The 57,671-nt window shown below is 41.4% G+C and carries 40 protein-coding genes and 2 pseudogenes (1 of these 42 running past the window's edge); 22 read left to right on the top strand and 20 right to left on the bottom strand.

From position 1 onward, the window contains the following. Nucleotides 1–108, bottom strand: the start of a protein-coding gene (locus VB693_RS21380; RefSeq protein WP_323268024.1) for a glycosyltransferase. 861 nt of this gene lie to the left of the window's left edge; the window shows 108 of its 969 coding nt (coding positions 1–108); it begins with the start codon at nucleotides 106–108; the stop codon falls past the left edge of the window. Between the two features lie 199 nt (nucleotides 109–307). Then, on the bottom strand, nucleotides 308–1,645 hold the full coding sequence (ctpB, locus tag VB693_RS21375) for a carboxyl-terminal processing protease CtpB (RefSeq protein WP_323268020.1): 1,338 nt from the start codon (nucleotides 1,643–1,645) through the stop codon (nucleotides 308–310). 323 nt (nucleotides 1,646–1,968) lie between these two features. Here ctpB and VB693_RS21370 point away from each other — a divergent pair, with 323 nt between their 5' ends. Beyond that, the gene (locus VB693_RS21370; protein ID WP_323268019.1) at nucleotides 1,969–2,670 is read left to right on the top strand and encodes a YdcF family protein; all 702 of its coding nucleotides are present in this window, start codon (nucleotides 1,969–1,971) and stop codon (nucleotides 2,668–2,670) included. 72 nt (nucleotides 2,671–2,742) lie between these two features. Here VB693_RS21370 and VB693_RS21365 read toward each other — a convergent pair whose 3' ends face one another. Both VB693_RS21365 and VB693_RS21360 read right to left on the bottom strand, forming a co-directional pair. Continuing rightward, a complete protein-coding gene (locus VB693_RS21365) occupies nucleotides 2,743–3,462 on the bottom strand; it encodes a biotin/lipoate A/B protein ligase family protein (protein WP_323268018.1) in 720 nt (239 codons plus the stop codon). A 17-nt stretch (nucleotides 3,463–3,479) separates the two neighbouring features. Then, nucleotides 3,480–3,956: a YbjN domain-containing protein gene (locus VB693_RS21360; protein WP_323268017.1), complete on the bottom strand. Its 477-nt coding sequence runs from the start codon at nucleotides 3,954–3,956 to the stop codon at nucleotides 3,480–3,482. A gap of 220 nt (nucleotides 3,957–4,176) precedes the next feature. Between VB693_RS21360 and VB693_RS21355 the strand changes: the two genes are divergently transcribed. Both VB693_RS21355 and moaA read left to right on the top strand, forming a co-directional pair. Then, on the top strand, nucleotides 4,177–5,223 hold the full coding sequence (locus VB693_RS21355; RefSeq protein ID WP_323268016.1) for an aromatic ring-hydroxylating dioxygenase subunit alpha: 1,047 nt from the start codon (nucleotides 4,177–4,179) through the stop codon (nucleotides 5,221–5,223). 42 nt (nucleotides 5,224–5,265) lie between these two features. Beyond that, a complete protein-coding gene (gene moaA, locus VB693_RS21350) occupies nucleotides 5,266–6,252 on the top strand; it encodes a GTP 3',8-cyclase MoaA (RefSeq protein WP_323268015.1) in 987 nt (328 codons plus the stop codon). Between the two features lie 90 nt (nucleotides 6,253–6,342). Here the strand turns inward: moaA and rpsD are convergent, their stop codons facing one another. After that, the gene (gene rpsD, locus VB693_RS21345) at nucleotides 6,343–6,951 is read right to left on the bottom strand and encodes a 30S ribosomal protein S4 (RefSeq protein WP_190700755.1); all 609 of its coding nucleotides are present in this window, start codon (nucleotides 6,949–6,951) and stop codon (nucleotides 6,343–6,345) included. Nucleotides 6,952–7,323: 372 nt separating this feature from the next. Between rpsD and VB693_RS21340 the strand changes: the two genes are divergently transcribed. Then, the gene (locus tag VB693_RS21340; protein ID WP_323268014.1) at nucleotides 7,324–7,890 is read left to right on the top strand and encodes a hypothetical protein; all 567 of its coding nucleotides are present in this window, start codon (nucleotides 7,324–7,326) and stop codon (nucleotides 7,888–7,890) included. Between the two features lie 506 nt (nucleotides 7,891–8,396). On the opposite strand, the gene hetR is transcribed toward VB693_RS21340, so the two are convergent. The 4 genes from hetR to VB693_RS21320 all read right to left on the bottom strand — a co-directional run bounded on the left by hetR (nucleotide 8,397) and on the right by VB693_RS21320 (nucleotide 15,731). Further along, nucleotides 8,397–9,296 (bottom strand): heterocyst differentiation master regulator HetR, encoded by a 900-nt coding sequence (gene hetR / locus VB693_RS21335; RefSeq protein ID WP_190700749.1) that lies wholly within the window; start codon nucleotides 9,294–9,296, stop codon nucleotides 8,397–8,399. A gap of 1,194 nt (nucleotides 9,297–10,490) precedes the next feature. Beyond that, complete coding sequence (locus VB693_RS21330; protein WP_323268013.1) at nucleotides 10,491–12,713, bottom strand: EamA family transporter; 2,223 nt, start codon at nucleotides 12,711–12,713, stop codon at nucleotides 10,491–10,493. 549 nt (nucleotides 12,714–13,262) lie between these two features. Beyond that, nucleotides 13,263–14,555 (bottom strand): inorganic phosphate transporter, encoded by a 1,293-nt coding sequence (locus VB693_RS21325; RefSeq protein ID WP_416233409.1) that lies wholly within the window; start codon nucleotides 14,553–14,555, stop codon nucleotides 13,263–13,265. A 129-nt stretch (nucleotides 14,556–14,684) separates the two neighbouring features. Further along, on the bottom strand, nucleotides 14,685–15,731 hold the full coding sequence (locus VB693_RS21320; RefSeq protein WP_323268012.1) for a zinc-dependent dehydrogenase: 1,047 nt from the start codon (nucleotides 15,729–15,731) through the stop codon (nucleotides 14,685–14,687). Between the two features lie 266 nt (nucleotides 15,732–15,997). On the opposite strand from VB693_RS21320, the gene VB693_RS21315 reads away from it, so the two are divergent. The 3 genes from VB693_RS21315 (at nucleotide 15,998) to VB693_RS21305 (ending at nucleotide 23,001) form a co-directional block, all read left to right on the top strand. Continuing rightward, entirely contained in the window at nucleotides 15,998–17,461 is a 1,464-nt protein-coding gene (locus VB693_RS21315; RefSeq protein ID WP_323268011.1) for an AAA family ATPase, read from the top strand. An 857-nt stretch (nucleotides 17,462–18,318) separates the two neighbouring features. After that, nucleotides 18,319–21,717 carry a serine/threonine-protein kinase PknK gene (locus tag VB693_RS21310; protein ID WP_323268010.1) on the top strand — a complete coding sequence of 1,133 codons (3,399 nt, stop codon included), beginning with the start codon at nucleotides 18,319–18,321 and terminating at the stop codon, nucleotides 21,715–21,717. A gap of 111 nt (nucleotides 21,718–21,828) precedes the next feature. Further along, a complete protein-coding gene (locus tag VB693_RS21305; RefSeq protein WP_323268009.1) occupies nucleotides 21,829–23,001 on the top strand; it encodes a GAF domain-containing protein in 1,173 nt (390 codons plus the stop codon). A gap of 45 nt (nucleotides 23,002–23,046) precedes the next feature. Here the strand turns inward: VB693_RS21305 and ilvA are convergent, their stop codons facing one another. Together ilvA and VB693_RS21295 are read right to left on the bottom strand one after the other, a co-directional pair. Beyond that, nucleotides 23,047–24,558 carry a threonine ammonia-lyase, biosynthetic gene (ilvA, locus tag VB693_RS21300; protein ID WP_323268008.1) on the bottom strand — a complete coding sequence of 504 codons (1,512 nt, stop codon included), beginning with the start codon at nucleotides 24,556–24,558 and terminating at the stop codon, nucleotides 23,047–23,049. Nucleotides 24,559–24,654: 96 nt separating this feature from the next. Next, on the bottom strand, nucleotides 24,655–25,635 hold the full coding sequence (locus VB693_RS21295) for an aldo/keto reductase (protein ID WP_323268007.1): 981 nt from the start codon (nucleotides 25,633–25,635) through the stop codon (nucleotides 24,655–24,657). Between the two features lie 159 nt (nucleotides 25,636–25,794). Here VB693_RS21295 and VB693_RS21290 point away from each other — a divergent pair, with 159 nt between their 5' ends. After that, on the top strand, nucleotides 25,795–27,279 hold the full coding sequence (locus VB693_RS21290) for a Rieske 2Fe-2S domain-containing protein (protein WP_323268006.1): 1,485 nt from the start codon (nucleotides 25,795–25,797) through the stop codon (nucleotides 27,277–27,279). A 185-nt stretch (nucleotides 27,280–27,464) separates the two neighbouring features. Here the strand turns inward: VB693_RS21290 and VB693_RS21285 are convergent, their stop codons facing one another. From VB693_RS21285 to VB693_RS21270, 4 genes are all read right to left on the bottom strand, one after another. Continuing rightward, entirely contained in the window at nucleotides 27,465–28,901 is a 1,437-nt protein-coding gene (locus tag VB693_RS21285; protein WP_323268005.1) for an NAD(P)/FAD-dependent oxidoreductase, read from the bottom strand. A gap of 87 nt (nucleotides 28,902–28,988) precedes the next feature. Continuing rightward, the gene (locus VB693_RS21280) at nucleotides 28,989–30,380 is read right to left on the bottom strand and encodes a malic enzyme-like NAD(P)-binding protein (protein ID WP_323268004.1); all 1,392 of its coding nucleotides are present in this window, start codon (nucleotides 30,378–30,380) and stop codon (nucleotides 28,989–28,991) included. 224 nt (nucleotides 30,381–30,604) lie between these two features. Further along, on the bottom strand, nucleotides 30,605–31,687 hold the full coding sequence (psbA, locus tag VB693_RS21275; protein WP_323268003.1) for a photosystem II q(b) protein: 1,083 nt from the start codon (nucleotides 31,685–31,687) through the stop codon (nucleotides 30,605–30,607). 349 nt (nucleotides 31,688–32,036) lie between these two features. Next, entirely contained in the window at nucleotides 32,037–35,039 is a 3,003-nt protein-coding gene (locus VB693_RS21270; protein ID WP_323268002.1) for a UPF0182 family protein, read from the bottom strand. Nucleotides 35,040–35,505: 466 nt separating this feature from the next. On the opposite strand from VB693_RS21270, the gene VB693_RS21265 reads away from it, so the two are divergent. The 3 genes from VB693_RS21265 to VB693_RS21255 all read left to right on the top strand — a co-directional run bounded on the left by VB693_RS21265 (nucleotide 35,506) and on the right by VB693_RS21255 (nucleotide 42,765). Further along, nucleotides 35,506–35,736, top strand: coding sequence for a hypothetical protein (locus VB693_RS21265; RefSeq protein ID WP_323268001.1), 231 nt, complete (start codon nucleotides 35,506–35,508; stop codon nucleotides 35,734–35,736). A gap of 631 nt (nucleotides 35,737–36,367) precedes the next feature. After that, a complete protein-coding gene (locus VB693_RS21260; RefSeq protein ID WP_190700715.1) occupies nucleotides 36,368–37,705 on the top strand; it encodes a P-loop NTPase fold protein in 1,338 nt (445 codons plus the stop codon). Beyond that, the gene (locus VB693_RS21255; RefSeq protein WP_323268000.1) at nucleotides 37,675–42,765 is read left to right on the top strand and encodes an eIF2A-related protein; all 5,091 of its coding nucleotides are present in this window, start codon (nucleotides 37,675–37,677) and stop codon (nucleotides 42,763–42,765) included. Before VB693_RS21260 ends, VB693_RS21255 begins: the two co-directional genes overlap by 31 nt. An 18-nt stretch (nucleotides 42,766–42,783) precedes the next feature. Here the strand turns inward: VB693_RS21255 and VB693_RS21250 are convergent, their stop codons facing one another. After that, nucleotides 42,784–42,963 carry a replication restart DNA helicase PriA gene (locus tag VB693_RS21250; RefSeq protein ID WP_237990313.1) on the bottom strand — a complete coding sequence of 60 codons (180 nt, stop codon included), beginning with the start codon at nucleotides 42,961–42,963 and terminating at the stop codon, nucleotides 42,784–42,786. A gap of 1,111 nt (nucleotides 42,964–44,074) precedes the next feature. Between VB693_RS21250 and rplU the strand changes: the two genes are divergently transcribed. Then, a complete protein-coding gene (rplU, locus tag VB693_RS21245; protein ID WP_190700809.1) occupies nucleotides 44,075–44,470 on the top strand; it encodes a 50S ribosomal protein L21 in 396 nt (131 codons plus the stop codon). A 32-nt stretch (nucleotides 44,471–44,502) separates the two neighbouring features. Then, the gene (gene rpmA / locus VB693_RS21240; protein ID WP_323267999.1) at nucleotides 44,503–44,781 is read left to right on the top strand and encodes a 50S ribosomal protein L27; all 279 of its coding nucleotides are present in this window, start codon (nucleotides 44,503–44,505) and stop codon (nucleotides 44,779–44,781) included. A 64-nt stretch (nucleotides 44,782–44,845) separates the two neighbouring features. Here the strand turns inward: rpmA and VB693_RS21235 are convergent, their stop codons facing one another. After that, nucleotides 44,846–45,289, bottom strand: coding sequence for a hypothetical protein (locus VB693_RS21235; RefSeq protein WP_190700704.1), 444 nt, complete (start codon nucleotides 45,287–45,289; stop codon nucleotides 44,846–44,848). A gap of 405 nt (nucleotides 45,290–45,694) precedes the next feature. Here VB693_RS21235 and cruF point away from each other — a divergent pair, with 405 nt between their 5' ends. Together cruF and cruG are read left to right on the top strand one after the other, a co-directional pair. Then, nucleotides 45,695–46,603 carry a gamma-carotene 1'-hydroxylase CruF gene (gene cruF, locus VB693_RS21230; protein ID WP_190700702.1) on the top strand — a complete coding sequence of 303 codons (909 nt, stop codon included), beginning with the start codon at nucleotides 45,695–45,697 and terminating at the stop codon, nucleotides 46,601–46,603. A 398-nt stretch (nucleotides 46,604–47,001) separates the two neighbouring features. Beyond that, nucleotides 47,002–48,198: a 2'-O-glycosyltransferase CruG gene (gene cruG / locus VB693_RS21225; protein ID WP_323268022.1), complete on the top strand. Its 1,197-nt coding sequence runs from the start codon at nucleotides 47,002–47,004 to the stop codon at nucleotides 48,196–48,198. 192 nt (nucleotides 48,199–48,390) lie between these two features. Here the strand turns inward: cruG and rnhA are convergent, their stop codons facing one another. Both rnhA and VB693_RS21215 read right to left on the bottom strand, forming a co-directional pair. Next, on the bottom strand, nucleotides 48,391–49,296 hold the full coding sequence (gene rnhA, locus VB693_RS21220) for a ribonuclease HI (RefSeq protein ID WP_323267998.1): 906 nt from the start codon (nucleotides 49,294–49,296) through the stop codon (nucleotides 48,391–48,393). Nucleotides 49,297–49,763: 467 nt separating this feature from the next. Further along, nucleotides 49,764–50,501, bottom strand: a complete 738-nt coding sequence (locus VB693_RS21215; protein ID WP_323267997.1) for a PEP-CTERM sorting domain-containing protein — start codon at nucleotides 50,499–50,501, stop codon at nucleotides 49,764–49,766. 308 nt (nucleotides 50,502–50,809) lie between these two features. Between VB693_RS21215 and VB693_RS21210 the strand changes: the two genes are divergently transcribed. Together VB693_RS21210 and VB693_RS21205 are read left to right on the top strand one after the other, a co-directional pair. Beyond that, nucleotides 50,810–52,738 (top strand): bifunctional serine/threonine-protein kinase/formylglycine-generating enzyme family protein, encoded by a 1,929-nt coding sequence (locus VB693_RS21210; protein ID WP_323267996.1) that lies wholly within the window; start codon nucleotides 50,810–50,812, stop codon nucleotides 52,736–52,738. A 117-nt stretch (nucleotides 52,739–52,855) separates the two neighbouring features. Next, nucleotides 52,856–53,230 carry a Uma2 family endonuclease gene (locus VB693_RS21205; RefSeq protein ID WP_323267995.1) on the top strand — a complete coding sequence of 125 codons (375 nt, stop codon included), beginning with the start codon at nucleotides 52,856–52,858 and terminating at the stop codon, nucleotides 53,228–53,230. Between the two features lie 16 nt (nucleotides 53,231–53,246). On the opposite strand, the gene VB693_RS21200 is transcribed toward VB693_RS21205, so the two are convergent. Then, the gene (locus VB693_RS21200) at nucleotides 53,247–54,149 is read right to left on the bottom strand and encodes an ABC transporter permease (RefSeq protein WP_323267994.1); all 903 of its coding nucleotides are present in this window, start codon (nucleotides 54,147–54,149) and stop codon (nucleotides 53,247–53,249) included. A gap of 206 nt (nucleotides 54,150–54,355) precedes the next feature. Between VB693_RS21200 and def the strand changes: the two genes are divergently transcribed. The 5 genes and pseudogenes from def to VB693_RS21175 all read left to right on the top strand — a co-directional run. Next, a complete protein-coding gene (def, locus tag VB693_RS21195; RefSeq protein ID WP_323267993.1) occupies nucleotides 54,356–54,919 on the top strand; it encodes a peptide deformylase in 564 nt (187 codons plus the stop codon). 12 nt (nucleotides 54,920–54,931) lie between these two features. After that, nucleotides 54,932–55,135: a hypothetical protein gene (locus VB693_RS21190; RefSeq protein WP_015138463.1), complete on the top strand. Its 204-nt coding sequence runs from the start codon at nucleotides 54,932–54,934 to the stop codon at nucleotides 55,133–55,135. Nucleotides 55,136–55,247: 112 nt separating this feature from the next. Continuing rightward, nucleotides 55,248–56,051, top strand: a complete 804-nt coding sequence (locus VB693_RS21185; protein ID WP_323267992.1) for a PD-(D/E)XK nuclease family protein — start codon at nucleotides 55,248–55,250, stop codon at nucleotides 56,049–56,051. A 75-nt stretch (nucleotides 56,052–56,126) separates the two neighbouring features. After that, nucleotides 56,127–56,282 (top strand): annotated as a pseudogene (locus VB693_RS21180) (GNAT family N-acetyltransferase); the annotation flags it as partial. Nucleotides 56,283–56,994: 712 nt separating this feature from the next. Beyond that, nucleotides 56,995–57,671: pseudogene (locus tag VB693_RS21175) on the top strand (hypothetical protein); the annotation flags it as partial.

Raw genomic sequence — 57,671 nt, 5'->3', positions numbered from 1 at the left:
GTTAATTAAGTCTGGTAAATCTGCCTCACCGTTATAAATAGGAACAACCACCGAAACCATAGGCAAGAAGCTGTTGGCGGTGGTTGGATCAATTTCCTGATAATTCATAGAGCCTGTAATTGTGGATAAAAGGGTGTAGGTAATTCGTAATTCGTAATTCGTAATTAGGGGATGAAGAGGTATAGGGGAGAAATTTTTAGCCCAATACACCGTCCCCTGTCCCCTGTCACCTGTCCCCTATCACCTTGTTAAGGCTCAAAAAATGCTGATATATGAACACCTGGTAACGAAATCGCACATGGAATATTTAGAATTTCAAATCGCGGGCGCGAGTGCTTAAGGATGGAGATGTTTGATTGATGGGAGGTTGGGCAAAGGTATTAGTAGATAAAATTGCGATCGCTCGGCTATATTGAGGGTCGTTGGGAGTACCAATCAGACTGGGGTTGGACGCTAGCTGGCGTTCCTGTGCCTCTGTCAAGTCTAACTTGATATCTGGCGCAATCCCTTTTTGGTTGATATCTGTACCGTTGGGGGTGTAGTAGTGGGCAATGGTAACAGCCATCCCCGAACCATCTGATAATTCATGGACTGACTGCACTAAGGCTTTACCAAAGGTTTGACTACCAACAACTACTGCCCGCTTATTATCCTTGAGCGCACCTGTAAGAATTTCACTGGCACTGGCGGAATTACCATCTACTAATACTGCCAAGGGCAGTTTTGTTAAAGCGGTGCGATTGGCTTTAGTGTCTTCATTGACTCCCTTACGGTTAACTGTGCGAACAATGCCGCCATCATCTAACCACATCCGAGCAATTTCGATGCTGGACTGCAATAACCCGCCAGGATTACCGCGCAAGTCTAACACGAAAGCATCCACTTTTTTACCGTTCAGGTCTCGAATTGCTCGGTGCATTTGTTCGGCGGCGTGGCCGCTAAACTCGCGTAACCGAATGTAACCAATCCGGCGATTTCCTTCTTGCTTGACGCTGGAATAAACTGTTGGCACTTCGATAGTTGCCCGTGTTAACTTCACGTCAAAGGCATTGCGCCCACTGCGTCCTAAGCGGAGTGTAATGTTACTACCTGCTTTACCGCGAATTAATTTGGAGGCATCGTCTATTTTCATCGACTGAGTAGGCTTGCCATCAATAGCCAAAATCTCATCGCCAGCTTTAATTCCAGCTTTCAGGGCTGGGGAATTTTCTATTGCTTCTACAATAGTCAGTCGCTTGGTTTTTTCATTCATTTCCATGCGAATGCCAATACCAGAGACTTCCCCAGAAGTTTGACTGGTTAAGGCTTCAAACTGTTTGGGATCCATGAATCTTGTGTAAGGATCGTTGAGCAGTTGTAAAGCTTCACGAATTGCTACATAAGCTTCTTCTTTAGATGAGTAGTCTTTGCTTAATAGACTTTGCCTTGTTGCTAGCCAGTTTTTTTGATTAAAGTTGCCATCAACATATTCACTATTGACTATTTGCCATGCTTGATCAACTAATGCTTTGGGACTGTCTTGTAGAGCAGCGCGAACGCTCCGAGTCCAAGCGGGGCCAAATACGGATATAGTAGCAGTTGTGGCGATCGCTCCTCCAATCAAGGCTACTTGGAGCGGCGAGTAACGTTTCGCAGATTGGTTCATGTATATCAGCAGGAATTTACGGTGGTATTGACAGTTTAGCAATCAGGCTTTTAGGAGTTTCTTAAGTTTTTATACTCAATTTTTAGCTATGCTTCCCTCATAATTTTCCCCTCTGAATTATGTTAGGATCTTGCCTTAATTTGTGAAAAATTGTTACCCAAATTTTGAACTTTCTTTGTTACTCTAACTTAGCACTATGACAATCATGTGACAGTTGTGCAACCGTCTTATTTACACCCTATATTAATTCTCTAAGATAGCATTTCATTGCCGGAAATGTTGGTCTTTTGCAACTAAGTTAATCAGCTTTTTTGTCCTAACTCATGAGACACAACTTTACCAAAAATTCATCAATTCCTGGCAGGAGAAAATTTCGCAGATGGTTGCATTTGTTACAAAAGCTTAGTTGGGGTTTATGCTTCTTGTTTGGGAGTTGGCTAATTCTCGTCACTATCAACCTATTTCTAGCTTCTTCCCAGCCAGTAGATGCCTTTTTTGTCCTTGGTGGTAGTATCCGCCGCGAAATTTATATTGCCCAAACAGCTAAACAAAATCCACAAATTCCCATTTTAATTTCCCAGGGTTCTAAAGACCCCTGTATATGGCTAATTTTTCAACGAGAAATGGCAGATTTACAAAATGTTTGGTTGGAAAAGTGTGCTAAATCTACCTTTGAAAATTTCTACTACGGAATTCCGATTTTAAAGCGATGGGGAGTTCATAAAGTCAAATTAATTACTTCCCCTACTCACTTACCGCGAGCTAAATTGATGTCACAGATTCTTTTCGGCTCTCATCGTATGTGGGTGGAAGTTGAGGTTGTGCAAGAAGTTGGTGTTCCCGGTAATCAAGAGTCTTTGTTAAAAACTACACTAGATATCGCACGGAGCCTATTGTGGGCAGTTTTGAGCCAAATCGTTCAGCCTCAATGCTCCAACGTAACTAAACTTAGTGATGTGGATATGCAGGCTTGGCAAAGTCAAGGTTTTAAGTGCGAGCGTCAGGGGAATGTAGGTGATAGGTGACAGGTGAGACAGGTAAAGCAGAGGGAGAAAAATACAAAAATAAAAAATACAATACCAATTCCCAATTCTCATTTAGCTTAAAATCTCATCCCACTCGGACAGACAAAGGGGTTGCACTTGAATCTCCATATCAAAGCAATCCCTCGCCGCATGAGTCAAAGCAGTCATAATCGTGTCTAAACTCAAGCTTGGGGACAATTGCACAGGCTGAAAAGATTCTCCACCAAATACTTGAGTAAATAATTCTGCATCTGGCTGCAAACGCATAGAACCATGTTGCAAAATTGCGCCGCCGCGTCTTAATTGCGCGCTACCAATCAATTTTGTTCCATCTGGTAAAACTAAATCTGCACCTGTAGCCGTCCCAAAACAGTTGGGGTTATGAATGTAACCGCGTCCGGCTGTACCATAGTCTAATTGAATGCCGATCTCTTTCCATCCAGTAATCAAAAATTCGCAAATCTGCTGATAATTATGGAGACGATTACCAGCTAATCCAGAGGTGACAACAGTATAAGTTAAATCCCCTTGGTGTAACACTGCCCTACCACCTGTAGGACGGCGCACTAAATCTAAGGTCTGTCCCTTCCAAGTCAGATTTTGCCAGTGTTCAGGATATTGTCGTTGATGATAACCAAGGGAAATAGCGGGTGGCGACCAAGTATAAAATCGTAGAGTTGAAGGATAATTTCCTGATAGATGTTGCTGTAATAACCATCGGTCAATCGCCATCTGCACACTACCAGAAGCTGCTAAAAAAGGAATTAGTCGCCAAACCTGCTTGTTACCCATTGCAAATTCCGAACTATCTAAGCTGCACCAAATTCAGATTGTAAGGCTTCATCATTGTCATCCGCGATCGTCGCCACAACAGTAATTAGCCGCGAAACTTCCCCAGGCGATAACTCTGCTAAGGTGCGGGTAGAGATAACTACTACTCTGTTATCAATAATACCAAAGCGAGCTTCAAAGGTACTGGAGCAGTTCATTTCTAATAGTTGACGCATCAATTTAGGTTCATCTTTAGCAGGTAACGGGAGTACCGCCGACCAAACTGTGATTGTGTCTTCATCAGTTGTTCCAGTCAGTTGGACGAATACTTCCACACTGCCATATTTAAATTTCCACAGATAACCACCTTCTGGGGAGTGGCTGACCATTGCGCTATCATCTTGCTCTAAGGAGTCAATGACGTTCTCAATGACTTCGATATGGTTAATGCTGTTTGTTTCCACTAGTTCCTCTAAAGTCTCTTTGCTAGTTAAGGTTTCTTGGTAGCTTGTCATACAGATTTTTCTCTCAATATACTCATTGTTTTATCTACACATACTTTATAGCCTGTAAGTCAAATTAGGTTGAATTCTTGAAGGGCGAGTCTGAACGGTACGGCAGGAAGTATTAGATTTCATTTTGGAAAAATTGCTTGTAAGATGTCTTTTACTGCACCTGTCATCAGTGAAGGGTGTAGCAATTATTCATCTAACTCTGCCAAGGATGTATAAATCTATGTCCTCTCTGTCTGAAGTTGTGCAAAGTCGTGATGTCCGTCAGTTGGGAATTAACCCTAATCACTGGTATGTGGTTGCACGTACTAATGAAGTTACAAATAAATCATTGGGAATTATAATTTGGCATCAGGCGATCGCACTCTATAGAGACAGTCAAGGACAAATTCACGCTCTAGAAGACCGTTGTCCCCACCGACAAGTTAAACTCAGCCACGGACAAGTCATCAACGATGAATTAGAATGCGCCTATCATGGTTGGCGTTTCAATCATCAAGGTGAATGTGCAGCAGTTCCTTACTTAGCCGAAAATCAGAAACTTCCTAATTGCAAAATTCGGCGTTACCCAGTCAAAGAACAAGACGGTTTTATTTGGTTATTTCCTGGAGATCAAGAACCAACTGTCGAGCCTCTAGGCTTACCAGAGTGGGATCATTTAAACTATATCGCCACAGTGTCAGTGATTAATTGTCAGGCTCATTATTCTTATCTGATTGAAAACCTGATGGATATGTATCACGGACACTTGCATCAGGATTTACAAGCTTGGGCAGAAGCAACACTCCAAGACATTGATGAAAATGACCACCGTGTAGATGCTCATTATCAAGCCCAAAGTTATTACAAGATAGATAAAATTTGGTCTATTTCGCAGTTATTCTTCCCTGCACTCCGACGCTTACATCCTGAACCCCTAGATGTAAGTTACATTTATCCCCATTGGGTGTCTACACTAGGAAAGGATTTTAAAATTTATTGTTTGTTATGTCCGGTGAGTGAAACGCACACCAAAGCTTATTTAATTCATTTCACCTCATTAAACGCTTTTTGGCGATTACACAAATTGCCGGTATGGTTTCGGCGGTTTATTAAAGATAGCTTATTTGGTGCAGCCCAAAAGTTACTCGACGGTTTGGTTGTGCAAGATGTGCAAATGATTGAGGAAGAACAGCAAGCGTATTTACAAAATCCCCAAAAACGGAATTATGAGTTAAACCGCGCGTTAGTGAGTGTGCAACGGTTGATGAGGAATCAAATTAATTCGTAATTCGTAATTAACGATCGCGCACAATAGAAAGAAAAACCCAACATGAACCAGGTAGACTACCTCCGCATTAGTTTAATAGATCGCTGCAATTTTCGTTGCCAGTATTGTATGCCAGAGGGGTCAGAGCTAGACTATATCCTCAAGCAACAGCTACTTACTGATGAGGAATTGCTCACTTTAGTTCAAGAAGTTTTTATTCCTGTCGGTTTTACTCGTTTTCGGTTGACAGGGGGTGAACCGTTATTACGTCCTCGTGTGGCGGATTTGGTCAGAGCGATCGCGTCTTTCCCCGAAACTCAAGACCTCGCTATGACTACCAACGGCTTTTTACTAGCTCCCTTAGCCCAGAATCTCTATGATGCTGGTTTGCGACGCATCAATATTAGCTTAGATTCCCTTGATCCCGATATTTTTGACCAAATTATCGGCTCTCGTGGACGTTCTCGCTGGCAACAGGTTTGGGATGGGATTCAAGCGGCTTATCGTGTCGGTTTTGACCCCTTGAAGTTAAATGTAGTGGTAATTCCTGGGGTTAATGACCATGAAATTTTGGATTTAGCGGCTTTAACCATTGATAAACAGTGGCACGTCCGCTTTATTGAGTTTATGCCCATTGGTAACGGCGATTTATTTAGCGATCGCGGTTGGATATCTTCAGGCGAATTACGGCAACAAATCCGCGATCGTTGGGGATTGACAGAAGCTCAAGTTCGTGGTGCTGGCCCTGCGGATGTCTTTCAAATTCCTGGCGCGAAGGGGACATTGGGATTTATTAGTCAAATGTCAGAATGTTTTTGCGATCGCTGTAACCGGATGCGGCTGAGTGCAGATGGTTGGCTCAGACCGTGTTTATTAAATGAAACTGGTCAAATGGACTTAAAAACTGCTCTCCGTTCTGGTGTCAGCACCCAGAAATTGCAAGAACAGGTAAAAAACTTATTGGCAATCAAGCCAGAAATTAACTTTAAAGGACGCGATTCTGGTACTACAGGTAATTACAGCCGTACCATGTCACAAATTGGAGGATAAGTCACTCTTGAGCAATGAGTTCTGAGTTGTGAGTGATAGGACTTTAAACAGTCGGCACTCAGCACTCAGCACTCAGCACTCAGCACTGTCCTAAGCTTGACGTGAGTAGTATTCCACGACTAGCAGTTCATTGACTTGTAGTGCCACCCATTCCCGTTCAATGACACTGTTCACTTTACCAACTAATTTGTTTTTATCAAACTCTAAGTGGTTAGGAAGATTGGCCAAACCGGGATATTGCAAGTTAGCTTCTACCAGCTTGCGTGATTGCGCTCTGTCTCTGACAGCAACAACTTCTCCGGGACGAGTTTGGTAGCTGGCGATATTCACCACACGACCATTAACTGTGACGTGACCGTGATTTACCAACTGGCGAGCGGCTGGGATGGTAGGGGCCATACCCAAGCGGAAAACTGTATTATCCAAGCGCATTTCTAGCAGTTGCAATAACACTTGTCCAGTAGAACCAGTTACCCGTCTAGCTTTACGGACATAACGTAATAGCTGCTTTTCCGTTACACCGTAGTTACAACGCAGCTTTTGCTTTTCTTCTAAACGGACAGCATATTCAGAACGCTTCTTGCGATTCTGACCATGCTGACCTGGCGGATAGGCGCGTCTTGCGCTCTTACGAGTTAATCCTGGCAATTCGCCTAAGCGACGTACAATTCTAAGGCGTGGCCCTCTGTATCGGGACATGAGTTTCCTTAATCTAATCCTGTTTAAATTTTACTCAGACATACTATTATAAATACCAGCTATTCAGAAATGCAAAAATGATTTCATTGAATCGCTAAAAATTTATCTTCTCTTGGGGATGGGGCATATAAATTCAAAATTCAAAATTGAATAACCTCTGTTACCCTACTCCTCTGCTCCACTCTATGGGAACGCTATCAGCGACTGCTCCCCTGCACCTCTACACTTTTTGTCTTTTTCAAAGATTTTTCTTCCTGTTCTTTGGTTTTGCCTGATTTGCAAAAGATTTGTTGCACATTTGAGTTAGCATAACTTTGGGTGTTTGAAGAACGGTAATGTGCATAACAAAGGTTAGTGGGGAGAAAATCAAAAATGACCTTTAAAACTCGTCTAATTCGGCTGATAGCACCAGTTTTGGCTGTAGGTAGCTGTGTAGGGATGAGTGTCCCTAGCATAGCTGCTGACAATGATTATCGCGCCTGTGCCGGCAGACTTTTAAGTGTGGGTGTGAGTGAGCAAGCAACCTCAGAGGCTTGTGCTACGGCTTTGCGTCCAACAGACTTATCGGCGTGTGTGGTTTTTATTGACAAGCGCACGGATATAAGTGCTACTGATGCCCTACCTGGTTGTAGGCAAGCAAGACGGCCAAAGGAATTAGCCACCTGTGTCGTTTCAGTGAGCAAAAATACTCAGGAAACAATTAATCCAGATGCCTTAAATTACTGTGGGCGCAGTTTATTACCAGAACGCTTTGCTCAGTGTGTAATAGGTTTGCGTAGTCAGATTAAGATTGAGCCTAATCAAGCATTAAATACTTGTATTGATGGTAGCGATCGCATTAGTGGTTTTGTCCCTACATCGACTTCACCACTCCAACCACCCACAATATTCAATCCTAACTTGGAGAGTGAACCAATTCCTGAAAGTCCTACCAACTAATAGATAAGCTCAGGACTTACACAAGTATCTGAGATTTCTAGTTGAGGCTGTCAATAGTCCAAAGAAGCTTGATTTTTCAGCATTTACTTTGGACTATTGGCATTGACTGAAGTTATATATTATTGGAAGCAACCCGATGAATTGCAGCCCTTCCTTAAACAAGGATTTAGTGGAGTTGGGCTAATATTTTTTTACGTCTAAACCATAGAACGCTAGTACGGCACAGCGAACGTAATTCACAAATTGTTTGATATGTCAAGGCTGTTTCTTTTGCCTTCTCGGACTAATTTGCTTAACCAATATGATAGTTAAAACCCAACATAGACACAGACGATAGCCATCTGCTAGTTCAGCAAATATACCTTAATCAGATGTTGCTTTTTGGCTAATAGCTAGCACAATCTGCTTATAGCTGCTATGCAGATGCTCGTTTGTGACTTCTGGGACTGTTTGTTGTGTTACTGATTGTTAGGTTGGTTAAAAAAATCACTTGCTTTGGTTCGTGCTTAGTCCTCTTTTCTCCCAAACACCATCTGTAAAATCATGGGAATACCACCAGCTTGATGATATTTGTCTGCCCAAGCTCGGATGATTTCATCTAATTCTTCCATAGCTTGATCCCATTTTTCAGGCGGTACATCTAGCTCTTCTAAAGCACGCATGGCGTTTGGTCGTCTTTCTGCCCAATCTTTCATCATGCGGAAATACCGAGCGGTATCTTCTACCATGATGTAGGTACGCTCTTGGTCATCGGCTGGAGCGTAGAAGGGGCGAGTTAGAGCGTAAAAAGGCATTCCCCAAGGTGAATCAATCCGTGTCACCGTGCCTGAGTAGAGCAGACGACGCTTGATATGCTCTCCTAAGGCCTCGCTCAAAGGCATCTGGTGTTCTAATGGTAAGTCCTCTTGCGATCGCTTGTGGAGAAACTCAATTAGTTCCAGAAACTCAAATGATGTGACTAACTGAGCATCAGGAAGATTACTAGGTAATTTCTGCTCAATTTGTTTCTTTTCTTCACTTGTTAAACTTGTTCCAGGAATGCGGGATCTACCTGGTTGCCAAGGAAACTGTTCCATCCAAACATAAGGAAACTGAATCAAATAGCGAGGCTCTTGAGAACCCAACATCTTTAACAGTTTGCCTTCCATTAAGGCTTGTCTGACTTCCTCAACGATAATTTTGACTCGTTTTGGCTCTAGATGGTGCAAATGGCCAGTCATCCGCAGATTTTGACCTTGCTCTAGATATGTCATGTAAATCGCACACTTAGCGGCGGTGGCTGCTGCGTCTAAGAATGCGCCATGTCTATGCCCACTTGTCCTCATGGCACTAAAGGCCAGATATAGCATGATCTGATCCATCGCACTGGGGCCAAGACGTTTGATCAGATCGATGTCGTTACTCATATTACAAATAGTTGAATAGCACGTATTAGTCTAAAAAAGTAATTGAAATACACCTAATGGCAGGTTTTATCGCCACGCCAGATGTATATTATGGGTTTTGTAAGTAATAATTTGTATTCAAATTACCCGTTCCTCCATACTGTAATTGGATATAAGTAGCAAAAGCACTGCTACTAGAGTTATTCCTGTATCTTACCGAAAAATCGCGGATTAACAGCCTGAATTTACCCATGATACCTTTGTAAGTCACTTAAGAACTATATATATGGCTCTAATAAGTAACCTACAGGGACTTTCTTCAGTATCCGGATTTTCTCTGCCCTTTATCTAGTAACACTCAGCAATGCTAATCACCAACAAGTTTGGCTACCTACCAGATTTGGGAGATAGCATTACCTTAAATATAGTTACTGAAGTTTTAGATTCAGAACGTCTGTGGTGTCAGTGACTTTCAGACTCTAGAAAAACTTGCGGATAGGCAAATTCTCTGAGAACACAGGCAGTAATCGCTTTAAAAAGGTCACTTAGCAACCCAATTAACACTTAGGGCATCAGTAGGGTATTTTTAAGTACCACGCCCCTTGCAACTTTTCTGTATCTTTATTGCCAGATAGTTAGTTGCCGAGAGGAAAATCACAGATGTTAAATAAGGCAGATAGTTCAAATTTGACCATATGTTTTATTTGCTCACAACATAATATTCTATATTTAGCTGTTCTTGCATTAAATTTATCTGAATTAGTGTATTCTTAATCTTTTCCTTCTTAATCTTTAAAATAGGCGATTAACAGCCCATAATTTGTCAGAGTAAATTATCAAAGTTTAATGACATTTGCATCGACAAGCATTAGTAAAAACTAAAAATTTTGTTCTCAAATGCTTAATTGGTAACGATATTCGCTCAACTACAATCTAAATACAGGTATGCTGCAAGCTTTTACGTAATTCGTGGTTTATCATACCATATAAGTAAAAGCTATATATTTCATAACCTCAGCTTTTATATAGGTTTTCAGGGTTTGATCTGTAGCCAGATGGTAGAAACTTTAGTATAAATTCTTTGGCTAAATTTATACGTCTTATACGTCAAAAATTTTGGCTTTAGGGCATGATGAGATATATGCCACGAGGTTATCTTAATTTTTCCATGTTGATATTTCTCGCTAATTTTATTGATATAAGATAAGGTCAGGTTCAATTTTCACTACTGGATGATGGGTTGGGATTTCTAGTTTTGCCAAAGCTGAAAGCAGCTGCGCCAAAAGTAACGCATAACACTCCCAAAATCTGGACAATGTTTAAAGTTTCTTGCAGAACTAAGCCAGCAAAAATTACAGTTAAAATAGGTACACCTGCGCCAATAATTGCCGATCGCGGCGCGCCTAATTTGCTAACTCCCAAGTGATTGCATACATACCCTACAAGGGTCAAGACACCCAAAATCGCAGCACTTAAAACAATTTCTAGTACCTTAGATGGGTCAACGGTCAAACTCCAATTATTGGGTAAAGGCAACATCAAAAAGATAAAACTTAAAGCCAACATGGTGGCGAAGTTCACGAAGGTCAAAGAGACTGGATGTATTTTAGTAGCAGAGGCTCGCGTTAAGAGTAAGTAACAAGCAAAAGCTACTCCTGCGAGAATTGCGGTGATCCCACCCAATGAATTATTTCCAGTCACACCAGCAGTAATGAGAGTACCACCAAAAACTAGTAATTCACCGCAGAAAATTGCGGCGAGGGAGATGGAGCGAAATCCACTAGGGCGATCGCGCAACAAGAACCAAGATAAAATACTAACAACAACAGGGTAAACAAAGAATAGAGCGATCGCTGTGCCAGTAGTAACTTGACCGATAGCAAAGTAAATCAAAACTTGCGATAAAAACAGAAAGCAGCCGCTAGCAATGATTAACTGCACACCACTTTGTCGTTTACCACGAGTAGCACCAGATTTTTTCCCTAGGGACTCCTTGAGACTTTGTAAGTCTTCCCATACTTGGGGGTGCATCATGGGAGCTAAAAGCATCATTAGTGGTACTACCACCATCAACCGCAAAGTGAGAATTAACATAATATTTCCCACGGTCGGCGAAATTAAACCTGCTATTTCCAACACAGCAGAGGTTTGAGAAGTTTTATAAAACATCCCCTTGATGGCTACGTTGTACAGCGATGACATGACAGCAGATGCAACTATCAATAAGAAGCCAATCTGGACTGGTGATAAGTTAGAGGAACTGCGGGATTTATTGGTAGGAGATGGTGATCCCCGCTTGGATGCTGACGCAGATTGTGGGGACGGATTGTCATTTTGGATTACAGAGATTGGCTCTTTGCCTTTCCCTTTAGTTGAGGAAGATTCAGGTTTGGGTGAAAAAATCGATTCAGTCAGTTTTTCTGGTGGTGGTGATGTAATCTTAGTCACCGATATCCCCGGACGCAAAACCGAAACGGGTTCAGGTGGTGGAGATTTGATTTCCCTTGAGGTGATCTCAGTCTCAGATATTTCCGGCTGTAAAACAGAAATCGGTTCAGGCGGTGAGGCTGTTGATTCAGCAGTTTTTGGTGCTGCTGGTGGGACTCTAATTGGTGTTGACTGTGGGGGTACAGGGGGTTTTTCTGTAACGGGAGAAACTGATTGAGCCTGAATCTGAGTAACTTGTTCTACGGATGGAGGTGTTTGGAAGGAAGCGGGAGATTGGACTTCCGGCGGTTGTAATACTGTCGGTGGAGATAAATTCACCACTTTGGCAGTATTGGAAGGTTGAATTTCGGGAGGCTGTAATACTGTAGAGGGAGATGATTTAGCTACTAATTGTGAGGTTTCTTGAATCGTTTTTGTTAGATCCCCACGCAGTTGACTGATGAAATCCTCTAAAATGGTCTCCCCTTGTTGCTGTTGGCTGTACATCCGAGACAGCTGTTGGGACAGATTACTTTGATAGTTCTTGAGTTCTTGTTGGAGGGAATTAAAGGCGATCGTCAAGTTATCATCCAAACTACCAAGCATTTTTTCTGCTGGCTGTTGGTTTCCAGTGACAATGTTGCTACTTTGGGCTGACTTGAGTGCAGCAATTTGATTCTCTGTTTGGCTAGCTATCTTCGCTAGTGATGATTGCAGTTGTGAACAGATGTGCTTGGCTAAAGCTTCTGATAACTGACGGATTAATACTTGTTGTTCCGTAATCCGCCTAACTTCTTGTAAGTGTTCTTTTTCTTCGACTAATTGATGAATTTCATCTGCTAAACGGTCTTTCTCGCCTTGTAGCCGTTTAACATCTTCTTGTAAGGATTTAAGTACACTTTGTTGGAGGTTTTCTAAATCCTCAACAACAGCCAATAGAGCTGATTCTGCTGCTCTGGATATGTCGCCTCGGACTCGTGGGTTGTCTGGTCGCTTCTCAAATCGCCCCATTAGTTTCTAACCTCTATACACCTTGACGATAAAGCTGCTTCCTGTAAAATTTGTGGCACTCATACTCAGTTTCTTGTATTTTGTCAGATAAAATAGAAAATCTTCACAGGACTTACGGATATCAACGCCATTGTGTCATGCTTACCCCAGTATTGACAAAGCATATTATGTGACTCACAGATTGACTATACTGTGTTTTTTTCATATCACAGACCTTTCAGCACTTCATCCGTCTGATTTTCATGATTCTCTGACCCAGTAAGATATTTTCTCGTGAAAAAATCTCACCTAAATATAAATACTTGTTATTTTTGTAGCAATAGCAATTAATAGCTGGTTGCAATTATGTAGGTGATTTATAAAAAACTGCTAGAGGAGTTTCAAGTTACAGGTAATTTTTACAGAATGTAGCTTTTATAACAATTTATAGCTTCGATTCAGGGAGAAATTCAAATCAGCCCTTAAGAAGCATTTTAATTAATTAAATGCCATTCTGCCAAAATAAATTCTAGTTTTTGCGTTATTAGCAGAGAGTAATAACAATTGACATTAAACAAAAGCCATCCGAGCAATGCTAAAGATGGTCGCACTGAGAACTGCACTGATAGGAACAGTCACTAGCCAAGCGGCGGCTATACCCTTGAGGGTTTGAAATTTCACCGAATTTATATCTTGCACCAGACCAATACCGACTACACCACCAACGAGGGCGTGAGAGGTGGAAACAGGTAAACCTAGCCGAGAGGCGATGAGGATGGTGGTAGCTGTGGCGAGTTCAGCACAAAATCCACTACTGGGTTGTAAGGCGATGATATTTTCGCCAATAGTAGCGATCACTTTTTTACCCCAAACAGCTAGACCAGCAACAATTCCAGCACCACCAAGAATTAAGATCCATAGGGGAATATTAATGCCTGCTGTTGGTACTTGGCCCGTGCGATTGATATAAACGATCGCCGCTACAGGTGCGATCGCATTACCGACATCATTAGAACCATGTGCAAAGGCGACAAAGCAAGCACTTAGGACTTGGAAACGGGCAAATAGGGATTCGGTGTTGGTGTTGACTGGGTTGAAATTTTCCTTGTCCCCTGCCCTCTGCCCCATGCCCCCTAACTCCTCTAGCTGTCGCCAACTAAAAACAGTCAGTGTAACTGCGGCTACTGCACCTGTGATCAAGGGGATGTCGTGGGGTGGAATGTGAATACCGAATTGGGCAATTAAAAAATTGGTTACGGGTTGAGTGAAAGAAGGTAGGACAATTACACCAAAAGCCCCGATGAGAATTGCACTCAACCAGGGAATCCACTCTTGTAGTTGTTTGGTTTGATGAGGTTGATCCAAAATCCAGTGTTTGATTTGACTATAGAATAAAGCGGCGATCGCTCCACTGATAACTGGTGTTAAAATCCAACCAACAGTGATTGAGCCAATGGTTGACCAATCAATCGCCTCTATGCCTAAAGCTACCCAACTAAAACCAGCGATCGCACCGACGACTGCATGGGAGGAAGATACAGGTAAACCCTTTGCTGTAGCAATTTGCAACCATACACCAGAAGAAATAAGCACTGTGATCATCCCAGTAGCTAAAACTTGGGGTGTCGCCGCAAATAAGTTAGGGTTGGCTACTTTTGTTGCTAGGGTGGCTGTCACCTGATGACCGAATAAAACAGCACCAGTAAACTCTAATACCCCAGCAATAATTAGTGCCTGCTTCAGAGTAATAGCTTTAGAACCAACGGAAGTTCCCATTGCATTAGCAACGTCGTTAGCTCCCAGATTCCAAGCTACATAGAAGGCTAGTAGGGCTACTATCAGTAATGTAATCGGTATTTCCATATTGGGGGATAGGGGGGAAGACCCAGAGATCAATTAAAAATTAAAAATTAAAAATTAAAAATTTTTGGAAGGGAGACAAAGGAGACAAGGGAAAGATTATTTTCAATTCCCTAGTCCTCAGTCCCCAACCTAGGGATAGATGAGAATTTTGTAGGTTTCTGGGGTAGGTGCGATCGCTTGGTCTACGGCTGCTGATAAGTCTTTTAGGGGGTAGCGATCGCTGATTAAGGCTTGCACGTCAATGCGACGATTAAATACAATATCTGCCGAGAGATTTTGCAGGCGATAGGAGGAACTGTAGCTACCCATGAGGTCTATTTCTCGACGGTAGAGAAGATTGGGATTAATAGGAATTTCTACTTCGTCGGGAAATTCGGCGAAAAATAGGATTTTGCCACCTTTCCGAGTACAGTCTAGGGCTTGAAAGAAAGCTTTTTCGCTGGGGACAGCTAGCAACGTGACATCAACACCTAGTCCACCAGTAAGGGCATGAATTTTGGCTGGTAAATCAGGATCACGTGCGTCAAAAGCTGCTTCTGCACCAACATTTACAGCTTTTTCAATTCTAGAGGGTAATAAATCAGTGGCGATCGCTTCTGCCCCGAAATACTTCACCAGCATGATAAACATTAAACCAATTGGCCCTGCACCAGTTACTAAAACAGTCTGTCCGGGGGCAATTTGCGCTTTTTTCACTGCCTTTAAACAGCAGTTGGTAGGCTCAACAAAACTGGCTTCTTCAAAACTAATACTGTCAGGAATCGGGATTAACCCGCCATTCTGCACAATATGACCTGGAACTTTGACATACTCAGCAAAGCCGCCGCCACTGGCGTTAAAACCTGCGGTGGTGGAGATATTTTTGTACAGATCGCACATGGAGAAATTATCATTCATGCAGTAGGCACAACGCATACAAGGTATGTGGTGCATGACTGCTACCCGTTGTCCTACCTGCCAACCTAGCACTTGCGAACCTACTGCGGCGATCGTCCCGGCTGTTTCATGGCCAAAGATGCGCGGTGGTTCATAAAGTGGATAACGAATTTTTTTTATATCTGACTGACATAAGCCAACTACTTCCACCTGTACCAAAACTTCGTCTGCTTCCAGATTCGGTACGGGGATCTCTTCGTAAGAGAGTTGATTTACACCTCTAAATACCTGTGCTTTCACGTTGATTTTCCACTGCTCAACGTTAATAGATGTAACATTAGTCGCCTATGTTAAGCTACAAAGCTCAACATTTTTGTTTAAAGGATGAAATCTTGCTGGCAATCTAACTAGCCCATTCCCCATGAATAAAATCTGCTGCTATGGAGGCTGAAATACTTGTGGCAGAAAGATTGCTGGACTTTAGCAACAAAGTAAGTCTGTTGAGGCGTGTTTAGAATGAATATAGTTAGCAGCTGATTCTACACACAGAGCTACAGAGGAACGCAATGCTAATTTTTGAGGAACACTTTCAAGATAATCGTTGTAGTTGGGTGACACGAGATAGCTCAGAGTGCAGCCTTTACATGGAAGTGGGTCACTATGTATTTGACCACAAACGTGAAGGTGATGCTTATTGGCTATCGTGGAACTCGGCGGAGTTCTTTTATGACAGGACTGATTTTCATATTCATATGGTCTTAGAAAAAGCTGCTGGTGTAGATGATCATGGATATGGTTTTGTTTGGGGACTGTTAGACGATCGCAATTTTTTTGAGTTTGTGATTTCTGGTCATGCTTGCTATCGCATTGCTGAGGTCAGAAATGGTAGTTTTGTCAATTATACAGATTGGAAACGCTGCGATCGCATTCAGCGTGGTAATGCTGTGAACTTATTAGAGATTTGCCGTGTAGGTAAATTTGTCGAATTCTACATTAACAGTACCCTTGTAGACAAATTCCCCGCAGACAAATTAATGGATGTCCCAGGGCGAAATTTTGGTTTTGTCATTCACGATAAAATCAAAATGAAAGTTCATAGCCTGATGGTGAGTGCGCCGGATACGGAAAAAGACTTCAGTGATGTGAGTCTAGAGGTTTATGAATCTAGATATGAAACCAAAGCTACCTTTGTTGAGCATGAGCCACCGGACGACGATAGTCTAGAGCTAGTGTTTGCAGACTTAAAAGCACTAGTTGGGCATGAACGCACCAAGCAACAACTTTTCTCTCTAGCCAACTACTTGAAAGTGCAAACCGAACGGCAAAAACGCGGGCTGAAAACTGTAGACACATCACTACACCTGATGCTGTACGGACCTCCAGGGACAGGTAAAACCACAATTGCCCGTTTAGTGGGGCGGTTGTATAAACAATTAGGATTTCTGGAACGGGGACACGTTGTAGAAACTGATCGCGCCGGGATTGTGAGTGGGTATATTGGACAAACTGCGCTCAGGGTGGAAAATGCTGTCCAGCAAGCCTTAGATGGTGTACTGTTCATCGATGAAGCTCACTCCCTTGCACCCGAAGATAGCCCTAATGATTATGGCAAGGAAGCATTGCAGATATTAATTAAACGCATGGAAGATCATCGCGATCGCTTCGCGGTAGTCATAGCTGGCTACACTGAGGAAATGGATCGTTTACTAGAATCCAACCCCGGTTTTAAATCCCGACTGCACCGTTTATTTTACCTTGATCATTACAATCCCCATGAATTGTTATTAATTTTCAAGAAATTCTGCCACGATAACGGCTACATCCTCGACCCCTCGGCAAATATTATCTTACAAGCTACCTTTGAACTTGCTCATGTCAAACGAGATAAGAGTTTTGGCAATGGACGTTTTGCCCGTGCTTTATTTGAACGGAGTATTGAACAACAAGCTAATCGCATTGTCCATGATCTTCACAAGTTAGATAATTCTCAGCTAACTCTAATTACGGCTGAAGATTTATCCGGAAGTTAGAATTTCTAGAGCAAAAAATATTCAAAATCAAACTGTAGAGTGCGTCAGCGTGCGAATACCTCGCCATAGCAAGAAATTATTCGGACTGACACACCCTACTAGCTTTTGCCTCAAGTTGTACTAGTCAAATTCTGGAAACCACAAATCAGAGATATTTACTAGGACTTACGCATTGATCAAAACATCATCTATGTCGTTTAGATAATGATGTCATGACGAAGGTTAGCAAAATATGCTCATGTACAACTAAAGTGAATAGATTTCGTTATACTTCATACCAATTACTAATTCTTATTTCAGCGCGTATCAACTACAATCTAACAGCTATAAGAGCATCTGGTTTGGCGCGCAAAAATTTTTTCACTGTTATCTTGAGTTGATTTGTAAGGTAGTATTTAAAGATGATTGGTGAAGCTCGGAGGGCTAAAAATGGCTCATTATCCTGCAAGAAGTGGAATGAGCGATCATAGATTACTGGATTAATATCAGCCTTATTGCCACATTATGACTGAACCTGAGATTTAAAATAGGCACAGTCAAAAATAATACAAATCATAAAAAAATGGTATAACATATAACGGTATAGCAAACAACAGCCTAGAGGCTGAACTCTCTTAGCAGCTTGGTAAGATAGAATGCATAACTAAAGGGTTATTACTTAACTTGTATTTTTTTAAGCTGCTTTAGTTACCTACTGACTCACTTCCTGTCTTCAATTGCATTTATCTTACATAATGCACCTATTTACAAGGTTGAAATAATGCAAACATGAACAGTTTTATAACTGATTGGATAGTGAAAATCCAAGTTTCCCATAAAAATTGTGACTTGGATTATTGTATTTTTAAATAGAGATAATGATTAGGCGACTAGAAGGCTATCAGCACAAAGAAGTACTTCGACAAGATAATAGTACAGTTCTTTATCGTGGAATTAAAGAACTAGAAAAAACACCTGTACTAATAAAATATATTAAAACAGAGTACCCAACTCTCGAAGATATTGCTCGGTTCAAATATGAATATAAAATTCTTCAGTCGCTAGATATTGCAGGAGTTATTAAGTGCTATGTGTTAGAAGATAGCCATCAGTTCTGGGCAATGATTCTGGAAGATTTTGGAGGAGAACCACTTTCAAAATATCTGAGTCAAAGATCGCTCCATGTAAGTGATTTTCTACACATTGGAATTCAGCTTGCCGAAACACTAGTAAAACTTAATCAATACAACGTTACTCACAAGAATTTAAAAACTACTAATGTGCTGTTCAATCCGCAAACTGGACAGGTTAAAATTGACGACTTTAGCCTTGCTACTTATTTGTATGGAGAAAAGCAAACAATTAGTAATCAGAATATTTCTGAAGATGCGCTTGCTTATATATCGCCTGAGCAAACAGGGCGGATGAACCGCTTAGTTGATTACCGTACAGATTTCTATTCTTTGGGCATTGTGTTCTATGAAATGCTGACACGACAATTGCCCTTTCAAAGTACTGAACCCCTAGAACTCGTTCATTGCCATATTGCTAGAACTCCAATTTCTCCTTGTATAATTGCCAAAAATCTTGGCTTAAGAGAAATCCCCCAGGCAGTTTCTGATGTTGTGATGAAACTTTTGGCAAAGACAGCAGAAGAGCGTTATCAAAATGCGTTGGGACTGAAAGCAGATTTGGAAATGTGTTTAAAATCGCTAGAAGCTACTGGAGAAATTGCGCTCTTCCAAGTCGGGCAATTAGATTTATACAGCCAATTCTCGATTCCGCAAAAACTTTATGGTCGTGAATCTGAGGTCAAAATTTTGATGGCTGCCTTTGAGCGTATCAGTCAAGGCACAACAGAAATGATGTTGGTAAGTGGCTACTCTGGGGTTGGTAAGTCATCTCTAGTCTATGAAATTCATAAGCCAATCGTGCGTCAGCATGGGTATTTTATCTTTGGTAAGTTTGACCAGTTTAAGCGCAACATTCCTTATGCTGCTCTGATTCAGGCTTTTCAAGAATTAATGCGCCAGTTGCTTACTGAAAGTAGCGAACGGATTAGTATTTGGCGGGCAAAATTGTTAAAAGCATTGGGTGCGAATAGTCAGGTGATAATTGATGTGATTCCTGAAGTCGAACGAATTATCGAACCTCAACCCGCAGTACCAGAACTGGGAGCATCAGAATCTCAAAATCGATTTAACCGTGTCTTCAGACAGTTCATTCATGTGTTTTGTCAACTGGAACATCCTTTAGTCCTGTTTTTGGACGATTTACAGTGGGCAGATTTAGCATCATTGAAATTAATGCAATTGTTGATAACTGACCCAAATAGTAAATATCTGTTGTTGATAGGTGCATATCGAGATAACGAAGTAAGCGTGACTCATTCATTAATGCTGACGCTCTCTGACCTTGAGCGAACAGGGGCAGTGATTAACAATATTGTGCTTCAGCCGTTACATCAGGTTGATGTTAGCAAGTTAATTGCTGATACATTTCAAAGCAATCAAGAGACATCGCTCTTGATGCGCCACTCCGTGTCTACAAACTCTCTAGCGGAATTAGTCTTTAATAAAACTCAAGGCAATCCTTTCTTTTTATCACAACTACTCAAATCCCTTTATCAAGATAAATTATTGTTTTTCAACTTTAATCAAGCCCGTTGGCAGTGGGACATCGAAAAGCTGTTAGATATCGAGATTACAGATAATGTTGTTGAATTAATGGTTAGCCGAATTCAAAAGCTATTGCCAGCAACTCAAAATGTTCTGAAGTTGGGTGCTTGTGTTGGTGACAAATTTACCTTGGAAGTCCTTAGTATTGTTAATGAAAAATCTTTATCAGAGACGGCATTGGATTTATGGGAAGCGTTGCAAGTTGGGCTGATTTTGCCATTAAATCAATACTATAAAATTCCCCTAGTTATTGATTTAGAAAAATTTAGTAAGAGACATGAGGAGGAAAATACTTCACTTTTAACTGTTTCTAGCCCTCCAAAAATTATTTATAAATTTTTGCACGATCGCGTACAACAATCGGCATATTCACTTATTGCCAAAACTGAGCGCAGCCAAACGCATTTGAGAATTGGAGAATTGTTACTTGAGCATACGCCAGAAGAGGAACTTGAAGAGAACATTTTTGAAATTGTTAATCAATTAAATATAGGTATTCACTTATTAACTCTACAGAAGCATAAAGATGAACTAGCAGCACTAAATTTGATGGCAGGTCAAAAAGCCAAGAGAGCTACAGCTTATGACCCGGCACTAAAGTATTTAAAGGGAGGATTGGGATTACTTTCAGGAATGAGTTGGCAGACAAATTATGATTTAACATTGGCACTGTATGTAGAAGCAACCTCAGCCGAGTTTCTCAATAATAATTTTGCACAAACGGCAATCTTAGCAGATATTGTTTTAAACAATGCCAAAAATATTTTAGATAAAGTTAAAGTATATGAAATTCAAATTCAATATAGCGTTTCGCAGAACAAATTGAAAGAAGCGATCGCTATTATCTTACAAGTAATAGAAATGCTGGGAATTACTCTCAGTCAAGATCCTCCTCATGCCTTAACCAAACAGTATAAAAATTCATTGACGGTTGAAAGTTTAAGTAGCCTGCCACCAATGACAGACGAATATAAACTAGCCGCAATGCGAATTTTGATGACAGCAGGCCCTCCCACTTATTTTGCAGATGCTCAGTTATTCACCTCAATTATTTTCACGATGGTATATCTGTGCATTCAATATGGAAGTTCGGCAATGGCGGCCTATGGCTATGCTTGTTATGGTTTGATTTTGGCAGATCGGTTAGGAGAAATTGATGCTGGGTATCAATCTTGTCTGTTAGCTTTACAACTTCTCGATCGCTACAATGCCAAAGAACTCAAAGCTGAAATTTGCGAAATTTTTAATGGTCATGTGCGACATTTTAAAGACCCTCTCACTGCCGTATTAGAACCAATGCTAGAGGGGATTCAAAGTGGTTTGGAAGTTGGTAAAGTTCAATATGCCTCATATATTGCTGCTTTTTATTCAGCTGCTTTGTTTTATACGGGCGAGAACTTAGAAAGTGTCGCTCAAAAGCTCAAACATCGTTTAGAATTACTCAATAGTTTGAGCAATCAAGTTTGCATTGATTATGCCAAAATCTGGCAGCAGATGGTAGCAAATTTACTAGGTGACTCCACACATAAGTTTGAATTAGTTAGCGATCGCTTTAACGAAACAGAAATGTTAAAGACGTTAATCGCAGCTGATAATTAAACAGCTTTATCCGCCCTTTATCTTGCCAAAACTAATCTACTGTATCTATATAAAGAGTACGCTCAGGCAATAAAAAATGCCAGGATTGCAGAACGTTATATCGGTAGTGTTATGGGGACAATAAATGTCTCTGAACATAGTTTTTATTATATGTTGGCTTTGCTTGGGCAGTATCCCCATACAACTATTGAAGAACAACATCAGTACTTACAAATAGTTCAGTTGCGCCAACAGCAGATGGAACAATTAGCGAATGCTGCACCCATGAACTTTTTGCATAAGTATGAGTTAGTTGAAGCAGAAAAAGCAAAAGTTTTAGGGCAACACTATCGAGCAATGGAGTATTATGATCGCGCAATTCAAAACGCACGAGAGCATGGTTACTTTCAAGAAGAAGCTCTAGCTGCGGAATTGGCGGCAGAATTTTACTTTGTATGCAAAAGAGAACGCCTTGCCAGAGATTATTTAACAGATGCTTACTACGGTTATCTGCGGTGGGGCGCAATCGCAAAAGTTCGAGATTTAAAAGAACGTTATCCGCAAGTCTTCCCTGGGGATCAAACGCTAACAAATATAGGGATTACAGCCAACGATACAATTGGACTCGATTTAGCAAGATTAGATTTAGCTACTGTCATTAAAGCTTCCCAAGCACTTTCTGATGAAATGATTCAGAGTAAATTGCTTGACAAATTAATGAACAGTATGATTGAAAATGCAGGAGCAAGAACCGGGATGCTTCTCTTACAACAATCAGACCAATGGGTTCTAGTAGCTGAGGGATTTGTAGATAGAGACAACGCTATTCTGTTGCCAGTTAAACCAATAGAAGCAAGTCCAATACCTGTAGCATTAATTAACTATGTTGCTAGAACTCAATCTACTTTAGTATTGGATGACGCAACTGAGGAAAAACTTTTTATTGACGATCCTTACATTCGGAACAATCGGCCTAAATCTGTGCTTTGTTTGCCGATTATTTATCAAAGTAAACTCAAAGGTATTCTTTATTTAGAAAACAACCTCGCTAAAGGTGTGTTTACTCAAAACCATGTGAAAGTATTGAGTTTATTAGCTTTCCAAGCTGCAATTTCTCTGGAAAATGCGGAACTATACCAAGAATTGCAAACATATTCGCAAAAGCTAGAAAGCAAAAATGCCGAGTTGAATCAAATCAATTTATCATTAGCGGCTGAAATTAGCGATCGCCAAGCCTTATCCTTTTTTATGACTTTGACTACAGCAAAAATTCGGATCATAAACAGATGCGTAACTGCTTTATAGCCCCACTCAGCAGGCACTACCGCTAACAGCATTCCACACACTCCCTCAACCCAAAAATAATTTATATGCCGGATTTTGGCTTTCATCCCAATAGCCGTAACCGAGGGTATCCAGAAATGCCTGCCATTCCTCCATTTCCTGGGGAGGTACTTGCATTCCCACCACAATCCGTCCGTAGTCTGAGCCATTATTGCGGTAGTGGAACATACTAATATTCCAGTTGGGACTCATGGAAACGACAAATTTCATCAATGCGCCGGGACGTTCGGGAAACTCAAATCGATAGAGTAGTTCATTGTGTGCTAAGGGAGAATGTCCCCCAACCATGTGCCTTAAATGCAGTTTTGTCAGTTCATCATCAGTTAAATCGATAATGGGGAAACCACAATCTTCAAAGGTTTCTAGCATCTTGACTCTATCGGCACGGTTTTGGATTTGCATCCCGACAAAAATATGGGCAATTTTCTCATCAGCAATACGATAGTTAAACTCTGTTAAGTTGCGTCTACCAATACATTCACAAAACTTATGTAGACTTCCTGGTGCTTCGGGGATGGTGACGGCAAAGATGGCTTCGCGGCGTTCGCCAAATTCGGCACGTTCGGCAACAAACCGCAACCGATCAAAGTTCATATTTGCACCGCAGGCGACGGCTATTAAGGTTTGTCCTTGAATTTGCTCCCGTTCGACATAGGCTTTTGCACCGGCGATCGCTAATGCCCCGGCAGGTTCTAAAATAGATCGGGTATCCTCAAACACATCTTTAATTGCGGCACAGGTGGCATCTGTATCCACCAAAATGATTTCATCTACATATTCTTGACACAGCCTAAATGTTTCTTCCCCTACTTCTCGCACTGCTACCCCATCGGCAAATAGACCCACCTGAGACAACCGCACCCGTTTACCTGCTTTTAATGATTGGTGCATCGCATCAGCATCTATTGGTTCTACACCAATAATTTTGATTTCGGGACGGAGACGTTTCACATAGGCAGCAATCCCAGAAATCAAGCCACCGCCACCAATCGCCACGAATATGGCATGAATTGGCTGCTGGTATTGCCTGAGAATTTCCATGCCAATAGTTCCCTGTCCAGCTATGACATGAGGATCATCAAAAGGATGAATGAAGGTTAAACCCTTTTGAGCCTCCAGTTGTCGAGCAAAGGCGTAAGCATCATCATAGGTATCCCCATACAGTACCACCTCTCCCCCTCGCGCCTTGACTGCATCTATCTTTACCTGGGGTGTAGTCACAGGCATAACGATAATGGCTTTTGTTCCTAACCGACTTGCACCCAATGCCACACCTTGGGCATGATTACCCGCAGAGGCAGCAATTACGCCCTGTGCTAGTAAGTCCGGCGTGAGGTTAGCCATTTTGTTGTAAGCACCGCGTAGCTTAAAGGAAAATACAGACTGCATATCTTCCCGTTTCAACAAGAGTTGATTATTCAGTCTGGCAGAAAGATTCGGGGCATACTCCAGAGGAGATTCCTGAGCAACATCGTATACACGAGCAGTCAGAATTTGTACTAGGTAGTCACAAAACATGGGGTAGATGGGATGAGCAAGGGCTGGATAAGGATTAATTTTACGTTAAGTTTGTCACCATACTTTGGTAGTTATTAGCGATCGCTACTAATTCAATTATTTAGTCTGAAAAATATTTTGCACCATCTTTTTATCTGTACTGGCTGCTGCTTGATCTAACTCCGCAATTTCACCAGCATCTAATTGCCAACCCAAAGCACCAATATTATTCTGCGCCTGGGTGACAGATTTTGCGCCCGGTATAGGCATAGTTCCCTTAGAGATGCACCAGTTAATGGCAACTTGGGACATAGTTTTATTTCTAGATTCTGCCACAGCGCGTAAACAGGCTAAGAGCGATCGCGCTCCGGGGAGTAATTGTCTAAATAATAAACCTCTGATACCTTTGGGGTAAGGACTGTTTTCTGAATATTTCCCTGTTAATATCCCCAAACCTAAAGGACTATAAGCGATTAGTTGTATACCCAAGTCATCACATACTTCTTTTAGTCCCAATTCGGTGACAGGATATGTAGATAGCAGCGAGTATTGCACTTGCAAAGTTTTAATTGGTATTCCCCGTGCCGCAAACTTTTGATGTACACGTTGCAGGCGTTTAGTGCCGTAATTAGATAATCCCACACCCTTGACTAAACCTTGTTCGTACAAATCAGCTAAACCATCCAAAAGTCCCTCTTCTTGCCAGGGGGCATAATTTGCCGTTGACCAGTGCATCTGAACTAAATCAACATTTCTACCCAAGCGTTGTGCTGAAGCGTTACAAGCTTTAATCATTGACTGGCGTGTCCATCGCCAAGGGTATGCAGCCAACTTGGTAGCAATGCAGATATGGTTTTGGTTGACACCTTGATAGGAGCGAGAAAATTGTCCTAAAAGTAATTCACTACGTCCCTGCAAGCGTCCAGTTCCGTAAGAATCGCCTGTATCAAATAGAGTCACACCGTTATTTACACACAAGTTAAACACCGCTTGCAATTGGTCGTCCATACTTTCAGTGTAGCCCCAAAGCAATTGGTTGCCCCATGCCCAAGTTCCACAACCCATCTGTGGTAAAGATAATTCTTGGCTAGCTTGCATATATATTTATCCTAAAAATTCAGCGTTTATTTCATCACAATACTAGTAAGTTTGTAGTGAGGACTTTAGTCCTCAATTTAAGGACTAAAGTCCTTACTACGAACCTGAAAAATTTACTAAGCTAGGGTCATGTCATCTAAAAAAGTACAGCATTAGTATATGACTACTGATATCAACTTGCCGGGAAATATATTAAACAGCCTAAAAAACGAGCAACTGCAAGCAGAAGAAGAAATATTTCAATGGACAAAGCAGTGGTATCCAATAGCGGTTGTGGAATTTCTTGAGCCTGCTCGTCCCCATGCGATGCAGTTATTGGGTAAGGATATTGTATTGTGGCGGGATAGTGCAGGAAAATGGCGTTGCTTTGAAGATTTTTGTCCCCATCGACTTGCTCCCCTTTCCCAAGGACGGGTAGAAGCTGATGGTACACTTCTATGTGCTTATCATGCTTGGCGGTTTGATGCTGAAGGTAAATGTGTCAGTATTCCTCAGTCTCTAGATAAGCAGACGGAAGAAAAAAACTGCGACAATCCCAAATCCTGTGCGGTTGTCTATCCTACCCAAGAGAATCAAGGCTTATTGTGGGTATGGGGGGAAGGTGGAGAAGAAGCACAACTAGAAAGCCAGTGGCGAAAACCACGCCTTGTTCCCGAATTAGAAGAAAATTCAGAGCAAGTGGAGCAATTTTTTTGGAACTTCCGGGATTTGCCCTATGGATGGGATTATTTCATGGAAAACGTTGCCGATCCTGCCCATGTACCTGTTTCTCATCATGGAATTGTAGGCGATCGCTATAAAGATGCCAAGTATTATGACATGATTCCCACCCGCAAGATATCTACCCAAGATGGCTTTGCTTTTGAAATTCAACCCACAACGGGCAACATTGAGCAAGCAATTCACGACTTCCAGCCACCTTGTCACATGAGAATTTCCTCCACCCCAAAAGATGGCGGCAAATTCATTTTGGCTTTGTATGCTACTCCTACCCATCCAGGATGGTGTCGCCACATTGGCTGTCAGGTGTTCGTCAAAAATCCCCAAGGCAAAAAACCCCAAGGATTATCAATTTTTGGTCTACCCTTACCAACTTGGTTAGGTCATGTGTTAGCGTCCTTGTTCCTGCACCAAGATATGGTATTTCTGCATTACCAAGAAAAAACTATTGCCCAGAGAAAACAGGGTAAATGGCTTGATGCTGTCTTTACACCCAATCCCCAAGACAAGATGGTGATTACATTTCGCCAATGGCTAGACAAACGCGCTGGCGGCGGTATCCCTTGGGCGGAAGGCTACAGCCATGATTTACCTTTGGGAGAAATAGAGCATCAAAAGCTATTTGATGTCTGGACAACACACACCCAACATTGCACCGTTTGCCAAAATGCCCTTGCTAACATCAATCGTTTAAAGGTGTCGGCTTATGTAGTAGCGGCTGTATGTTTCTTGTTGGCAGTTGTATTAGACGCACGCATGGTAGCGACACAAGCAATATTAGAGAAATCTGTGGCAGTTCTCCCACCGGCAGGATTTTGGTTAGCACTAGGAGGTGGAATTTTGTTTGCAGTAGTTGGATACCTGTTGCAAAAATTCAGTCGGCTATTTTATGTCTATGAATTTCAACACTTTCGCAATCCATAATACAAAGCACCCCACTTGTAGAAACGTAATTTATCGCATCTCTACATATTCCCCCTTCCCTGTCTACGACACGCTCCGCGAAAGTAGAGAAGGGGGTTAGGGGGTTAGGTTTCGCGTTAGCTTTTCCACATAACGTGAAAAATCAGAACTTGCTTCCGCGTAGCGGGGGGGAGCATCGTTACGAACTAAACTAACTCTTTGATCACTTGCTCAACATTACGCCCATAAATTTGTTGACTATATTGCTGCCAATTATCATCTGAAGAATAGGGATGTCGATTTAATGTTGCTTGTTGCACATAGGCCATCCACGGACGACGCAACTGCTCATATTTTTGGAAGGCTTCTGCTATGGCTTGTCTGTTATTCCAGTTATTTTCTGCGGCAATTTGAGCAATTAATACCACCACTGCTAAAGCATCTTCTAAACCTTGATTAGCACCTTGAGCCATGAATGGAGGCATTCCATGCGCCGCATCACCAACTAAAACAACTCTCCCGGCGTTCCAAGTTGGTTGAATTGGTTTGGTTTCACTCTCAGAAATAATTGCCCGATGAATGTAATAAGGACGCTGTTCTATATTTTCTGGAGGTGATAACCGGACTAATTGTTTCAGGACATAGGGATATCCAGCTTGCTCAAAGGCTTGTACAGCTAACTCAATCAAAGAATTACCAGACTTACCTTGTAAAGCTACCAAAGGTATAGGTAAGTGGATGAGATAGCCAAATTGATTAGTAATGCGACTGCGGAATAACATCATCCTTGTGTCTTCCATTTCACCGGCCGCATTTTTGGATATCTCATCATGACAGATAGTAGTAACTCGTGAGTTCTGTAAGAATTTTGCTGCAATTTCTATTTCTAATTCTTGGGGAATATCAGCAATTTCCCGGCAATATATAGCAGCAAATCCAGAATATTCTGGCTGGGCATAATCTTGGTAAGGGCTACCTTTGTAAAGCACTCGACGAATTGTTGAATTAATTCCGTCGGCAGCTACAACCAGCCTAGCTCGAAATGATTTATTAGTGACTGATGCTGGGGAATTTGTATCTACATTTTCGGCTTTGTTATCATTCCAATGGGCATAGGGATTGCCTTCTGCTGTAGTGTCAGAAACACAATCTATCCGCACACAATCATTTTCTAGTTCATCTACAATATTTATACAACGGTGATTAGCTTTGACAATTTCTTGGGGTAATTGTTGTCTTAAAGTGGTCTGCAAATCATACCAAGCTAGTGACACTCTTCCTTCGCCATATTCTTGAACCCAATCATCAAAACTGAGGGAAACTGAGCGAATTACCTGCCCTTGCAAATTTCTATAAAACCATTTGGGTACAGTTTTGGGAAGATTTTCCTCTTTATTAGATACTTGAGAATTAGATAACCCAAGGGCTGTGTTTTTCACAACCATGTAAGCATGAGCATCTAAATATTTCAGAGATTTTAAGCCATTGGGAAGTAAATCTAAAATTTGACCAACTGGAAGAAAAGCGCGGGTTTGGTCTAATACCAAAATTTTTTCAATTCCCCGCTTGTGTAAACCGATCGCAGTTGCTAGTCCAATCGGCCCTGCCCCGACTATGACAACATCGTAGATATCAGCTAACATAACTTTGCTTACCAAAACTAACTATATTCTATTTGAGAACTCTATAGCTTAGGGATGGAGTCAGCAGTCCATCCCATATTGAATTGATTAGCTCCGCGCAATCCCTTCTTCACGAGCAGCTTGTTGTACCGCCGCCGCTACAGCAGTCACAACACGCCCATCAAACACAGAAGGAATAATATGTTCTCGATTTAACTCTGAGGGACTAACTAAAGCCGCGATCGCATGAGCTGCTTGTAAATACATGGTGGTAGTAATTGTCTGCGCCCGACAATCTAAAGCACCCCGGAACACTCCAGGGAAGGCTAAAACGTTGTTGATTTGGTTGGGGTAGTCACTACGACCGGTAGCGATGACAGCCACATCTTTGCTAACTAATTCCGGCTGAATTTCTGGGATGGGGTTAGCCATAGCAAAGATAATGGCATCTTTAGCCATAGATTTCACCATTTCTGGTGTTAATACTCCCGGCGCACTAACACCGATAAATACGTCTGCACCTTGGACTGCGCCTGCTAGCGTACCTTGGGCTTTAACGGCAAATTCTTGTTTTTCTTCATTTAAGTCAGTGCGACTGGTGGAGATAATCCCCTTAGAATCGCACATCCAGATTTTTTCTGCTCCCGCTTTCTTGAGTAGACGCGCGATCGCCACTCCAGCCGCACCAGCACCATTAATCACAATGCGGATGTCTGCAATGGGTTTCTGCACCAATCTCAGAGCGTTAAATAATGCTGCTAAGGTGACAATTGCCGTACCATGTTGGTCATCATGAAACACCGGTATATCTAATTCCTGCCTTAATCGCTGTTCAATTTCAAAGCAACGGGGAGCAGCGATATCTTCCAAATTTACACCCCCAAACACGGGAGCAATATGTTTTACCGCCTGGATAATTTCTTCTGTATTTTGGGTATTTAAGCAAATAGGAAACGCATCTAGCCCGGCAAATTCTTTGAACAACATCGCCTTACCTTCCATCACTGGTAAAGCTGCATGGGGGCCGAGATTGCCCAAACCTAAAACCGCACTACCGTCAGTGACAATGGCGACAGTATTTTGTTTGATAGTTAAATTATAAACCTCTGTGGGGTCTTGAGCGATCGCAGTACACACCCTTCCTACCCCTGGAGTGTAAGCCATTGCTAAATCAGACACACTCTTGAGGGGGATACGGCTAACAATGCTAATTTTGCCACCCCGATGTAAATTAAAAGTCCGATCGTGAACACTTAACAGCTTAATATCAGGAATAGCTTTAACTGCTTGCACAATAGTTTCCGCGTGTTCAGTGCTAGCAGCGTCAACATTGAGGTCACGAATAGAAACGTGGCGAGTTTGTTCAATTAAATCGATTGTACCGATATTTCCGCCACTTTCGGCAATAGCCTGAGCGATCGCCGCCAACATCCCCACCCGATTAGGAATTTGTAACCGCAGCGTGACACTAAAACTGGAATTAGGAGTTAGGTTTGTCATTGTGATGAGAGATTTTAAATTCTAGATTGTATATTGAATCGCTCAGTAAAAATCGAGACTAAACCTAAAATAAGACATTTCCATATTTTTCATCCCACCCAAAAAAAGCTCTCTAAATTAGAGAGCTTTTTAATTTACACCAATTCCTAACAAATTCTCCGCGTACGTCTGCGCTGCACTTTGCGCCGCTCTGCGTTGAAATTTCCCTTTCAACTCATGCAGATTCAACCATGAATAACCGGAGATTGCAAAGCCACAGGTACAGCCTCACCACTAGCCAAATCTAGCGGGAAATTGTGAGCATTACGTTCGTGCATCACCTCTATACCCAAGTTGGCACGGTTCAGCACATCAGCCCATGTATTAATCACACGACCATTAGAATCAAGTATCGAGTGATTAAAGTTAAACCCATTCAGGTTAAACGCCATCGTACTGATACCCAAAGCCGTAAACCAAATTCCCACGACAGGCCAAGCAGCCAAGAAAAAGTGCAAAGAACGGGAGTTGTTAAAACTGGCATATTGCCAAATTAACCGCCCAAAATAACCGTGAGCCGCCACAATGCTATATGTTTCTTGTTCTTGACCAAACTTGTAGCCGTAGTTGACCGACTCAACTTCTGTTGTCTCCCGCACCAGGGAAGAGGATACCAAAGAACCGTGCATGGCAGAGAACAATGCCCCACCGAACACCCCTGCCACACCTAACATATGGAATGGGTGCATGAGGATGTTATGCTCGGCTTGAAAGACAAACATAAAGTTAAAAGTGCCGCTAATCCCCAAAGGCATCCCGTCAGAAAAGCTACCTTGACCAATGGGATAAATTAAGAAAACAGAGGTCGCAGCCGCTACAGGCGCAGAGTAAGCCACACAAATCCAAGGACGCATCCCTAGACGATAGCTCAACTCCCATTGCCGACCAAGCCAGCAAAAGATACCAATGAGAAAATGCAAAATAATCAGTTGATAAGGGCCGCCGTTGTAGAGCCATTCATCCATTGACGCAGCTTCCCAAATCGGGTAGAAATGCAATCCAATGGCGTTGGATGTGGGTACAACAGCACCAGTAATGATGTTATTGCCGTACAACAAAGAACCTGTTACTGGTTCTCGAATCCCGTCAATGTCAACGGGTGGTGCAGCAATAAAGGCAATGATAAAACAGGTGGTAGCTGTTAACAATGTGGGAATCATTAAAACCCCGAACCAGCCGATATAAAGCCGATTTTCGGTGCTAGTAATCCATTGACAGAAACGATCCCAAAAGCTACCTCTTTCGTTTCTTTCTAAAATTGAGGTCATGGCTATGGTATTGATAAAGTGCTAACAACAAGCTTTCTCAATTCTTAAAAATTGAGAACTCAGATGTTTTCAAAGACTTTCGTCAAATACCTTCTCCCCTATCACCGGGATTCTTTTAACTCGCCTCACACTACAAATACTCGAAATATCGTTAACTCATTTCCCCTGGGAGATGGTAAAATTACGGGGCAATTTTCCCGGCTCTATAATTTCGGTTTTACATTAATTTTTTATGTTTTCCCATAAATTTAAATTAAGTTTTTTAAATAAATTGCAATAGAAAAGAAGAGATTGTTAACTAGATAGGAAGGCGGGGGAAGCAGAATTAGAAAAATCCCATTCCCAATACCTAACTTTCTGGTGTAGGTTCTTCTACAGGACGAATAATAGCTGGTGCTGGTGTTACCTCTGGTTGGAAAATTGCCTGCAATGCTTGTTCTAGGGTTTGCGTCATGACAATTCGGTTTTCGTAAGCTACGACTACCCGCACTAAAGTTGGTAGGCTATTTTGAGTTGCTTCTAGATAAATTGGCTCAACATATAGCAAAGAGTCCTCAATGGGAATAATCAATAAATTCCCTTGAATAGCTCTAGAACCTTGACGATTCCATAGAGAAATTTGTTGAGAAATTACTGGGTCTTGATTAATGCGGGCTTCAATTTGTTCTGGCCCATAAACTAGGCGTTCTTTGGGGAAATTATATAACAGCAACTTACCGTAGTTTTCCCCATCCGATCGCGCTGCTAACCAGGCAATTAAGTTAGTCCTTTGCTTGGGTGTGTAGGGTAAGAGCAAAATAAATTCTTCAAAGGGGACACCGGGTAGGCTGGTAATCAAATAATAAGGGTCTACTAAACGGGACTCACTGCCATAAATTTCCTTGGGTATTTGCCACAGGTCTTCCCGGTTGTAAAATACTACGGGATCTGTCATGTGGTAGGTCATCAACCGTTCAGATTGAATTGAGAAGAAGTCTACCGGATAGCGGATATGTTTGCGGAGCATGACCGGCATATCACTGAAGGGTTTGAACATATCAGGAAATATAGCCGACCAAGTGGCAATGATAGGATCTCTTGGGTCAGCAATATAAAATTTTACTGTGCCGTTGTAAGCGTCAATGACAATCTTGACTGAGTTACGAATGTAATTAATGCCTTCGTTATCGGGATCGGAGTAGGGATAGCGATCGCTAGTAGTATAAGCATCCACAATCCAGTAAAGATAATTTTCAATCCCAGGAAACTCTGGATTAGCTTCAGCACTGACTAAATAGGGGTCACTGTCAAATTTTAAAAAAGGTGCGATCGCACGAATTCTTTGCTTGACATTCCGCCGGAACAATACTTTAGTATCCGGTAAAAAGTCTCGTGTAAACAACATTTGCCAATCTTTCAAATATGCGGCAAATAACAACCGTCGCCAGGTTGCACCAATCCGCACACCACCCAAACCATCATAGGTGTTATAAGCATTGTCACTACCACTGGGATAGTCCAATTCTCTAACTCTTGTGTCGGTCATTACATAATTATTAGTAATCTCACCGTAATAAATTCGGGGTTGCCCAATGGGAATGCTGTCACGAATGGCTTGATTGGCGGTATTTAAGGGACTTTCATCACCGCCAGCAATATCTTTGACAAAATATTCTGGTAATCCTCCCGGCCCGACTGTATTTACAGGACTCATCGTAAAGCCGTAACCGTGAGTATAAATTAAATGTCGGTTTACCCATGTTTGTGCCTGCTGGGGGACTGCACTATAGTCTAATTCCCGTGCGGCAATTAGTACCTGTCGCCGTTCTGTAGCCTCATTTATTTCCGAGTCTGGGATTGGTAAGGATCGGGGTGCTGCTGGTCGCCGTGCTTTAACTTCAGTTTCTATGGTGTAGCGATCAATATCTGCATCAGGGAAGCGATAGTAGGGTCGAAATTGTTGTAATTGGCGGTTGGTTTCTAACAATGGTCGCTGATCCCACAGACGAATATTGCGAATTGTCAGGTCGTTGTTTCTAATATCGGCTTCTGTCAGTTTGCCTTGGGGATTAAAATCTTTGGCGTTGATTGAGTCTAAATCAAATGCTTGCCTAGTCAAAGCAATAGTACGCTGAATGTATGGTTCTTCCCGTTGTAATTCGTTGGGTTGAACAATCAAATACTGTACCACCGTGGGCAAGATATTACCTGCTACGACCACGGAAAATAAATATAAACCTAAACCATAAAAGACAAATTGACGATACCGAGATGCAGGTCGCCAAAAGATAGTTCGCCAAAGTAGGTAAGTAGCGATCGCCAATGCCAAACCACACAAACCGTTATAAACTGGCAGTTGGACATTAACATCGGTGTAACTAGCCCCATAACTCACTCCACGGGGAGAATAAACCAGTTCATAGCGACTCAGCCAATAACTGAAAGCCACCAACAGCATCAATAAACTACCCAGTCCGTATAAATGACGCTGTTGCTGGGATGAAAAACCGGGGAATATGCCTTGGCTGAGACTGTCACCAGATAAAAGATAGGTCAGACTGACAGCCACAAAACCATATAAAAACATTCCCATCAGCCAGATTTCTAGCAGTTCCCAAAAGGGGAGAGCAAAGATATAAAAGCTGATATCCAAACCAAATAAAGGTTCAGTGCTGTTAAAGGGTGTAGGGTGGAAGTATTGCAGCACCTTAGCCCAGTTATAGTACATGATCATGCCCAACAAGACGCTGAGAATTACAGCGATCGCATTGAGTAAAAACTGGGAATAAATTAAAATAGCGATCGCTGCACCAATCGCCAAACCTAAATATAAAACTTGACTAAAACTCTGTACGCCTAACTGCCAAAGTGTTTCTAGTCGAAAGGGAACGATGAGGTGAGTTCTGTTAGTAGCAGAAAAATACCCAATAGCGATTTGACCGTAGTGAGCCAGCATTAACCCCACTAATAAGCTCAATATTATAGCTAGGGGTAGTAGCCAGCGTAATTTTAACGGTTTTAAAAGTTTCTCATCGGGTTTGCGAGGCTGACGACGTTGAGGATATTGAGGACTCAGCAGTTTTTTTAATTCGCTACTCAGACTCACCGCCTCTAGCTGAACTTCTTCACTCTTAACAGAGTGGGGATACTTCAGCCGTTGCGCCAAAACCAGATTTCCCAATATATAAGCAGCCGTCACCGCAGTTATGACCACCCATAAACCACCACGAGTCACCAGCCTGACTAAAAATGCTCGCAAATAACCGACTTCCTGAAACCAAAAAATTTCTGCTCCCAAGCGCGAACTGATAACCACGAACATCCACAGCCCCAGGAATACTATTAATATTCTAAAGAACCAGTTCTTAAACATAATTTTAGTAATTGCTGAGTTGTGTTAGCGGTAACAGGGCGTGAGCAGCTTGCTAAGTCAAAAACTTATATTCTATCCCCTAGTTCCCAATCCCCAGTCAACAGTCCCTATTATTTCCTATTTTTAAACCCAATTGAGTATGAGAAAATAGGAATGGGAATTGATTGACTGTTGATTTTTGACTCGAAACAAAAAAGTTCATTCAAGACAGTCTCAACATTTGGTTTTTGGTATCAATCCTGTTAACCAATTTTACTGTCGTTGGTGACTGGTATCTACATTGTAGTTAATACCCAAGCTCAACAACCCCGGAACAGGTAATTGATCAATTGCGTCTCTGCGACCTGTAGCATTGAGTAAATCGACACAATATAAGCACAAATATATAATGCTCAGGGTTTTAATTCCGGTTTATCAGGTGGCATCTACAAAGTAACGCAATCGGAAATTTCTTACTGAGGTTGGTATGAATAGGAGGATTTATATTGGCATGGTGGCATTACCTATCTATTTATCTAATGCCGATGTCAATCTTATCAGTCATAGTGAAGCATCTAGTTTCACAAATCAATCGTTCCCTATAAATGTTGTGGTTGATCAAAAAGCAAATAATCAATCACAGGTGAGGTCATGGCAAATAGCAGATGGACGAGATCAAACAGAGGATTGCTTGCGGAGACGTGACTGCAAAATATAAATTCTCCATCTAGAAATTGTTGCAGCTAAGAGCAAACGGCAGATTGCTTGCTGTTGCTTGTTTGTAAATATTAATACGGCTAAAGATTAAGTTTTTGTTTCAATGAACCCAAGTATATTTTAATATACAAAGATTTTTTTTAGTTGTAGAGGAATAATTTGGTTACAAAAAATATTCAATAGAATATTTGAATGTATTTTTTATATACAAAAAATACATTCAAAATGTACTTCATAGTACCTTTTGAACTGTGAAATATTCTTAATATTGATAACAGGGTATTTGATCAGATCCGATATTTTTGCGATCTGTAAGTTTAATTGTATTTGTACTTATTAAATTTAGTTTTAATTTTTTCTGTTGTATACAAAAGTACAACGAAGCAGCAAAATAACCTGAATTTTGCTGAATTATTGCATAATTTGGATAATAATTCCTAATTTAAAGCATAAATTGCTAAAAAGTAACGTATTTAATTAGTAGGTTTTATATTGGCTAGATGCTAGAGAACCAAGTAGAGATGGTATTAATTGCTTCTCTATAAGATTCCTGTTAGCGTGGCGTGAGCAACGTGCTGACTATTTAGCAATGAGTGCTAATTACAAAATACTCACCTGTAACCTCTATACCTATGCCCCTAGACTTAGAAAAATTTTATCAGGCTTGCAATCCGAGTAGACCACTGATGATCGGCAATAAAAACGATCGCAGGTACTATATTGATTTTGCATCGGTGCGGGGTGGAAAAATCATTGAGGCCTTGCAGCGCACTATTAGCCGCATATCACCGAATGCACCCACCTGTCAATTATTTACAGGACATTTGGGCTGTGGGAAATCTACAGAGTTATTGCGTCTCAAGGCTGAGTTAGAAGAACAGCAATTTCATGTAGTGTATTTTGAGTCAACCCACGTCTTAGAAATGGCAGATGTGGATGTGACTGATATTCTACTCGCGATCGCGGGTCAGGTGAGCGAAAGTCTCGAAGCGATGAAAATCCGCATCAAACCCAACTATTTCACTAAGTTGTTTAGTGAGGTGGTGGATTTTTTGCAAACCCCCATCGACTTGGGAGTAGAAGCGGAGTTATCTGTAGGGATTGCCAAAATTACCGCTAAAACCAAAGAAAGCCCCCAACTGCGTCGCCGCTTGCGTGACTATCTCGAACCGCGCACTCAAAATATTTTGCAGTCCATTAATCAAGAACTATTAGAACGGGCTGACAAAGAACTCAAAGCCAAAGGGAAAAAAGGCTTAGTAGTAATTGTCGATAACTTAGATAGGGTAGCAATTCGCCCTTTACCATCGGGGCGATCGCTGCCAGAATACTTATTTATTGACAGGGGTGAACAGTTACGTAAACTTAATTGTCATGTAGTTTACACCATTCCCCTGGCTTTAACTTTTTCCAATGATAGTGCGGAACTGCAACACCGTTTAGGCGGTGGGGTAGCACCGAAGGTTTTACCGATGATTCCGGTGCGGCTGCGTTCTGGGGAGATTTTTAACCAAGGGCTAAACTTGATCCGCCAAATGGTCTTAGCTAGAGCCTTCCCTGACATTGAGCCGAGCGATCGCTTAAGCTTAATTACAGAAGTGTTTGATAACTTAGAAACACTAGATCGATTGTGCCTGATCAGTGGTGGTCATGTGCGCGACTTGTTGGGGTTGCTGTTTGACTGTCTGCGAGAACAAGATCCACCCTTTGGCCGGGAATGTGTCGAATTGGTGATTCAAAGACAACGGGATTACCGCGTTAACCCGATTGACAGCCACGAGTGGGAGTTAATCTTCCAAGTGGTGCAGCAACAACGGGTTAGAGGTGATATAGAATACCACACTTTATTACGTAGTTTATTTGTATTTGAATACCGCGACCACCAAGGGGCTTGGTTTGCTGTCAACCCAGTTTTAGCCGAGACACAAAAATTTAAGTCATGGTTGAAGGACAATTACCAGCAGATATAAAAGCAGCCAATGAACGGGCTTTACAGAGTTTATGGCGAGCAATCACGCTTTCTTGCGGTCATTTTTCCGTAGTTGTAGTCTGCTGCAATTATCGAGTATTACAAGAGCGCGTTCTGGAATCATTAGATAAATTAGCGGCTGGGGTAGCCCGCATCCAAAAAGTTGTTTTACCCCACAACACGAGAAGTCTTTACACAGCCCTACATTTTCAGCTTGTGGCCGAGAGTCAACCGCCATCAGCATTGATGGTTTTAGGTTTAGAAACTGTAGATGAAATTGACGATCTACTCAGGTCAATTAATCATATTCGTGATGAATTACCCAAACGTCATGATTTTCCTATGATTTTTTGGGTAAATGAGCAGGTTTTGCAGAAATTAGTGCGTTTAGCTCCCGATTTTGCCAGTTGGGCGGCGACACCAATTCGGTTTGAAATGACTACTCCAGAGTTGCAGCAGTTTTTGCAACAAGAAACTGACTCTTTGTTCGCTAAGGTATTAACCAACGAGCCAGGACAACGCAGAGCAGCACAAGTTACAGAAAATTATTCCACCCTAGAACAAGTTTGGGAACATAGCGATGAACTCCACTGGGCTATCAATGAACTACATGAGCGTGGGATTACCCTAGAGCCAGAATTACACGCTAGTTTAAGGTTTGTTTTTGGTCTGGATGATTATGTGAGTAATCGCATCCACTACGCCTTAAATCATTTTCGCCAAAGTCTACTGGTTTGGCAACAACTAGTAGCTAGTGAAGATACAGGAAATAAAGCTGATGAGGGTGTATTTTCTTCTCCATCTCCCCTCAATCCCCCATCTCCCCCCTTACTTAGACAGGGAGTGTTGCTATTTTATATTGGGTTGTGTCATTGTCGTTTAGCCGAGCAGAACAAGTTAGAAAACCGTTCCCATTGGGAAGCAGCCAAATCTTGCTTAGAACAAAGCTTGCAGATTTTACAAGTGGCGCAAAGACCCGATATCGCGGCGGAATTTATCGGTCAATTGGCGGAAGTCTTGGAACATCTAGAAGAGTGGGACGAATTACAGATAGTCGCCCAAAATGCTCTAGAGTTACATCAAACCTATGGGAGTCAAATTCAGCTAGCTTGTGACTATGGTTTTTTAGCACAAGTCGCCGTCCAAGCATCACGCTGGTTACAAGCGAGTATCTTAGCCCACGTTTCTCTACTCAAGTTAGATGAGTCACAACAAAACGACACTCAACCCCATGATTGTCTATTTCCTCTGCTATTAACGCAGATTTATTACCTAGTCTTAGCCAAAGCCCAGCAAAAATTGGGTGAAAAAGTAGTGGCGCAAGCATATTTAGATAAAGCTGCTCAAGCATTATCCATAGCTTTAGAAAATAGCACCCATCAATATGATGCCCATCGTTATATTAGAATGCTGCGGCAATTGCGATCGCTCTACTTTGAAGCCGGTCGTTATTTAGAAGCCTATTGCATCCGCCAAAAACGCCGTTCTGTAGAACAACAATACGGCTTTCGGGCGTTCATTGGTGCAGGTCGTTTGCAACCCCAAAGACAAGCTACCAACCCAGCTTTAATGTCCCCTTCAGGAAGTAGTAGCATCGCTTTAGAAATAGCAGCTTCCGGTCGGGAACGAGATATTAATAACTTAATTGGCAGAATTAGCCGCGCTGACCAAAAACTGATCGTGATTCATGGCCCCTCTGGGGTGGGTAAGAGTTCCACCGTCACCGCCGGGTTAGTTCCAGCGTTGCAAAATCGCGCTATTGGTGATCAAATTGCTGTGCCTGTAGTGCTGCAAGTTTACACCGATTGGGTACGAGAATTGGGTAAATCTTTGAATGTGGCAATTTCTCACCTCCAAGGGGATGCAGCTATTCCAAAAGTAACGGAAACACCTATAACTATTGGCTATATCTTAGAGCAATTACATCAAAATGCTGATAATCATCTCATTACAGTTTTAATTTTTGATCAGTTTGAAGAATTTTTCTTTGGCTGCACTGACCGCCAACAAAAACAACAATTCGATCAATTTGTGAGTGACTGTTTAAATATATCTTTTGTCAAAGTCATTCTGTCTTTAAGAGAAGATTATTTACATCAGTTATTAGAATTCAAACATCTTTCTCATCTAGAAGCCATTAATAATAATATTCTGGATAAACATATCCGCTATCAATTAAATAATTTGTCTCCAGAATACGCCAAAGCAATTATTCAAAAATTAACCGCCCGTTCCCATTCTAATTTAGAATCTGAATTAATTGATGCCTTGGTTGAAGATTTATCAACAGAAATGGGAGAAATTCGCCCCATTGAATTGCAATTAGTTGGCGCACAATTGCAAGATGAAGGCATCACGACTCTAGCACAATATCAGCCATATCGCCCCAATAAACTGATAGAAAGATATATCAAAGCCCTGATCAAAGATTGTGGAGAGGAAAATGAACGGGCAGCTTTACTAGTTTTATATTTATTAACAGATGAAAGCAACAACAGACCCTTTAAAACTCGTGCAGAACTAGGTGCAGAACTGGCAGAATTAGAAGATTCTGCCCAATTAGAATTAGTTTTAAATATTTTAGTTAGTTCTGGTTTAGTCGTTTTGTTTCCCGATATGCCAGAACGTTATCAACTAATTCACGATTACTTAGTAGATTTAATTCGTTACTTGCAACAACAAGAATCCAGCTTCCAAGCACAACTCAACCAACTGCGTCACAAAGTCGAACAAAGCCAAACAGAAATTGAACGACTCAAACGCGAACTCCGGCAAAAAAAGCAGCAAGGCAAACTTACAGATTTTCAACCCCAGCAAGGATTAGATTTAGTCACAGAATTGCGAGATTTACGTAAGCGTGAAGAATTGAGTCAACTAGAAATAGAACAACTCCGCGCTGAACTCAAAGAAAAAGAATTAACCGCCCAACTTGCAGAAAGTCAAAAACAGCAAAGACTCAGTGAAGCGAAATTAAATCGTTCACTCACAATTGCTTTGGGGGCTTCTGTATTTGCCATATTGGGGTTAAGTATTTCGATTATCACCGCCGTAGATAGCGAAATTAAAACTTTGAGTGTTTCCAGTGAGGCTTTATTTGCATCCCAAAAGGGTATTGATGCGTTAAAAGAAGGGATAAAAGCGGGGCGCAAATTACAACGGGCTGTTTGGGTAGACCCTTACACGAGAGAAAAGGTACAAACAGCACTATATCAAGCAGTTGTAGGAGTGAAGGAGTATAACCGTTTAGAAGGACATACCTCTGGTGTTAACAGTGCTTCATTTAGTCCTGATGGGTCGTTAATCGTCTCAGCTAGTGCTGACAACACCCTCAAACTCTGGCGTGCTGATGGTAGCCTAGTTCCGACGACATACCAGCATACTCAAGTAGTTAATCATGTTAGCTTCAGTCCTGATAGTCAAACATTCGCTTCAGCTAGTCAAGATAATACAGTTCAACTGTGGAATCACAAAGGGGAACTGCTGACAACCCTATCAGGACATACAGCAGGGGTGAATAGTATTAATTTTAGCCCGGATGGCCAGGCGATCGCCTCCGCCAGTACCGATAAGACAATTAAACTCTGGAGTCGGGACGGTGAATTACTCCAAACCCTTACAGGACATCGGGATGTAGTTCAAGCTGTAGCATGGTCGCCTGATGGTCAAACTCTGGTTTCAGTCAGTGCTGACAAAACTATCAAGCTGTGGAAGAGTGATGGACAAATCCTCAAAAGCTGGAATGGTCATGAGGATGTAATTTTAAGTGTCGCTTGGTCGCCCGATGGTCAAATTATTGCTAGTGCAGGTTTAGACCAGAACATCAAACTTTGGAATCTCCAAGGCCGACTCCTGAAAAACATTACAGGACATACCGGGGGAATCACCAGTGTCAGTTTTCGCCCTGATGGTCAGACAATTGCTTCTGCAAGTACTGACGAAACCATAAAACTTTGGACTTTAGAAGGTTTGTTGTTGGGGACTTTGAGAGGACATAACAATTGGGTAAATAGTGTTAGTTTCAGTCCTGACGGTCACACCTTAGTTTCTACCAGTCGAGACAAAACAGTCAAACTTTGGCGTTGGGACGATGTATTGCAGCCTAATTCCCAAACTAATAATGATCATGTTGGGGTAACTAGCATTAGTTTTAAACCCAATACTCAAACAGTAGCTGCTGCTAGTCGCGACCATACAGTGAAAATCTTGACTCATGATGGCAAACTCTTGCAAACTCTCAAAGACCATAAAGACATAGTTTGGGGTGTAGCTTGGTCTGGAGATGGTCAAGTTATAGCTTCAGCAAGTAGAGATAAAATGGTGAAATTATGGAGTAGAGACGGTAAATTGCTCCATACACTCATAGGTCATACTGATACAGTCTGGGCTGTAGCCTGGTCGCCAGATTATCAAGTCATAGCTTCAGCGAGTGAAGATAAAACAGTGAAGTTATGGAGTCGAGACAGTAAATTACTCCGCACCCTGAAAAGTCACAAGGATGCAGTAAATTGGGTTAGCTTTAGCCCCGATGGTAAATTACTCGCCTCCGTCAGTGATGATTTAACTGTGAAACTCTGGAATCGGGATGGTCAACTTCTACACACCCTCAAAGACCACAACCGCCAAGTTAACGGTGTAGCTTGGTCGCCTGATAGTAAAATTGTGGCTTCCGCAAGTATTGACAGCACCATCAAACTGTGGCGATGGGATGGTCAGTTGTTAAAAACTCTATCTGGAGATGGCAATAATTTTACTAGTGTCATTTTTAGCCCCGACGGTCAGACTTTAGCCGCTAGTAGTGAAGAGCAAATCAAGCTGTGGAATAGGGAAGGGACTTTACTCATTTCCTTAAAAGGCGACAAGGAAAAGATAACCAGCGTCAGTTTTAGTCCCGATGGTGAAATTTTGGCAGCCGGTAGCGGTAATGGTAGGGTAATTTTTCGCAACTTAGCTGATTTAAAATTAGCCAATCTCCTGGAGAGGGGTTGTGATTTTCTCCAGGATTATTTACAGACTAACTCTAAATTAACTGCAAGCGATCGCGCCTTATGTCCCAATAAATAGTCACCCCTACGCCCTCAACTATTTTCTTGCATAAATGCCTGGAGCATAAGCTTCTATTACTCTACCGGTCTTAGTGCAAGATATCATCAAGTAATCACAACTATGGCATTGTGTTCTAGTTAATTGGCTATCAGAAATATAGTGACGTTCAGCCCCACTACCACAGTTTGGGCAGTAAATTTTTTGTACTATCTGCATTGTGAACCCCGGTTGTAATGATGGTAAATGCGAAAAAAATGCTATTGTAGCTAAAAAATTTTATTAACAGAGAAAATTTTAAACAACTAAAATTTTAGCTGTCTATCTTAAACAAGGTTGTCAATTTGAAAATTGGGCAGAATTATTGGTTATTATCTTAACGTTCCGGTGATTTGACCATCCTACTTGAGATATAAGAGTTAATATTTTATAGAACGTTCCTTAGAATTTGACTGATCCCGATGGGTAATATCTTGAGATAAAGGTATTAACAGTCATTTCCAAAAAACTAAAAAGCTATCTTTGTATTCAAATGTCAAAATTAGCTAATTACTGTAGCTTTAGTAACAAAATTACTTTCTTAAGGTTTAGTTAATCTTTCATTTAATCTAAAACTTACAAATTAGACATCTTGGATCTGTGAAACTAGACAGAGCGAGCAAGAAACAAACATATTATGGGGCAGTTGACTATCTCAAACAAAAACTGCTACTTAAAGCTGAAGATAAGGGCAACTCAGAAAACACTCTTGATTACCTGTGATCCCTAACAACACAGTATCCTGAGCAACAATGATTAATTTTTTGAATAGTACGACCTAATCATATTTACCAGGAAATTCAAGGAATCTGGGTTGATTTTCGGGGAATATCGTCATCAGAATATTTGGACAACGTAGTTTTTCACTCACTACTCAGCACCGGCTAAACGCCGCGCTACCGCTAACACCACTCAGCACTGTAAAGGAATAGGAGGATGATCAGGCGATCTCAGCCAGCAACAAATTGAGAGTCACCCAAATAAAGAGAAAATCTGAGTCAGGAGATATCTTGGCTCAGATTTGTTGGTGCTGTTCTGTGTCCCTACTAACTACATCAAGCATTTTGAGGATTTCGTAAATTCTGACTAAATTTTTCCATAAATTCTCTATTTTGAATTTTTATAACCATCATCCAAAAATTTATTATTAATGAATTGACTTATTACTATTTAATAAAATACAATTTTAGATTGTCTGTCTTATTCCTGCTCGGATCAGGTAGACACCATGCAAATGCTGACACAATCATTTTCAGTCAGCTACCTGTACGGCAACCTCAAGGACGATTTAATGACTTACGCGATTATTGAAACTGGCGGCAAACAAATTAAAGTTGAGCCAGGTCGTTTTTACGATATTGAACTGCTCGCTGTCGAGCCAGATGAAAAAGTTACAATAGATGCAGTCTTACTAGTGCAGCATGACGGCGAAGTCAGCATTGGACAGCCGTTAGTCTCAGGTGCAACAGTGGAAGGTACTGTAATGCGCCATCTGAGAGGCCGCAAAGTCCTGGTTTACAAAATGAAGCCCAAAAAGAAAACCCGCAAAAAACGGGGGCATCGCCAGGAAATTACTAGACTGATGATTGATTCCATTACCATTAACGGTACAGTCTTCACTGCTCCAGCAGAAATGACTGCTGAAGTTGTGGCGGAAGTTGCTGCTGAAGTTGTGGCTGCTGAATAATAGTCAAAAATAAGCAATAAAAGAAGGAATTTATGGCTCATAAGAAAGGAACGGGTAGTACGCGCAACGGACGCGATTCTAATGCTCAACGTCTAGGTGTGAAGCGGTTTGGTGGACAAGTTGTAATTGCGGGAAATATCCTCGTGCGTCAACGTGGTACTAAGTTTCATCCTGGTAACAATGTTGGTATTGGCAAAGATGACACTCTATTCGCCTTAGTTGATGGTGTAGTTACCTTTGAAAGAAAGGGTAAATCCCGCAAAAAGGTCAGCGTTTATCCAGCAGTTGCAGCAGAAGTAGTAGCTAGCTAAAATTTAGCTTGGGCGACTATGCCCAAGCTAAATTTTAACGGTTGTAGATTTTGAAGCAGAAAAGCTACCACCATAACTGCTGTACAACTACTGTATGTATTATTCCGCCCAAACCAACACCTGCGATTGAAAAAACAGATGTAACCATAAAAGCTTGTCCTTCTTTAAAACCGGCTGATTGAAAATCAATTCTCGCTAGGATGGCAGAAGAAATAATCAGCAAAGTATCAAGAAATACTCTAAACCAGGCAAGCATCATAAAAAATAAAAATGCCCCCAATATAGTAGCGACGAAAGTCTTAGTATTTGAACCCAGCAAAATACTAGAGTATTTTGCCAAGGTTGAATAAGGCGCAGTTAGAGTACCAACCAAAAGCAGCAAACTCAGTACAACCACAAGCCAAACAAACAAGGGAGCTTGTATATCAGATAATGCCCAACCCAAGGTACTATAGCTAAGAAGTAATAGCCCTAAGGCTATCCAAGGAATTTTTGTGACGATTGACATGGGCTGGTGATGATTGCAATTTATTTAGTCTAAATTAGTTCTTGCACCACTGAAGAGTTAGTGATTTGTATCATGGCTTGCTCACATTCACAGCATTTTTTGTAGTCATGATGAAAGCCGCCAATTCATTAGTGTCAGTGCAAGTCCTAATCTATTGGGTATAGCCAAACTCATCTCCAGAGAAAGCTGAACTGATCTAGATATATTGTGGCATTATATAGCTTAAACTATAAGCTTATCATCCCATTTATTGTAGATACAACCAATAAATTTTCGTTCTCTGGCAAAAAGTTCAACAAATTTTTGCAGAGAATTACGGTCAAAATTAGTTAAATATTTTCGTAAACATTTGTAAACTGGTAGCAGCAGAGTAGCTAAATCTCACATCTTGTTTAAGGAATGATCATGAAACAGCTTGTTATCGTTGAGCGCGTATGCCTGATTGGTCATATTGTGTCAATGGTGTTTGGATTGGTGGGGATACTACTGATTGTACCTAATGCCGAAGTCCTGTTTCATCTATCTGAGATGGGACAAACAGCCATGCAGTGGAGTATGGCTGGAGGTGGAGTAGTCTACATGATTTTAGGTGCAGCAGCTGTATTTTTGTATGCCTTGCGGACATTAGGTTTAGGTCGTACTTTGGGGTTTATGCTGCCTGCGGTATTGATTTCCTTAACCAGTGAACTTCTAGGAACTAGTACAGGTTTCCCTTTCGGTCACTACAGTTACTTAAGTGGCTTAGGGTATAAAATTGCTGGGTTAGTGCCATTTACTATTCCCTTGTCATGGTTTTATGTGGGCTGTGCTGCCTATCTGTTGGGACGTGCTGGTTTAGCCGTGGACAAAAAGCCTAGTTTGTTACGCCATGCCGGTGCGATCGTTTTGGGTGCGTTGCTACTAACTTCTTGGGATTTTGTACTTGACCCAGCGATGAGCCAAACTGCCTTACCGTTCTGGTATTGGCAACAACCAGGCGCATTTTTTGGAATGCCCTATCAAAACTTTGCTGGTTGGATGGGTACAGGTTCGGTATTTATGATTGTAGCTGCATTGTTGTGGAGAAATAACCCCATTCAATTTGAGCGATCGCAGTTAAATTTACCCCTAGCTATCTATTTAAGCAACTTTGGTTTTGCGACTGTAATGAGTTTAGCGGCTGGCTTTTCTATTCCCGTATTATTGGGTTTTGTCTTAGGTGTAGCACCAGCAGTAGTTTTATGGTGGAAAGCGACAGTTTCCCCATCTCAAATTGCTGTTGGAGCAGTCACAAATGAAATCTCCGTAGCTAGCGTTAAAGTTGCGTTGAAGTAAAGAAAGTGAATTAGGGACTGGGGAACTCGGGGCCCCCTCTGGGGATAAGGGGTAATGGGGACTGGGGACTGGGGACAAACCAATTCAAAATTCAAAATTATACTCCTCCAGAGTAGGCTTACGCCTGCGTAGCAAAGCAAGCTACGCGTTAGCTTCACGCAGTGAATAATTTTTGACTTTTGACCCTTCGCCTATCGGAGACACTACGCGTTGGCGCAGCCTCTGTCTACGACACGCTCCGCGAACGTAGAGAACGACTACGCTCAGGGTCAACACCGAGCGTAGCCGAGGTGTTGACTCTTGACTTTTTTCTGCCCCATGCCTGATACCTAATGCCCAATTCAAGCGAAAATAAATCTTTGTTATTGTTACGATTTCAATTGCACAATATTTTTACTGTGGACAACGCTTTGATCATAGAAAGCTCCCTATCGCTATTGTTCTTACTTATTCAACTACCTGCAACAGCGATACTGCTTTCGCGTCTAGTTAAGGGGCCAAGACGCAATCCCCCCATTCAACCCCAACAACCAACACCGGAAATTTTGGGTAGTGTTAGCGTTGTCGTCCCTACACTGAATGAAGCTTTGCGAATTAGTCCCTTGTTAGCTGGTTTGAGTCAGCAGAGTTACGAAGTTCGAGAAATTATTGTCGTAGATAGTAAATCCCAAGATGGGACTCCTGACTTAGTAAAAACGGCACAGCAGAAAGACCCCCGCTTTCGTCTCATTAATGATGATCCTTTACCTGCTAATTGGGTGGGTCGTCCTTGGGCATTGCATAATGGATTTTTATATAGCTCAGAAGATAGTCAATGGTTTTTAGGGATGGATGCAGATACAGAACCGCATCCTAGCTTAGTAGCTGGCTTAGTAAAAACAGCAGTAGCACAGGGTTACGACTTAGTTTCCCTCTCACCTCAGTTTATCCTCAAGTATCCCGGAGAATGTTGGCTGCAACCTGCACTCTTAATGACTTTGCTTTATCGCTTCGACCCAGCCGGAATCACTACAGAGCAACCAGAGAGAGTCATGGCCAATGGACAGTGCTTTTTATGTAGGCGGTCTGTTTTGGCTGCTGTAGGTGGTTATAGCAGTGCTAGCAGTTCTTTTTGTGATGATGTGACCTTAGCACGCTACATTGCCGCTCAAGGCTTTAGGGTAGGTTTTTTAGATGGTGCGAAGGTATTAAAAGTCAGGATGTATGAGGGAGCATTAGAAACGTGGAAAGAATGGGGGCGCAGTCTCGACCTCAAAGATGCTTCACCTACTGCTCAAGTTTGGGGGGACTTATGCTTACTGTCGTCAGTTCAGGGTTTACCCCTAGTAATTTTACTGGGTTACTTCTTACTTGGGTTACTGCTTCCCCTACCTGGGACATTGCCTCTACTGTGCCTATTGGGATTGAATTTATTCTTGGTGGTGATTCGCTTTGCCATGTTACTAGCGATCGCACCTTCCTATGATTTTAAAAATGCTCAAGGTAGCTGGCTATTTTGGCTTTCTCCCTTTGCTGATCCTCTAGCAGTAGTAAGAATTTTCTTATCTGCGTTGCGTCAGCCGAAAGAGTGGCGAGGTAGGAAATACGGTGAATGAGCGAGTGCTGAGTAGTGAGTTATGAGTTATGAGTAGAGAAGTATTACAAGAATATGTAAGTGTTGAGTTGTGATTCTTGAACAGTTCTTACTCGGTGACGCCCTGACTCAACACTTTTCCCTCCTAACTCACTTACTCAGCACTCAGCACGGGCTAAACGCCCCGCTACCGCTAACAGCACTCAGCACTCCCTCACTCTTCTTCACCTCCTAGGCGATCGCCTCTTTCTAGTTCCCAGAGAATTTGATTTCCTTCACGTCGTACTCTTGAGACTATCCAATTTCGCCATCGCCATTGGTCTCCTCGACTGGTGACAGCACTAGCATGGACATCCATCAAGTAAGCTAATTCAGAACTGGTAATTAGGTAGCCTTTAGCGGCAATTTCGTCAGCAATACGTAGAGTTTCAACTAAATTACGGAGTTGTTCAACCCTTTGTTCCGGTGGCTGTTCTTCGACTGTAGCCGCAGCGTGTGCGGTAGATGGTTCCATAGCAGTTGTATTTGATGCGGAAGTAGCGATTTCTTGTGTCTTTTTGTTAACTATTGTAGAGGTTGTAACATGATTAGGTACTTTTGATACAATATTTTCATTGTTATTAAGTAAAGATTTGTAAGCATTAGAACTAGATAGTTGTTGTAGAGATGGGATTTTGCCAGTTGCAAAGCTGCGAGCAATTACATCACAACGTTCGTTACCTACGTTACCAGAATGACCGCGCACATGATGCCAGTTAACCTGCTTGGTATTGAGTTCATCAAGAGTTTCTAGCAGGTCTTGATTTTGAACTGGGTTGCCATCTGCTTTTTTCCAGCCTTTTCGTTTCCAGCCTTTAACCCATTTAGTCACGCAATTAATCAAGTATTCGCTATCGGTATAAAGGGTAACAGGTTCAGTTTGTCGAGAGGACTGGAGAAATTGTAAAGCGGCGATCGCAGCCTGCATTTCCATCTTATTATTCGTAGTATGACTGGCTGCATCACCCATTTCATGAATTGAGCCATCACTGAAATAGACAACAACACCCCAACCCCCAGGGCCAGGATTACCGGTGCAAGCACCATCTGTGTATATGCTTTCGATTGTTTGGGTAGACATAGTAAAAATATCAAACCGCATTGTGAGATAAAGACTTTAGCGGTAAAAGATGGGAAGCAATATATACGTTAACGTAGGAAAAATCAATCTTCCAGTATGGTTTAGAAAATATACTTACATGACCTAAGCACTTTCATAAAATCAGAGATCGCTTCTTAGTCAACCGTCATTTTTAATACATTCTAGAGATTATACCTTCTTAGAAAAAAGTGTAATCGGCAATTAAAATTGCTTCTACCTCTGCAATGAGACATTTGCAGAGGTAGGAATCTGCTCATGAATGCTTTCTACAAATCCATGAATCTGCGCCAGTTTCAGCTACAGTTAGGTTGAGGGAAAGTATTCTCTTCCCATCAACCTAACTGATACCCATATCTACCCCCACTAGCAATATTCAGTAAAAAATATAACATAAGTACATTACACCTATGTTATATTTTTTACTGAATATATCATTCAACTCCAAATTACACAGCATTCATTTTCTTTCTACGAAGTGCTGTCAACCCAATACTCATTAAAGATAAAGCTGCTAAACTAGAAGGCTCTGGAACACTTATAGGATTGCTGGAGACTGTTATTTGACCGTCTGCGACTTCACCATTGTCACCAACTTCTCCAATGTAAAGGTATAGCAGCCCAGTTGTAGAAACGAGACTGGTCAGGTTAAATCCAACTTTACCACCATCACCTAAGCTAGCGAAGCCTGCTGCTGAAGCACCAGTTGTAGAATTACCGTCAAAATCACCTAATGTAGCAATAGTGTTGTCGATTGTACCTCCACTACTACCAAATAGTGTAGGAGCAACTGGAGGTCTTTGAGTTCCAGTTGTAAAAATTGTTCCAGATGGACTAAAATCGAACACACTCAAACTGGGCAAAGTGTTGATGAGCGAGGCATCAGTAATTAAGGTGTTACTGAGCTTGATTCCATCTAAATCAAAACCGCTAAATTCGCTACCTGACCCCCCACTAGCACTATTGCTATCAGCAATTGTTATGGAACTGAGGTCGAAGCCTAGATCAGATAAATCAGCACGGAAAACAGCTGTTCCCTGTGGAGTGCCGCCAGTTAAACCTGATAGTTTCGTGAATGTAAGATTAATTGTTGCGGCTGTAGCACTATGAGCAGAAATTGCAGAGATTGCCACACTAGCTAAACCCAATGTAAAAACCTGAAACCCAAAAAAGCTTGTTTTTTTCATGTTTTATGGGTATGGGTCAATGACCATACAGTGATTATACTTAATTCATGATGTTACATGAGACTTTTATGCAAAGTCATTGATTCGAGACACTTTCCCAAAAATTTATATTAGGTTTATCCAAACTTGATATTGAGCCGAGAGGTGACCAATTCGTCCTACAGCATTTTTTATTTAATTTGTCAATTCGTAAGTCCTGACTTATTGCTTCGTACTCAGGACTTTAATCCTGATTTTCTAATGACACACTTAAGTTTGGCAGGGAAATTAGTATACTGTTGACAATAAACTTGCTGTAACTCTAAGTTATGCAAATCTGCCAAAATCTCAATTGCTCCAACCCCTTCAACCCAGACGGTAATAAATTTTGCCTGACTTGCGGACACAGCAACTTCAGCAACCTACTCGTCAACCGCTACCGTGTTTTGAGTCTACTAGGAGAAGGTGGATTTGGCAAAACTTACGCAGCCCAAGACATAACTAGATTTGATGATCCTTGTGTCATCAAACAATTTTTTCCCCAAGTCCAAGGAACTGCTGCACTCGCCAAAGCAGCAGAATTATTCAAACAAGAAGCAAAACGCCTGTATGAACTGGGAGAAAATCACACCCAAATTCCCAGACTCATGGCTTATTTTGAACAAGGTTCAAGCTTGTATTTAGTCCAAGAATTTATCCAAGGACAGACTTTATTAGCAGAACTGCGACAACAAACTTTTACAGAAGAAAATATTCGCCAAGTTCTTGCTGATTTATTACCAGTTCTGCAATTTATCCACGATCGCAATGTCATCCACCGAGATATTAAACCAGAAAATATCATGCGCCGCCAGAGTGATAGCAAACTGGTGTTAATTGACTTTGGTGGTGCAAAACAAGTCACCCAAACGAGTCTAGCCAGACAAGCCACAGGAATTTTTACCGTTGGTTATGCACCGAGTGAACAAATGTCAGGTTTTGCATCTCCGGCTAGTGATTTATATGCGTTGGGTGCAACTTGTGCGCGGCTGTTAACTCAATGTTTAGCTGGACAAGATACCTCTGGTAATTTATTTGATCGTCTTTATGATGCCTATAATGCTCAGTGGTTGTGGCGAGAAATTTTACAAGAAAAAGGAATTATTATTAGTGATGATTTGGGGCAAATTTTAGATAAGTTACTCAAACATTTACCTAGAGAAAGATATCAATCAGCAGCAGAAGTCTTACAAGATTTGAATAATTATCCAACTCAAGTTGCACCCACTATTTTATCAGTTCCTCAACCACTATCACCCTCTGTAAAACCTTTATCTCAACAGCAATTAATACCTGTCCAACCTGTCCCTAAACCACTATCAACCCCTGTAAAACCTGTATCTCAACAGCCATCAACACCTGTTCAACCAAGTCAAACAAATAACGGGTTACCTCTAAAAATCTTTAAATTTGATGTATTTACAGTGGATGAAAGAGGAAAAGAAATTAGCCGTCAATCTCAAAGTGCAAACTTTTTTTTAGAAGATTTAGGTAATGGCATCATTTTAGAAATGGTGTCGATTCCTGGCGGTAGCTTCCTGATGGGTTCGCCACACGATAAAGCAGATAATAACGAACATCCACAGCATCAAGTTACTATCCAACCTTTTTTGATGGGTAAGTTTCCCATAACTCAAGCACAATGGCAAGCTGTAGCAGCTTTACCTCAAGTAAAACAATCCTTGAATCCTCAACCATCAACATTTAAAGGTGCAGATAGACCGATAGAAACTGTATCTTGGCAAGATGCACAAGAATTTTGTGCCAGGTTATCACAAAAGATAGGACGCAAATATCGTTTACCTAGCGAAGCAGAATGGGAATATGCGTGTCGTGCAGGAACTACTACACCCTTTCACTTTGGTGAAACAATTACCACTGACTTAGCTAACTATAAAGGAATTGAGACGTATGCTTTTGCGCCCAAAGGTAGATTTCGCCAACAGACAACACCAGTAAATAGTTTTCCCCCCAATGCTTTTGGTTTATATGATATGCACGGTAACGTTTATGAGTGGTGTCAAGATTACTTGCATAAGAATTACCAAGGCGCACCCACGGATGGTAGTGCTTGGCTAACTGCTGGAAATCAAAGTTTTAGGTTATTGCGTGGTGGTTCTTGGCTATATGCACCAGCTTTATCTCGGAGTAGCTATCGTGGTAGTGGTGTACCAAATTACCGTAGTAATTGTATCGGATTTCGTGTCGTACTAGAGTAATCGGGTGTGATTTTTAAGAAAAATAGGCAGTAAGATAATGAAATTTGTACAGAATGGACAGCTTAGTTTACATAATACTTGAATAAATTTATTTGAGTAGAAATTAAGCTTTGCTTTTTGCGTACAACCTTTAAAAATCAAGCCAAAAAAGCAGGAGCAGAACCAGACGAATGTTACTGCATAGGGGAAGAAAAGGAAGTTCCCGATTTAGTGATAGAAGTAGTTGTTACTAGTGGCAGCATAAGTAAGCTGGAAACTTACCAACGCTTAGGCGTTTCAGAGGTTTGGCTTTGGCAGCTTGACAAACTTAAGCTTTACCATCTGCGAGATGATGCTCAAGATGAACAAGCCAACATTTTTACTGATACTTATGGTTATGAAGCAATAACTAGAAGTGAAGTGTTACCACAGTTAGATATTGCTTTGCTAGAGCGGTGCGTTTTAATTTCAGACTCAGTTGAAGCGGGGAATGAGTTTTATCAAAATATTTGATAAATACTTAGAAGAATTAACTTTTAGCAAAACGTCTGACAGCAAATAAACTGCCAATTAATCCGACAACTGCACCGAAACTTAACAGAGTTAAGGGTAAGAGTAAAATTTGTGCAGGAGTAAGTTGTAAACCGTTGGTAATAAATTGAATAAATTCTGGTTGATTGGTGAGTAATTGACTGATGAACTGTTGGATAACAGAAATGAAACTCCAAGCGATCGCACCACCAACTAAACCAAAGGCAATTCCTTGTAAAATAAATGGTAGGTAAATCCACGCCGCCGTTGCACCCACTAGCTGCATAATTTCAATTTCCTGGCGACGCGCTAAGACAATCAGACGGATGGTAGTAGTAGTGACAGCGATCGCAGTTAATGTCAAAATGCTGGTAATTGTCAAAGTCACCCAATTTAAACCACGGTGCAACTGAGCAATCCGTTTCACAGCCTCATCGATATACTGCACTGTCTCCACTCCCTGTAACTTAGCCAGTTGCGTGGCTAAATTAGGGACAACTTCAGGGTTACGTGCTTTCACCTTCATCTCATCGACCAAAGGATTTTCCCCTAGTTGTTGCGTCGCACCATCAATATCAGAAATTCCCATTTCCTTAACTAACTTAGTCCAAGCTTGCTCTTTAGTAATAGTTTGCACATTTACTACATCTGGCATTTGCACCACGAGTGTTTCAATAGTTCGAGCGCGTGTACCAGAATCCAGATAAACTGATACCTCTAGCTGACTACCGAATTGGTTAAGGAGTTTTTCTACTTGCCAAGAAGTTTGCAAACTCAAACCAAACAAAAATAATAATACAGTCACCGTACTAACAGCCGCCCAATTCATCCAACCACCGCGCAGCAACCCCAGAAAAGTTTCTTTAAGCAGGTAGTCAAGTTTTGTCAGAAATTTAAACATAGATCACCCCAATTAGCTTCATGCAGGACAACATTACCTTTTATACACGAAGCTTGTATTAAAACCCTCATACCCCTCTGCGTGAACCTCAGCGAGCCTCTGCGTTGAAAAATCAAACATTTAAGATGCTCCCAGTCAAGCTGACCACTAACTAGATTGATAGAATTAAATTAATTGGAATTTCCACAATCTAGCCATCGAGAGTCATGCCTTCTGAAATTGCTGTTGAGAAAAAAAAGTTAAAAAACCCACCGTTGCAACTTCACTATCTAGGCGATCGCGTCTTGCGTCAACCCGCCAAACGTATCACCAAAATAGATGATGAAATTCGTCAACTCATCCGCGAAATGCTACAAACTATGTACAGCAGTGATGGGATAGGTTTGGCTGCACCCCAAGTAGGAGTTCATAAACAACTTATAGTTATTGACTGCGAACCTGATAAACCTGAGAATCCACCACTAATATTGATTAACCCCACCATCAAACAAGTCAGCCGCGACGTTTCTATGGCTCAGGAAGGGTGTCTAAGCATTCCCGGCGTATATCTAGATGTAAAACGTCCCGAAGTTGTAGAAGTTGCTTATAAAGATGAAAATGGCCGTCCCCAAACCCTGAAAGCAACTGACTTACTCGGACGCTGTATTCAGCATGAAATGGATCACCTCAATGGGGTAGTGTTTGTAGATCGTGTAGAAAACTCCTTGACTTTAGCGCAGGAGTTATCTAAGAATGGCTTCTCATATCAAGCAGTCAAACCAGTAGGGTAGGGTGGTCTAGTAGTGTATTTAACTCCAAAAAGCGGTTTTTTTCTAGGAAGCTCTTGTGTAACAGCGATCGCGGCTGTTGGTTCAGTGTTTGAATTAAGTTCGGGACAGCCAGATTTAGGTGTGCAAATCACCTCAATTATCTTAGCGTTGAGTATTCCTCTGACAGGATTATTTTTTGTTGCCGCAGTTAGGGACGCAAGGGCTAACATTAAATAAGCATCAGGTACATAAAAAGGGGAAAGGATGAAGTGAACAAGTTAGACTCATTCTTTCCCCTTTTCTCATTGCAGGGGGCGCAGAGTCGGGCGATCGCTTCTAAAATAGGAGAATGCTGATCACTCCTACTCAACTATTAAGGCTGTCTCAAGGACATCTCAATTTACTGGAGACTTGTCCGCGTAAATTCCAGCACACTTATTTAGAACAACTCAACTCGCCTTTAGATCCTGAACAGGAAGAACGCCAGACTTTAGGTAGTCGCTTTCACTTGCTGATGCAGCAGCAAGAAATGGGTTTACCAATTCATTATCTTTTAGCAACAGATACAAAACTACAAAGTTGGATGTCTGCTTTTGCGGATGCAGCACCAGAGATTATTCAACCTACAACGGATGAGCAAACTTTCCGTGAAAGTGAACATTACCGCACCCTGCAAGTGCAAGATTATTTACTGACAGTTATCTATGATTTACTCATAGGCGATTCCCAACAAGCCCAAATCTTAGATTGGAAAACTTATCCCAAACCACCAGATAAACGTAAGTTAGCTCAAAATTGGCAAACTCGCTTATATATGTACGTCTTAGCGGAGACTAGCGTATACTTGCCAGAAAATATTTCTATGACCTATTGGTTTATCCAGTCTGAAGGTAAACCGCAAAATCTTAAATTTACTTACAGCACTAGCGAACACGAAAAAACAGATCAAAAACTTCATCAGTTGTTAAATAAATTAACTAATTGGTTAGCACTTTATCAACAAAACCAGCCATTTCCCCAAGTGTTGGTAGGGAACAAAGCCTGTGATTATTGTCAGTTTGCCATGAAGTGCGATCGGATTCCTACTACTGAAGAAGAAAATACTCAAAACTCCTTACCAAATCTCGCTAATATTCAAGAAGTATCAATTTAATGAGGAACTAAGGGAATAGGGATAAGACAAAATTCTACCTCGTCTACTTTGTTTCTCTTTCCCATTCCCCACTGCCAGCATATTTTTTTGTCGATGGATTTAAGCAAACATCCATATTATGGCAGACTAATTGACTATGAACATCAAAAAGCAGAAATAGCAGTTTATAGATGTTCTTTTCCAGCAATTCGCACCTGTAAACCTGGTGGATTTGCGAATGAAATAGTTTGAAATCCTCTAGTAAATGAGCCTCTAAATAAGAAGTAACAAAGTTTGTTTGTAGCCTTTGTCCCAGATACTAATACAGCGCGGCGGAAATAAATATACCATTATTAATCCGTTCAAAGCTTAAAAAAAACGATTTTTTTGAGTTTTGATTGCCGTTATTTTGTACTAGTCTAGACTCCAATTGTTGTGATTTGTTACGAATTTCCCTAGTTAGCATGATCGCCACTTTACTTGCTTGATTGCTAAATGTAAGATGATTTTCGAGCAAAAAAAAATACACTCTTACTACATAAGTAGGAATTATGCGTTGAGACCAAACATAGAGTATTGGTAAGCTCTCTATTATCTATTTTTTGTGTTCAATGTCCCAACTTCTTAATTTCTTGTTACTCATGGGTAAATATTAATTAAGTGTAAACCCTGACTAAAATATCAAGTAAGTAGAGCAGCGTAAATAATTAAAGGTTTGTAGTGTACCCCTGCGGGGTGAATCTTACGGATACGCAACGCAAGCTACGCTATGCGTTGGCGTAGCCTCTTGAAGAGAAGAGAGGACTTCAGTCTCAAATAAGGACTAAAGTCCTTACTAAGAACTGGATTTTAATAGTTTTACATTGCTTAACATAGTTTGATTTATTTGCATCGACTTACTTAATAGGAAGTCAAATAATTTTGCTCAAGAATTAATTACCAGTTTGTTTACCATCAGAAAAATATGTTCCTCCAAAAAGAACAAATCCAATACATCAACAGCATTACCCATGCAGGTAAAGTCGTCCTTTTCGGTACAGATAGCCAAGGAAAGGTGTGGTACACCATTAAACAAGATGGTTTTGAAGATAGTTATCTCAATACTCGTCCTGAAGAGCGGACAGGGTGGGAAAACTGGCAAAAATTGGACTTTCCCAATGAAGTTAAAGATGATGCTTCCGTTGTAGAGCTAGAAACCAAAGAATTAAGCTATCAAGGGGATACAAGTCAATTTATCTTGCGTTCTCGTTATCGTACTCAAGAGGAAACAGCAGTTGCACCTGTACAATTAGCATCAGGGATGGAGCATCTTTATGTATTTCGTCAGTCTAAACAGAATACATTATTGTGCGATCGCTACGTTTTAGATGGTATTGCCAATAAATTAGTCCGTAAACTGCAAGTTCGTTTCAAGCGCAGTGGACAACGGTTTAAAGCCAGTGAAAAAATGCAACAGGGTATAGGGGGGTTAAAAAATATTGACTCCCTCGACTATCGGGATGCAAATGGTAATCCTTTTTACGAACCAACTACAGAATTAAGTTTTATCAAAAATCTCCATCAAGGTTGGTTTTCTGTGGTGCAGTTACCCACCGTAGAACACAATAAATCTCAGTGGAACATTTTCGCCTATAATAGCCC

This window comes from Anabaena sp. UHCC 0399 (genome assembly GCF_034931465.1).
GTDB lineage: Bacteria > Cyanobacteriota > Cyanobacteriia > Cyanobacteriales > Nostocaceae > Trichormus > Trichormus minutissimus.
Note: the sequence above shows the minus strand (reverse complement) of the source record. Positions and strands in the feature narration are given on the sequence as shown.

What these genes read in the sequence shown, in the direction of transcription:
- ctpB (WP_323268020.1), bottom strand. Translation starts at nt 1,645, where the DNA reads ATGAACCAATCTGCGAAACGTTACTCGCCGCTCCAAGTAGCCTTGATT.
- VB693_RS21370 (WP_323268019.1), top strand. Translation starts at nt 1,969, where the DNA reads ATGAGACACAACTTTACCAAAAATTCATCAATTCCTGGCAGGAGAAAA.
- VB693_RS21365 (WP_323268018.1), bottom strand. Translation starts at nt 3,462, where the DNA reads ATGGGTAACAAGCAGGTTTGGCGACTAATTCCTTTTTTAGCAGCTTCT.
- VB693_RS21360 (WP_323268017.1), bottom strand. Translation starts at nt 3,956, where the DNA reads ATGACAAGCTACCAAGAAACCTTAACTAGCAAAGAGACTTTAGAGGAA.
- VB693_RS21355 (WP_323268016.1), top strand. Translation starts at nt 4,177, where the DNA reads ATGTCCTCTCTGTCTGAAGTTGTGCAAAGTCGTGATGTCCGTCAGTTG.
- moaA (WP_323268015.1), top strand. Translation starts at nt 5,266, where the DNA reads ATGAACCAGGTAGACTACCTCCGCATTAGTTTAATAGATCGCTGCAAT.
- rpsD (WP_190700755.1), bottom strand. Translation starts at nt 6,951, where the DNA reads ATGTCCCGATACAGAGGGCCACGCCTTAGAATTGTACGTCGCTTAGGC.
- VB693_RS21340 (WP_323268014.1), top strand. Translation starts at nt 7,324, where the DNA reads ATGACCTTTAAAACTCGTCTAATTCGGCTGATAGCACCAGTTTTGGCT.
- hetR (WP_190700749.1), bottom strand. Translation starts at nt 9,296, where the DNA reads ATGAGTAACGACATCGATCTGATCAAACGTCTTGGCCCCAGTGCGATG.
- VB693_RS21330 (WP_323268013.1), bottom strand. Translation starts at nt 12,713, where the DNA reads ATGGGGCGATTTGAGAAGCGACCAGACAACCCACGAGTCCGAGGCGAC.
- VB693_RS21325 (WP_416233409.1), bottom strand. Translation starts at nt 14,555, where the DNA reads ATGGAAATACCGATTACATTACTGATAGTAGCCCTACTAGCCTTCTAT.
- VB693_RS21315 (WP_323268011.1), top strand. Translation starts at nt 15,998, where the DNA reads ATGCTAATTTTTGAGGAACACTTTCAAGATAATCGTTGTAGTTGGGTG.
- VB693_RS21310 (WP_323268010.1), top strand. Translation starts at nt 18,319, where the DNA reads ATGATTAGGCGACTAGAAGGCTATCAGCACAAAGAAGTACTTCGACAA.
- VB693_RS21305 (WP_323268009.1), top strand. Translation starts at nt 21,829, where the DNA reads ATGGGGACAATAAATGTCTCTGAACATAGTTTTTATTATATGTTGGCT.
- ilvA (WP_323268008.1), bottom strand. Translation starts at nt 24,558, where the DNA reads ATGTTTTGTGACTACCTAGTACAAATTCTGACTGCTCGTGTATACGAT.
- VB693_RS21295 (WP_323268007.1), bottom strand. Translation starts at nt 25,635, where the DNA reads ATGCAAGCTAGCCAAGAATTATCTTTACCACAGATGGGTTGTGGAACT.
- VB693_RS21290 (WP_323268006.1), top strand. Translation starts at nt 25,795, where the DNA reads ATGACTACTGATATCAACTTGCCGGGAAATATATTAAACAGCCTAAAA.
- VB693_RS21285 (WP_323268005.1), bottom strand. Translation starts at nt 28,901, where the DNA reads ATGTTAGCTGATATCTACGATGTTGTCATAGTCGGGGCAGGGCCGATT.
- VB693_RS21280 (WP_323268004.1), bottom strand. Translation starts at nt 30,380, where the DNA reads ATGACAAACCTAACTCCTAATTCCAGTTTTAGTGTCACGCTGCGGTTA.
- psbA (WP_323268003.1), bottom strand. Translation starts at nt 31,687, where the DNA reads ATGACCTCAATTTTAGAAAGAAACGAAAGAGGTAGCTTTTGGGATCGT.
- VB693_RS21270 (WP_323268002.1), bottom strand. Translation starts at nt 35,039, where the DNA reads ATGTTTAAGAACTGGTTCTTTAGAATATTAATAGTATTCCTGGGGCTG.
- VB693_RS21265 (WP_323268001.1), top strand. Translation starts at nt 35,506, where the DNA reads ATGAATAGGAGGATTTATATTGGCATGGTGGCATTACCTATCTATTTA.
- VB693_RS21260 (WP_190700715.1), top strand. Translation starts at nt 36,368, where the DNA reads ATGCCCCTAGACTTAGAAAAATTTTATCAGGCTTGCAATCCGAGTAGA.
- VB693_RS21255 (WP_323268000.1), top strand. Translation starts at nt 37,675, where the DNA reads ATGGTTGAAGGACAATTACCAGCAGATATAAAAGCAGCCAATGAACGG.
- VB693_RS21250 (WP_237990313.1), bottom strand. Translation starts at nt 42,963, where the DNA reads ATGCAGATAGTACAAAAAATTTACTGCCCAAACTGTGGTAGTGGGGCT.
- rplU (WP_190700809.1), top strand. Translation starts at nt 44,075, where the DNA reads ATGACTTACGCGATTATTGAAACTGGCGGCAAACAAATTAAAGTTGAG.
- rpmA (WP_323267999.1), top strand. Translation starts at nt 44,503, where the DNA reads ATGGCTCATAAGAAAGGAACGGGTAGTACGCGCAACGGACGCGATTCT.
- VB693_RS21235 (WP_190700704.1), bottom strand. Translation starts at nt 45,289, where the DNA reads ATGTCAATCGTCACAAAAATTCCTTGGATAGCCTTAGGGCTATTACTT.
- cruF (WP_190700702.1), top strand. Translation starts at nt 45,695, where the DNA reads ATGAAACAGCTTGTTATCGTTGAGCGCGTATGCCTGATTGGTCATATT.
- rnhA (WP_323267998.1), bottom strand. Translation starts at nt 49,296, where the DNA reads ATGTCTACCCAAACAATCGAAAGCATATACACAGATGGTGCTTGCACC.
- VB693_RS21215 (WP_323267997.1), bottom strand. Translation starts at nt 50,501, where the DNA reads ATGAAAAAAACAAGCTTTTTTGGGTTTCAGGTTTTTACATTGGGTTTA.
- VB693_RS21210 (WP_323267996.1), top strand. Translation starts at nt 50,810, where the DNA reads ATGCAAATCTGCCAAAATCTCAATTGCTCCAACCCCTTCAACCCAGAC.
- VB693_RS21200 (WP_323267994.1), bottom strand. Translation starts at nt 54,149, where the DNA reads ATGTTTAAATTTCTGACAAAACTTGACTACCTGCTTAAAGAAACTTTT.
- def (WP_323267993.1), top strand. Translation starts at nt 54,356, where the DNA reads ATGCCTTCTGAAATTGCTGTTGAGAAAAAAAAGTTAAAAAACCCACCG.
- VB693_RS21185 (WP_323267992.1), top strand. Translation starts at nt 55,248, where the DNA reads ATGCTGATCACTCCTACTCAACTATTAAGGCTGTCTCAAGGACATCTC.